This window comes from Pseudoalteromonas holothuriae (genome assembly GCF_945859825.1).
Classification (GTDB): Bacteria; Pseudomonadota; Gammaproteobacteria; order Enterobacterales; family Alteromonadaceae; genus Pseudoalteromonas; species Pseudoalteromonas holothuriae.
Genome location: NZ_CAMAPC010000011.1, coordinates 57,672 through 115,342, shown reverse-complemented (window position 1 = coordinate 115,342; position 57,671 = coordinate 57,672). Strand labels below are relative to the sequence as shown.

Sequence of the window (57,671 nt, the reverse complement as noted above, 5' to 3'; positions counted from 1 at the left end):
TTGCTTTATTGAATTACTAACATTGATAGATGAAAACGAACTTTGGCAACGCCAACAAGCGCAATTTGAGCCTAAACCACTGATGTGCGGACACAGTGCCAAATCGCAATCACTTAAGCAATGCCATGTGTGTAGGCAGCTCACCTCAGAGCAACATTGCCCTCGTTGCTATGCGAAAACGTACTTTCGCAACCCACAAGCCAACGCCCGTGCTATGGCATGGATGATGACCGCATTAGTGCTAATGGTGCCCGCAAACTTTTTACCTATTATGAATACTATTAACCTCGGTCAAAATACCTTTGCAACTATATTTTCTGGCATCGTTATTTTATGGCAAGATGAGTCATACCCTATCGCAATCATCATTTTTGCTGCCAGCATCTGTATACCGGTATTAAAAGCACTGGCACTTTTTTATTTGATCAAAGAAACCAAGAAGTGTACTAACCCTAAACGCGCTAGTATTTTATATCGCTGGCTGGAGTTTATGGGTAAATGGTCAATGATTGATGTATTTGTCGTGATCATACTCGTTTCACTGGTCCAACTTGGTGGCATATTATCTGTTGAGCCACATATTGGCATCGCGTTTTTCGCTATAATGGTACTGTGTCAATTGATGGCCGTACATAGTTTTGATCCAAGAATCTTATGGGATAAATTTAATAACCATGAATGAATATGCTCACATAGAAAATAAGCCTAAGTTTTCTCTCATCTGGTTTATACCCATTATTGCCTTGTGCGTTACTCTTTGGATGTTATACCAACATCAAATCAACAAAGGCCATACTATATTTGTCAAAATGTCGAATGCTGATGGTATTGTTGCTGGCAAAACTCAAGTTATGGTTCGCAGTGTCAAAATCGGTTTAGTTCAGTCACTTCGGTTGCAAATTGACCAAAGTGCCGTTATCGCAAAAGTTCAAATTGACAATATATACGAGCCCCTATTAACTGAAGATGCCAAAATATGGGTCGTAAAACCTCGGATTGATGAATCAGGTATCTCTGGAATGAGTACCTTGTTATCAGGTGTTTACCTTGAACTAGAACCTGGAACAAGTCAGGTGCAGTCTTCGCTGTTCACGCTTCAAGACGAGCCCGCATTAATTGGTGCTGATATTGATGGTAAACGTTATAAGCTAAAAGCAAAAAATGCTGAGGTATTAGAGATTGGTACAGGCATATACTTTCGCAACTTTAAGGTAGGCCAAATAGAGTCTACCAATTTCAATATAAATAACCTAGCCATGGAATACGGAGTCTTTGTTTTCTCCCCTTATGATCAGCTTATAACCCAAAATATGATCTTTTGGGTTGCATCAGGTGTATCAGTTAACTTGTCTACACAAGGAATAGACGTCTCTACAGGTAGTTTGTCTAAGCTTATTAAAGGCGGAATATCTATCGATTACCCGCCAAATCAAGCGCCTTCTGATATTGCTATTGGCCAATCTAGTTTTACGCTGCATAAAAACTTTTCCACAGCTCTAGAACAACGCTTTGATGACTTTGATTTTTACCTTATTGAATTTGAGCAATCGATTCGAGGGCTAAGCCCTGGTGCTCCGGTCGAATATAGAGGTATGCGCATTGGCACTGTTGAGCAAGCACCGGCACAATTACAACGCGATGGCCAACCACTTTATTTTCAACAAGGCAGCACCTCTATTCCGGTATTGATCCGTATCGAATACGGCCGCCTTTTTGAGAAAAGTGACTTAGCCAAAGCCTATTGGCAAAAAAATATAGAACAATGGCTTAGAAATGGATTGAGAGCATCACTAAAAAGTGGCAATATGTTAACAGGTGCGGTGTATATAGAGTTAGATTTCTATCCTGATGCACCAAAAATAAACGCTATGATAACGTCGCTTTACCCAACACTACCCAGTGTACCTAGCGGTTTTACGGCACTCTCTGAGCAGGTTACTAAGTTGTTAAATAAGTTTAACGATCTACCTTTTGATAACACATTGACACAGCTTGATGGAACGTTAAAAGAATATAGGAAAACAGCAATGGAAATGAATCAATTAATTGGCTCTTTTAACCAAAATGGTACGGCAAATAAGGTCAACGAAAACCTAGACAATATAAGCACAACGCTTACACAATTAACATCTAGCTTAAAGCAATTTGAACAAACGCTAACGCATTACCAACAAGACTCAACTATGGTTGAGCAACTCACCGATACCCTTGAAGAATTGGAAAACTTATCTAATACTTTAAAACCCTTTGCTAAAGGCTTAAATGAACAACCTAATATGCTCATTTTTAACAAACCAACGATAAATGACCCTGAACCTAGGAAAAAATAAATGCGTTTAATTGGGATTGCTTTAGTCGTTATTTTGCTATGTGCTTGTAGTACACCTAACAAAAGTAAAAAGAATTACTACAGTTTTGAGTTTCAGCCCAATGAAATACAAAACGATTCATTCACTAGTAACAGCCGGGTTTTAAAGGTAAATCAGATAAAGGTTGTTGGAGTAAGCGACCAGCAGGGTATTGTACAGCTTTTGGGAAAAAACAAAGTATCCATTGCACAGAACCATTTTTGGGCTGAAAACCCAAGCTATATGCTCGGAAAAACCCTGCAGCAAGCTTTGCAAAATAAGTTAACTCATTGGCAAGTCACAAGTACCAAAGTACCATCTTCAAATAGCTCCGCTTTGTTACTAAGCGTAGAGGTAAGTGACTTTGCAGGACATGATGAAGCAGGGGCAGTGATAAGTGGCCGATGGTATATTTATGAGCAGACAAGTCAAGGAAACAAGTTACTAACTCATCATATGTTTACTCTCTCAACAGCACTTAGTAGTAATGGGTTTTCAGCGCTTGTTAACGCACTGCAAACATCTTGGCTAAATTTGGCAAACCAGATTGCCACAGAACTAACCCTATTAACTAAAAGTCCAGCCGATACAAATTAGACTCTTCCATCGACTTATCAAGCACAACTTTAGATTGAAACTCCAACCCAAGCCCAAGTAATAGTTTGATGCTCGGCTGGTTTTTAGCAGAAGTAATCGCCAAAATAGCATCTATGTTTAGATTATATTTCGCAAATTTAAGCAACGCCATGCATGCTTCTTTTGCGTAGCCGTAGCCTGTGTATTGGTCGATAAATGCGTAGCCAAGATCAGGTAAATCGAAAATAGGTCTTTGATAAAACCCTGCAACACCTATGGCTGTGCCTTCTTGTAAAGTAACAATATAGGGTGCCTTATCCCCTAACTCATAGGCATCTAAAAATGCACCCTGAATATAGTTTTGTGCATCTTTCAAAGTGTGAATTTGTTTATCAGCAATGTTATCTATAAAACTGCGCTGATTTAGTAAGGCTAAAATAAAGTCAACATCTTCCATCGTTGCTTTACGAACAACAAGCCTTTTTGTGTGTAATATACTCATGCTTTGGGCCTTTTTAAAAACCAGCATGTGCTCACTAAGCGCATGCTGGTTTGTTGCTTAATGTTGATAAGCAATACGTCGATAAAAATCTTCGATAGATGACAATTTAGTTTGATTTGGTAACTGCGCAAAAGGTTTATTTTTAAACTTGTGTCCACGCATTTGAACATTCAGCCGAGATGCGTTGTCATTTAGCATAGTTTGTTGATAAAAAGCTTTCACATCCGCTATAGTCACTTCTTCAAGCGCTGCAACAAGTTTATCCTTAGAGTCATAATCAAAGTTTTCTTTGTACCAGTCATTTATCAGTGGCGATATTTCGTCACTTAAGTTTTTAGGGGTTTCTTTCAATGACACTATGCTGGCATTTTTTAACTGTAAAAATATTTCATTATCAAGAGCCGCAAGTACTTTGCCATATTCCTTTTTATAGCTATCAAAACGCTGTTGCATACTCTGAACATCTTCAACGGGTGTCTGTATATAAATTGCTAACGCAGAATATTCGTCTATGCTCGCTGACGTAGCTCCTACCATATATGCCAACTGCTCTTGTGTACGTAAAGTATCAAAAATATGATTGCGTAAATGCCTTACCAATACCCTTGCAGCAGCTTTTTGTATGAACCCAGGTTTAGGGTGGACCAAAACATCTATCAATGCCACATCTGCCATATCAATATCTTCTTGCCACACAAACGTTTCGCCTTCTTTAGGCTGCCAATACTTAACTTTAGTGTACTCGGTAACACGCAACCTATTAGGTAGAGCTTGCTTAATAACTTTTGCAACGGCTTCTAAATCACTTTGACTATAATTGCCAAAACCAAACACTCTAACTTGATTTTGCTTTAATAACTGGTTTTGGATAATGTTAAATTCATTCAACGACAAGTTTTGTGCGGTTTTGAGCAACAGATTGGGATCATAACTCCCAGATTTAACTAGGCTGCTGTATTTTCCAAAGACTTGGTTCATTGGGCGCTGTTGCCCTTGGTTTATGATTGCACGACGATACCTGTCTAATGCCTGCTCGAACTCTTCTTGAGTCACTGACAATTTCAAATTTTGCATTGCTTGAGAAAGTAATTGTGGTTGTTTATCCGTAAACCCTGACACATTTAAAACCAGACCAATGTTTTGAGATAGTCTTAGTGACATACCCGCTACATTTGCTTCAGTTTGAAGTCTGCTTTGCGCAATAGCGAACAAATCCGACCAAACAGACAATGCAACATCCGCTTTGATATTTGTCATCGGCTCTGGTGAGTTAATGTATATATCTAAGTTGCCTTTTGGTTGGTGCATAAACCGCTCACTTGGCGCATGCCAAATAGTAAGGCCAGGCTCATCAAATACTTTTTGAACTCCCTTACTCGCTTGCTCTGGTGTCGTTTTTATTGCAAATTGCTCTGGTAGTAATTTATTTACACTCGGAAGTTCAAGTGCAAATTGACTGGGTATTTTCCAGCTTTCTATTTCCTGTTCGGTAATATCAGTTATCTTATATTGTCCATCATAAAAATGCAGAGCACTGTCTGTTGGTTCATCTTTACTGATATACCAGACACGCAAATGTTCGCTAGTCAGTTGCTCTAGAACACGTTCAATTGCCTCTTTATCAAATTTTGCATAATAGTAAGGCGCATTAATTGCGTGATTAATTGGGTAGTCTTGCATACTACCGGCTAAATTACTCACATATCTAAATTCATCACCTTTTTCTAAGAAAAGAAACTGATTATTAAGCGAAGTTCTGATTTCATCAAAATATTTACTATCTATTCCTTCACGTTTAATCAAATTAATATATTGCATTACTGTCGCAACCACTGTTTCGCGGTTTTTCATCCCTTTATCGGTCAGTTCAATATCTACTAGCAAAGTGCCGTAATTACCATAAACATCAACAGATGAATAAGCGGCAAGTTGAGATATTAAACCCTGCTTTTTTAATACTTGAGCGGGACTTCCCTGCATTTCATTACTAATCAAATAGGTGATAAAGTAATTTGGTTTAACTGCAAATTGGTCTTGGTTATTCTCTATCGTAAAGTCAATTTTTAACTGTTTTACATCTTCATTAGATTTATAGTGAACACGCTTTTTAGCTAATTTTGTAAAGTCTATTTTTGTATTAACTTCAGGCTTTGCAATGTTTTTATTTTTTATTGTTGAAAAATGTTTATTTGCCTTACTTGCCATTTCAGCCAAAGATTCATTTGAGATCATGGCTACTTTCATTATGTTAGCGCTGTAGTAGCGGTTATAAAAATCGACGGTTTCTTTGTGTAGGTTACTGTCTTTTTTGTCACTAAGCGTTTGCGTATTACCAATGATAAATCGGTTCGCTGGGTGCTCTCCTAGCATGTTTCGCGCTAGCTTATACTGCCCTGAATAGTCTGACTCTTTGCGCATAGACCATTCGGCATTAACCGCATTTCGTTCTTTATCTATGTACTCAGGATAAAGCTTAGGTGCCTTAAAGAAGTCCGAAAAACGCTCTAATGCCTCATCATAAGCATCATTATTAACTTTAAACATATAGTTCGTGATATCAAGCCAAGTATAAGCATTATGCGCGCCACCATTTTCACTCATAAAATCAGAGTAACCATTGGTTTGGGGGAAACGCTCAGTACCCAAAAATAACATGTGCTCCAAATAGTGCGCCATACCTTGTTGCATCATTGGATCTTGTAACATACCTACACCCACACTGAGCGCAGCGGCAGATTTTTCAATACTTGAGTCTGAAACCAAAATAACTTCAATACCGTTATCTAAAGTCATTGTCAGATAATCACGGTCATCATTTGGGCTAGTAATCAGCTTGTCACTGATCAGCGCGGTCTGTTTTACACTAACATTACTTTTATCATTTAAATTAGTGCATGCCGTACTTACCAAAAGAGTAAATACACCAACAGCTAGAAACTTTTTCATAACCATTCCATTTTATATTTGCCTTATAATACTCATAGTCTTTACTATGGTTACAATTTGCAACCACTAAACAGAATTGATTGTAACACTCTGTAAACCAAGGACTATGCATTATGCTCATCTCACCAGTATTTATTGTTATCATTTCGATGTTTGTACAAACCACTCTCACTTTTTGGATAATGATTATTATGGGTCGAAGACGCTTTGAAGCGGCGCGTGAGGGTAACCTCAAAAAAGAAGACTTCAAAACCATGCAACTAAACCACGCACCAGAGGCGGTATTGTTAGCCAGTCGAAACTTTGAGAACCAATTTGAAGTGCCAGTACTATTTTTTGTAGTGGCTCTATTAGCATTACATTTAAATAATGCTGGTTGGTTTTTTGCTATCAGTAGCTTGTTGTTTGTAGTTACCCGCATAGCTCATAGCATTGTACACATTACAAATAATCATATAAAAACACGCTTTAGACTGTTTTTAATTGGCTGCGGGCTTGTTTTTCTACAGTGGCTATCGCTGCTGGTAACATTAATATAACCAATTGGTATTAAAAACCTTAAATGCGTAACGTTTTGTTCTTTAATTAACTGTGTATTTTGTTAGCATGTAGCGCATACAAACATAGAGGATAATAATAATGAACAATGAAATGCCAATATGTGACTTTGGCCTTCATATAGGGGAGCCATATACAAGATTACCAGCTAGCTTTTTAAATTGGATGGTTGAAATAAATCACGATAAATCACAGCTAGCAAGGCAAGAATTGTTACGCCGTGAAGATGCCGTATTAGCCACTTTCAAAAACACTAAAAATTCATAATTTTATAGGTTTCTCTTTAGAGTTTTTAGTTTAAAATAGGCGCATAGTTAGTTTACCCTTATAAAGAGTTATATGCGCATTATTTTTACGATGTTTACTTGCATCTTACTATCTTCTTGTCAGCTTTCACCTTCAGGTAGCCCACAGTTTCTGACTGTTTTACACACCAACGATAACCATGGTCGCTTTTGGCATAACGAACAAGGCGAATATGGTATGGCTGCGCGTAAGACCTTATTAGATAAACTGCGTACTCAAGCAAAGCACAAAGGTCATGCCGTTTTGCTATTGTCTGGGGGTGATATCAACACAGGTATACCAGAATCAGATTTACAGTTAGCCGAACCCGATTTCAAAGCAATGAGCTTGCTAGGCTATGATGCTATGGCAATCGGTAACCATGAGTTTGACAATCCCCTTAACGTACTTGAGCAACAGCAAAAATGGGCTAATTTCCCGCTACTTTCTGCAAATATTTTACATGCCGCAGACAATAGCCACGCTTATCAGCCTTACACAATTGTTAATAAGCAAGGGTTATCAATAGCTATTGTTGGTTTAACCACCACAGATACCGCCAAAATAGCTAACCCGCAGTACTTAGGCGACCTTATTTTTGCCGAGCCAGCTGCTGCGCTTAGCTCAGTTGTTGATTCACTCAAAGCTAAACATCATGTTGATGTAGTAATAGCTGTTACACATATGGGTCACTTTCATGACGCGAGTTTTGGTATAAACGCCCCTGGTGACGTAACATTGGCACGAAATATAGCGCCTAATACCATTGATATGATAATTGGTGGCCATTCTCAAGAGCCTGTTTGTATCGATGCTCAAGGTAAGCCAGATAACCAGTTTGCGCCTGGCAAAGCCTGCGCACCTGATCAACAAAACGGTGTGTGGATAATGCAAGCACATGAATGGGGAAAGTATGTTGGCAAAGCTGAGTTTAAAATTGAAAACGGTGTCAAAACACTGCTCAGTTATGAGCTAATTCCTGTCAACTTAAAAAATGCCGATGGTGAATATATCAACGATTACATTCAGCCAGACCCTGAACTAAAAGCTTTTTTAAAACCATACCAAACATTTGGAGAGAAAAAGCTCAAAGGTAGTATTGGCTATGTTGATGGTTACCTAGATGGAAAACGTTCAACAGTACGTTTTAAACAAAGTAACTTGGCGACTTTAATTATCAAAGCGCAAATGAGCTCGGTCGATGCAGATTTTGGCATCATAAGCGGTGGTGGTATTCGCCACAGCATTGATACTGGTGAAGTGAGTTATAAAGACGTGTTAAAAGTACACCCATTTAAAAATCGTATTACTGTAATGCAATGGAGCGGCGCTGACTTATATGACTATTTAAATATTGTCGCCCGCTTCCCCCCAGATTCAGGCGCTTATTTACAATATCATAAACTCTCATTTGACATAATCGATGGAGAATTAAGTAATATTATGATAAATAATGAACCACTGAACTTAAATGCCCGCTATCGTATGAGTATCAATAGCTACAATGCAGCAGGTGGCGATGGCTATCCTAACCTATCATCTTTAGAGGGCTTTAAGCCAACCAGCATGACTGACGCTGACGTACTAAAAGCCTATTTACAAAAATACTCACCTATTAAAGTCAATTCACTTTAATTTAAGGGAGGCGTTTATAGCCTCCCTAACTACTTTCCTATTACTTGAACATCATCAAAGCTAATTTCAGATAACCCATAGCTGTGTAATTTAGAACGAGACCCTTCTCCATATGCTTTTGGAGGATAATACTTAGCTTTTAAATCAGGATTGTCGACTAAGGCTTCATCTAATGCAGCACGTATTTCACTGAGTGTTTTTTCTAGGCTGCTAGAAAAGTTTGGTTTCTTTCTAACGGTATGCCCTAAAACTGTTAAACGCTCAAAATACCTATTTGCAATTATTAGTAACGCCTCCGGCGCCTCTTTATTTGGGTTTAATACAACATCTGCATTTTTATCACAAAACTCTACCAGTGCAATGTAAAAACACAGCGGCTTATTCGCAAGCTGAGTCTGTTGTGACTGATTATTGCTTAGGTGGATGCATTTAGTGTGTAGGTTAACAACTAGCTTAGGCTTATTTAGCTCAGTGCTAATTGGCTGTTCTGTAGAGTGTTGGCGATTTAAAATAAAGGCCCTAATGAACAGTACCCACGCCATAATTGCGAAGGTAACAGGTACAATATAGCTTATCCAGCTGTGTTGGGTGTTTATATCATAAAGCAGTGCAACATTCTTATGTGCTGATTTTAATAAATAGGCATTTTCTCGGGGTGCTTTGTTTGTACTTCCTACGCTAACAATATCAAGCACGGTAATACGAGACTTATTCAGTTGGAGCTTATCATTAATTTCTAATATATATTTAGCGGTTCTTTTTTTATCGCCACTATAATTAAATAAAGGATCGGCAATTGGCAACATCTCTAGGTCTAATGCGACTCTCGTAGCCAAAGTTCTCAAATCCAATTTTGCATCTCGCTTAATAAGCAAACTTTGTGAAAAGCTGAATAATAAGCAAAATATTACAACCAGTAATATTAAGCTGAACAATAGGCGCTGCTTATTCTTCACTTGCTTTACCTTCAATTAAGCCATAGGGCACGGATTCACATTGCCAGTAGTGATTTAAACCACTGAAGTAATTAGATTGCATTTTATTTACCACATCGCTAATCGTATTTTGTAATGCACAGGCTAAATCGGTGTTCTCATCAACCATTTTGAGATACCACTTACTCCCTGTAACATTGTCTGCAATTGGAGTAATATAGTTTTGCGAAAATCGCTGCTGATCGCGCTCTTGCCAATAAGAGGCAATGATGTCTACGTCACCTTTAGACAGTAACTCTCTAAGCGCACTGTGAGAGCTTGCATAAACCACGTTCAGCGTTGATAAATCTATATCTAAGCGCTTAAACACTTGTTTAGGCAAAATATGACCTGAACGACTAGTTGGGTAATCGACTAAGCCAATGGTTTTATCGAGAAAATATGCTTTCTCAATCTTTGGCTTCTCTCTGGATGAAATAAAAAACGCGGTGTAACTTGGATAGCCTATTAGTGGCATGTAATGCTGGGTAGACTCTGCCATCATCGCTTCCATCACGTTATCTTTGCTTAGAATCAAATCAGCAATACCTTTGGCTAAAAACTCTATTTGTCCAGCAAGGCTTCCACCCCAGTATATTTCCACTGAGTCATATTGCTTAGCCAATACATTGTTATCACATAATGTATCATAAAGTTTTTTAGCTAGCCCCTGCACCGGGACATGTACTCTAAAGACCCTTAAATTTGATTCGCGATTAATTTTACATGTATACGAATAGGCACTTACAGGTGAAAGCTTATTTAATTCACTGTTAACCAGTACATTGGGCGATGCCCAGGTAAATATCAACAAGAGTAAAAACACTACAAAGAATGTCGTTTTTTTATGCAAAACATAGATATTATTCAAAACTCAACGCTTCTCATTCTATAGACCTCTCCATTACAACAATTTTCCTTACTTATTACAATGGGTAATTTTACTTAATCAATATAAGCTATTGTTTATTATAATTTATTAACAAGAAATTATGAATACCATTGACTCCTTTTGTTTTGTTGAAAAACACGGACAATTGACCTTATTGAAATAGCGATTGCCTATCGCATTTTACGCAGAGTAAAAAGTCATGTTAACAAAAAATATATCTAACTTGCTGATCGCCACGGCGATTGTTACCTCATCACAAGTACTCGCTTGGGGCCAAAACGGCCACCGAATAGTTGGCGAATTAGCAACGCAGCACCTTACTTCTACTACCGCCCACGCACTAAAGCCATTATTAGAAGGCGATTCACTTGCTGAAGTATCAACTTGGGCGGACGAAATGCGCTCTAACAAAAGTACTTTTTGGAAAAAGAAGTCATCCAAATGGCACTATATAAATATAAAAGACGCTGACAACATGCATCAGCATGTTCATCACAATATTTCTTCAAAAGAGCAAGTGAAGAACATTCTTGATGGCATTTATTATGGTATTAATACCCTAGAATCTGAAAAAACCTCGGTAGATGAAAAGCGCTTTGCGCTGCGTTTTTTAGTTCACCTTGTTGGCGACAGCCACCAACCTTTTCATGCTGGCCGCGCTGATGACCACGGTGGTAATAAAATTAGCGTTACATTCTTCGGTGATAAAACTAATTTACATAGTACATGGGATACTCGCTTAATTGAAAATGAGCGACTTTCTTACAGTGAGTTTACAAGTTTCATAAAAACGTCAAATAAAGCTATTATACAAGAGTACTTAGACAGTGAACCTGCAGATTGGTTGCTGGAATCACATAATATTTCTGAAAAAATTTATAACTTAAATGAAACTGACATAAGTTACGGGTACATTTACAAATATATGCCAACAGTCAAAACCCGCCTGCAACAAGGTGGGATTAGATTAGCTGGTTTATTAAATCAAATTTTTGATAAAAACGCGCAGCCCCTAGTTTCTGCTTTGAAACTAAGTAAGCACGAAAACTAAATATTAAAATTGAAACAACCTAAACACGGGAAACAACAAAATGAAATACCAACTACGCAAAAATGCACTAACGCTAGCTATTGCAGCCAGCTTAGGCATGAGTGGTGTTGCTGTAGCAAACGAGACTTCTTCGTCTATTAAGGGTCAAATTACTGGACCTCAAGGCAACCCTGCCGTTGGCACTAAAATTACAATTTTGCACACCCCAACGGGCTCTGTAAAAGTTGTAGATGTGAATGATGCCGGTTACTTCAACGCCAAAGGCCTTCGTGTTGGTGGTCCTTATCAAATAACTGTTGATTCAAACAAATTTGAAGACCAGCGTCTTGAAAATGTTCAACTTTCGTTAGGTGAAGCTTACCCGGTTAACGTTCAACTTAATACGCTGCAAGATGTAGAGCAAATAGTAGTAACAGGTCGCGCTATCAGCCAGATGTCTGGCGGTACGGGCCCAGCTGCAACATTTACACTAGATGATTTACAAAGTGCTCCAGCTATAAACCGCGACCTTAAAGACATCGTACGTGCAGACCCTCGTGTATATGTAGACGAAAGCCGAGGTGCTATTCAATGTGGTGGTGGTAACCCTCGTTTCAACAGCTTAACTGTTGATGGTGTTCGCATGAATGATGACTTTGGTCTCAATTCAAATGGTTATCCAACAATTCGTGCTCCTTTCTCATTTGATTCAATCGACCAAGTAGCGGTTGAGTTGGCACCATTTGACGTTATGTACGGTGGTTTCACGTCTTGTAACATCAACGCAGTAACTAAGTCTGGTTCTAATGAACTGCACGGCGGCGTATTCTTCGACTATACCAACGACTCTTTACGTGGCGACAAAATTGAAGGCGAAGATGTACCTACAGGCGACTATACTGAAAAGCGTTATGGCTTTGATGTTGGCATGCCACTTATTAAAGATACTTTATTCTTGTTCACTTCTTATGAAAAATTAGAAGGTGTTGAGCAATTTGACTACAACGCACTTGGTCGCGTAACTCAAGCTGAATTAGATAGAATAATTGATATCACCAAAAACAAATACAACTATGACCCTGGCACTTTGCCACCTAGCATGCCGGTAGAAGATGAAAAGATTCTTGTTAAGCTTGATTGGAACATCAACGATGACCACCGTGCAACATTTGTATATAACTTCAATGATGGTTTTGCGTTAAGCCAATCAGACGAAAGTTCAGGTCAGCTTCCATTATCAAACCATTTCTACAAGCGTGGCGCTGAGTTTACAACCATTGTAGGCTCGGTATATTCTGACTGGAGCTCTGACTTCTCAACTGAAGTACGTGTTTCTAAATCAGACTTAGACTTTACACAAGCGGCTATTGATGCAGCAAGTGGTTTTGGTGAGTTCCAAATTACAACCGATGATGATGCAACAGTTTACATTGGTCCTGATGACTCACGTCATGCCAACGACTTAGACTGGGATAACCTAGCAATTAAACTTGCTGGTACTTATTACCTTGATCAACACACCATCACTGCAGGTTATGAGTATACTGACCTTAACGTATTCAACTTGTTTATGCAGCATACTCAAGGTGAATTTCGTTTCGATTCAATCGATGATTATGAAGCAGGTAAAGTTGACCGTGTTTACTACAACAACGCTGCAGGCACCAATAACCAAAATGATGTAGCGGCAACGTTCTCTTATCAAATGCATACCTTCTATGTACAAGATGAGTATTCATTTACTGATATTGATGCAACATTACTATTCGGTTTACGCTACGACCGTTACGCAAGTGATGATTCACCAACATATAACGCTAACTTCCACAAACGTTATGGATTTGCCAACACCAAAAACATGGACGGCATCGACCTTTTACAACCTCGCGTAGGTTTTAACTGGTTTGTTGACGAAGCACTAGAGTTACGTGGTGGCTTTGGTCTTTACTCAGGTGGTAACCCGAATGTTTGGATCTCTAACTCTTACTCTAACGACGGTGTAACGCAAGTTGGCGTGCGTGATGGCTTTGAGAATTTATTTGATACTCCACTGACTAATTTTGATGGTGGTACACCAGGTTACGATATTCCATTAGAGCTTTATAACAAAGTTGGCGAACAAGCTGTAGGCGCAGGTGATGGCGATGCGAATGCAATCGACCCTAACTTTGAAATCCCTTCAGAGTGGAAATATTCACTTGGTGCAACTTATACCACACAAAACGATTATGTATTCAGCGCTGACTGGTTATACACCAAGAAAAAAGATTCAGCACTTATTCGTGATGTCGCTTTACGTGAAGCCGGTTATAGCCCACTTGATGGCCGCGTAGTTTTAACCAATGTTGATAGTGAAGACAAACGTGACCATGAGTATGTACTAGGTAATGTAAACGGTAAAGACGGCGAGTCTCAAATCATCTCGCTTGCGATGCAAAAAGCATTTGACAACGGTATTGATTTAACTCTGTCTTATGCATATACAGACTCTAAAGACATTAACCCAATGACAAGCTCAACTGCTGGTTCTAACTACGGTAACATCGCTGTTAGTAACCCAATGGCACCATCATTGGCAACCTCTGATTACGAAGTACCACACCGCTTTACTTTACAATTAGGCTATAAAACTGAGTTCTTTGACGGCTATCAAACTAGGTTCAACCTATTTGGTCAAGCAAGTAAAGGTCAGCCATACAGCTACTTATTCTCTCGAAGCGATAGAGATGTTTATGGTGATGTAAGTTGGAACTCACGTGGGCGCCAATTGCTTTACGTACCACTTAAAAATGACGCTATGGTTGAATTTGCATCCGCTGAAGATGAAAAAGCGTTCAACGACTTTGTTGAGTCTAACAACCTAGAGCGTGGTGCTATTACTGCTCGTAATAGCCAAAATGCTGATTGGTTTGTTAAGTTCGACTTCCGCGTATCACAAGAGCTGCCTGGCTTTATGCCTGAGCACAAAGGTGAAGTATTCTTTGTTATTGATAACCTAACTAACCTGCTTAACGACGACTGGGGTGTACTACGCAAGGGTAACTTTGTAGGCAACCACGTAATCAAAGTTGCTAAAAATGAAGAGACGGGTAAATTTACTTACTCAGACTTCATTAGCTCAGCAGCAGAGCAATCACTAGAGCGTGGTCCTTCTGTATGGAAGATGCGCTTTGGTGTACGTTACACATTCTAATCTTTATTTGATTAGTGCATAAATACGAAAGGCCAACATCCTGTTGGCCTTTTCTTTTTAATGAACCTAAGTGCATAATTACTTACCAATTTACCGCTCTAGCTTGTTCATAATGCAAAAATCACATTAATAGGCAAACTTTTTATTATGCCTAGATGAGTTTGTACATGGACGCGCTCATTTGGCATTAATTACTTTAAATCAACACAACCTAAACACACGGGAAACAACACAATGAAAAACGTTCGCTTAACTAAAGTGGCCGGCGCTTTAGCAATCGCTCTTGGCGTATCAGCAAGCGCCTTTGCTGCTGACACCTCATCTGCCATGCGTGGTAAAATCACCACACCAACTGGCGATGCCGCTGCTAACGTTAAAGTTACAGTTATTCACGAACCAACGGGCACAATCAGTACTTTTAAAACGAATGACTCTGGTGCGTTCATTGCAAAAGGTTTACGCGTTGGTGGTCCTTATCGCGTCGTACTAGACTCAGATAAATATACTGATGCTCAACTAGATAATATCTTCCTTGAGCTTGGTGATACTCACCGCATCATTAACCAGCTTCAGCCACTACAACAAGTAGAAAAAATTGAAGTTACAGGTTATAAAATCGTACAACAAGCTGGCGGTTCAAACAGCGTATTTGGCGCTGAAACAATCGCGAATGTACCAAGTTTCAATAACGATATTAAAGACGTTGCACGCTTAAACCCACTCGCAAGCATCAATGGTAACGGCGAGCTAACTATTGCTGGCGCAAACCCTAGATCAAATGGTTTAACGGTAGACGGTATTGGTCAAAATGATGACTTCGGTTTGAACTTTGGTGGTTACCCTACTTCACAACCACCTGTTGCACTAGATGCAGTTGAGCAAATCTCTGTGGATGCATCCCCTTTCTCAGCTAAAAAGGGTAATTTTGGCGGTGGTACTATCAACGCAGTTACTAAATCTGGCTCTAACGAGTACACATTTACGGGCTTCTACGAAACAAGCACACCAAGCCTAGCTGGCAAAGTAGACAATGTCTCTGAAGTAAAATACAAAGAAGATGTGTTCAACGATGCTGGTGAGCGTACCCACCGTGCTGGCGACAATGTTCTTGATGCTGACGGCCACAAAACATTTGAAACCTCAAGTACAGATCCAATTGTTACTGAAAAACGTTTTGGTTTTAGCACCGGCGGCGCAATCATCGAAGATGAACTTTTTTACTTCGTAAACTACAACTCTTGGCAACAAGAGATGGATATGGATTACGGTTTCGACGGCTCTGGTACAGCTCATGAGTTTGACGTAACTGAAAACGACTACAATCGTTTTATTTCAACGTTAAATAACACTTATGGCCTGCAAGACAGCTTTGGTGGTAACCCAGAAGATACCAGTGACAGTTTACTTGTAAAATTGAGCTGGAACATCAATGACCTTCACCGTGCTGACTTCACTTACCAATGGCAAGACGAAGAAGAAACGAGAGGTTTCGCTACTGGTGGCTCAACAGTTAAAATGGCTTCTCAGCGTTACCAGTACACGACTAAATTCAACAATTTTGCGGCAAAACTATATTCAGATTGGTCAGGTGACTTCTCTTCAGAAATCGGTTTAGCATACAAAAATGTAACTAATGACAGTATTTCTAACAACGACCTAGGTTCAATCAAGGTTTACCGTGAAGGTGGCCGCGGTGATGCATTCGAATTTGGCCGTGACTCAATCGTCATGAAAACGAATCAGAAACAGAAACACTGGCGCTTACTTTTGACGCAACTTACCTGTTAGATGAGCACGAAATTAACTTCGGTGCACAGCTAGATAACATGCGTCTTTATAACTTATATGCTAGAGGTTCTAGAGGTTCTTGGACATTTGGTAGCATTGATGATTTTGAAGCGGGAACACTGCATAAGAACTTCCGTGATGAATTCCAGTTCTCTTATACAAATGCATACACAGGCAATGCTAACGATTTAGCCTACGATGCAACTCGTACTCAGATGGCACTTTACATTGAAGATAAGTTCTATCCAACTGATGATTTAGAAATGACCGCTGGTCTTCGTTACGAGCGCTTATCATCAGACGATAAACCTACGCTAAATACCGCGTTCCAAAACACTTATGGTCATACAAACCAAGAAAACTTGGATGGCGTTGATATTATCCTGCCTCGCGTTGGCTTCAAGTACTACGCAACCGAGTCTTTAACGATTAATGGTGGTATTGGCCGCTTCCAAGGGGGTATTCCAAACGTTTGGTATAACAACCCATTCCAGAATGATGGTATAACGCTCGTTAGTGCATCACAAAATGCGATTGATGCATACTTTGAAAATGTTAACCAAGTTGACTTCACTCGTGTACCAGAGCAAGTTAACAACTCTTTAGAGAAAGGTGCGGGTAGTACAACTTACACAGATCCTAACTTTAAACTACCTTCAAGCATTCGTGCTCAAGTAGGTTTTGAGTATGATTTTGATTCAGAGCTTTTAGGTGACGGCTTTAAGTGGAGTGCGGAGCTTGCGTACCACAAGAAAGAAAACGAAGCGGTATGGCACAACACTTCAATTACGCCAAAACTTGATAAAAATGGTGATATCGTTCGCTCAGCAACTGGTCGTATTATCTATGACAACAAGTACTCTGGTGACTTAAGAGATAACTACGACATTATGATGACAAATGCTGATGATAGTGCTCGTTCAATTATCTTCTCTACGGCGCTTGCAAAAGAGTGGGATAATGGCTTGTACGTTTCAACAAGTTATACACACCAAGATGTTGAAGATGTGGCACCGGGTAGCGCATCAACTGCTGATGGTAACTACAAGCATGCAACTACACATAGCCGTAACGTCGATTTGGTTGGCCGTGGTCACTATGAAGTTGAACATAGCTTCAAAGTAAACTTACGTTATCAAACTGAATTCTTTGAAGGTTACGCGTCTAAATTCAACGTATTCTTCGAGCGCCGTTCTGGTCGCCCATTTAGCTACACCATGGGCTCTTACAACGATTATGACTTTGGTGATACGCGTGACTTCGCGGGTACTTCTGCTTACTTAGCATATATTCCAACGGGTGCTGACGATCCGAATGTAGACTGGGAAGAATCAGGTCTTTCTTGGAATGAGCTTGAGACATTGCTGAACCGAGCTGGTATCTCAGAACGTGGTCAATTGTTGGGCCGTAATACGGGCACTCAACCTTGGGTTACAACGATGGACGTGAGCTTTAAACAAGAGATCCCTGGTTTCTATAAAGGTCACAAAGGTGAAATTTACTTCATGATTGAAAATTTCACTAACTTACTTAATAGCGATTGGGGTATCGAGAAGAAGATTTCTTACTCAGATCAAAAGTTGTATGATTTTGGTGGTTTAAGCCCTAATCAGTATACTGATCGCGACACAGGTGAGCTTATCACTGTTGATGCAAAAGATAACAGGCTCATCATTGATCAGCGTTATCAAGGCTCTGACGTTCGCAACTACGATAAAATCGTTAAAAGCTCGTCAGCATGGCAAGCTAAAATCGGTATCCGTTACACGTTCTAATCTTTATTTGATTAGTGCATAAAGATTAAAGGCCAACATCCTGTTGGCCTTTTTATTTTTTATGTATCAATTTGTTTTTCTAGTTTATTCATCACACTTACCAGCGCTTTTCTTTCTTGTTCCGACAATTCGGCTAATAGATTGTTTTCCCATGCAAGCGCTTTTGGTGATAACTGCGCATATAATGCTTCGCCTTCTTTGGTTAAGCTCAGTCGCTTTGCTCTTTTATCGTTTGGGTCTGCGCACAATTCAATCCAGTTTTTATCCGTTAGCTGTTTAACCGCACGCGACATGGTTGATTTATCTATTTCGGCTAAATCACACAACTGTTTTGCTGAGCAGCTTTCTTGCTGAGCTAAATGGGCAATTGCACGCCACTGCGGTACAGTTAATCCTGCCTCTTCAAAATACACCTTAGAAAATGCACTACTTACTTTGTTTGCTAGCTTTACTAATCGATAAGGTAAAAATTCATCTATTTTTAATAACATCTCGCTCAACTCTTGGCCATGCATTCATACATGCGTAAAAAATTATATACATATTTAATGGTTAAATACACTTGATAATACTCTCACATGAGAGTAAATTAACAACATCTACTAAGGAGCTAAAGAATATGAGCAACGAATTTCAATATCTAACAGGCTTTGGTAACGAGTTTGAAACCGAAGCATTACCGGGTGCTTTACCGATTGGTCAATTTTCGCCACAAAAGGTAAAGTACGACCTATACGCTGAGCAATATAATACCACCGCATTTACTGCACCACGTGACGAGAACCGCAGAAACTGGTTTTATCGCATTCGCCCCTCTGTTGTACAAGGCGATTACCAAGCGATGGACAATGGCTTGTTGCGAACAGCGCCTATTACTGAAGTGCCAACACCACCTACCATGTTGCGTTGGAACCCAATTGATATTCCAGCGGAAAAAACCGACTTTGTTGATGGTTTAGTCACCATGGCAGCAAACGGCAGTGCCAACGGCCAAGCGGGTATTGGTATTCATGTGTATGTCGCCAATGCTTCTATGGATGGTCGTTACTTCTACAATGCTGATGGTGAGTTGCTATTCGTACCACAGCAAGGTGAACTAGTCCTTCACACTGAGTGCGGTAAGCTTGCCATTCGCCCGGGCGAAATCGCAGTTATCCCTCGTGGTATTAAGTTCTCTGTTGAACTGATTAGTGAGCAAGTGCGTGGCTATATCTGTGAAAATTATGGTAACCCATTAATTTTACCTGAGCGTGGCCCTGTAGGCGCAAATGGTTACACCAATGAGCGTGACTTCCAATACCCTGTTGCGGCATTTGAAGACAAAGAAGGTGATTTTGAACTCGTTGCTAAATTTAATGGCAACTTATTTTGTTGCGATATTGGCCACTCACCACTTGATGTAGTTGCATGGACAGGTAACAGCGCTCCATACAAGTATGACTTAGCACGATTTAATGTGATGAATACAGTAAGCTTTGACCACCCAGATCCGTCAATCTTCACGGTACTGACTTCACCGTCAGGCACGCCAGGTGTTGCAAATGTCGACTTTGTTATTTTCCCACCACGCTGGATGGTAGCAGAGAACACCTTCCGTCCTCCATACTATCACCGTAACATCATGAGTGAATTTATGGGCTTAATTGAAGGTGTATACGATGCTAAAGAGCATGGTTTTGTACCCGGTGGTATGAGCTTACATAATTGCATGTCTCCGCACGGTCCTGAAGCGGATGTCTTTGAAAAAGCATCAAATGCTGAACTTGAGCCACAACGCTATGAAAACACCTTGGCGTTTATGTTTGAGTCTCGCTATGTGATTTCGCCGACCAAGTACGCACTTGAAGGTAAAGAGCGTCAGCCAAACTACTTAGATTGCTGGAAAGGTATTAAAAAATACTACAAAGGCGCGTAAGCTGTATATACGTAAATTATACAAGGCACTCTATAGGTGCCTTTTGTCGTGATTAAGGAAAAAAATGAAATTATATACTTATTTTCGCTCATCTGCGGCGTACCGTGTTCGCATTGCATTAAACCTTAAAAATATTACACACGAATTAGTCGGTGTAAACTTATTAAAGTCTGAACAACAAAGCGAAAGTTACAATAGCAAAAATCCACAAGGGCTATTACCAGCACTAGAAACCGAACAAGGCGTGTTAGCACAATCTTTGGCTATTTTAGAGTGGTTAGAAGAAACACATACTGACACACCACTTTTACCAAGCGATCCTTGGCAAAAAGCACAGGTACGCAACTTTTGTTATGCCATAGCTTGTGACATTCACCCAATCGATAACCTTCGTGTCTTAAAATATTTAAGTCAAGAATTGAGTGTAGATGATGAGCAAAAAAACACTTGGTATCGCCATTGGGTTATTGAAGGATTTAAAAAGCTTGAGCTTATGTTAGGTGATAGTAAGTTTTGTTTTGGTAATACACCGACTCTAGCCGATGCATGTTTAGTGCCCCAAGTATTCAATGCAATTAGATTTAAAGTAGATATGACAGCATATCCAAAAATAGCTGCTATTTATGAACGCTGCAATGAATTAGCGGCATTCAAAGATGCCGCACCAGAAAACCAACCTGACGCACAGTAGAGTTATTGTAAAGCACAATGAACTTGATCTAAATGTGAAATCAAGTCTAATCCCAGATCGGTGAGATACCCACCATCTGGGCTATCAATGATACCTTTATCAAAAAGCCTTTGTGCCGCATCTCGTAAATTTTGCTCCGCACTGCTGTGTATTTTTATGCCTTGATGCATACTCGTTCTTGGAAATTTGGCCAACAAAGTAAGCTCAGCCATCATATCTTGATCAAACGCCATTGCGATCCCCTTATTTTCTTTTAATCTTGTTATAGTTACCGATATAGTGTTTACATAGCGCAATTAAAGCTGCGTTATTTTATAGATTAGCCAACTCTGGGAGTTATGCCATGAAATCACTTGTTTATATATACTTAACTGCTTTATTTTTAACAGCAACTTGCACCTTTGCAGTTGATTCGCATCATGAAAAAGTGACTTTATTAGAAACTCCACAAAGGGTGTGTTGGTATCAAGGTGCACAATACAGCGAAGGCGCACTTATCAAGCAGTTCGATCTGCTTTTTATTTGTAGTCACAAATATGAAAATCAGCCACAAAGCCAATTAGTTTGGCAAAGAGCAAATGAACAAGGACGACCCATCAGGCTAGACCCAGTAAAGACAATCAGGGTAAAATAACGCTTTTGCGTTTGAGTAATTTCATGACACAACAGCCAAACAACCCACTACATGGTGTAAAACTAGAAGACATTATCATAAAGCTAGAGCAAGAACTTGGCTGGCAAGCAATGGGAGAAATAATCAACGTTCGCTGTTTTACACATGATCCTAGTGTTAAATCAAGCTTAAAGTTTCTTCGAAAAACCCCGTGGGCAAGAGAAAAGGTAGAACAGCTTTATCTAGATACATTTCATGGTTTTGTTTGGCCCACTATAAAAAAGTAGCATAAGCAGCCCATCTATTTATTTGTAAAGCGCATTGTATGCGTCAATAATTTTTTCTTTAATTTTTGGTGCTAGTTTTTTGTTACATGCAAAGTAAAGCTGCGCACCAAGATTTGATAACGTATATTTTTTTTCTAAAAGAAGTGTCGCACTTTGAGTTTTACTTTTGTGATCAAATTGAACATCGCTCAGGATCACTAAATCAACCAAGCCTTTTCTGGTTGTGAGTAATTCAAAAACTTTATCAAAACTGGAAATCATAATGAGATGTTGGTCTTCCTCAAAACCATGATCATTTAGATATAAGTGACTAAAGTTTTGTCTTATTACTGCGGTCTTATACTGTTTAACATCATCTAACTTATTAATTGCATAAGAGCGAGATCTTAGCCCATAAAATGACGTAGTAAAGCGACTAATAGGAAATACCCAGTCAAATAGCGCTTCTCTAGGTTCAGAGCGAGCAATAGAAAAAATACAGCTATTAGAATTACGCTGTACCGCATTGTAAGTTACTGACCATTGATTAATGCTAAAGACATAGTCAATTTCTGCTTTGTCTAAAACAGCTTTAACCTTTTCAACTGCCGAACCAATAAACTTTCCATCTTTATTGGTATATTGAAAATCAGGAAACTCCTCTGTCATGATATTAAGCGTATTGGCCTGTGTAGCAACACAAACAAAGCTCAAAACCATAAACCATACTCGCATTCAATAACTACCTGTAACCATGTGAACTAAAAGAAAATATAGCTTATTTGCTATGATTAGCACAGTATTTATACAAAAACGGCAGCGTGATCTCGCTGCCGTTTTATGCGCAATAAGTTACGATTACGCGTTATTCATAGCATCAATTAAAAATGCAGATATCTTTGCACCTTCACGCAACGTTGTTTCTGAGCTTGTCTGCCCGACTAAAGAGCTATCAGTAAACGGCGCTATCTCCATCATATCAGCGCCTGTAATTGGAAATTCCTCACGCAGTGCTCGAAGAATGGTTAGTGCTTCATCTGGTGTCATACCATTGCCCTCAGGTGTGCCAGTTGCAGAAGCAAACTCTTCATCTAACGCATCAATATCAAAACTCACATAAAGTTCATCAACATTGTCTGTTTTTAGTTGCGCTATTACTTGTTTTACAATCGCATCTGCACCTTGTTCACGAATTTCGTGGGCCCAATGTTGCTTAACACCAAACGTTGACTCCCAATGAGCTTTATCTTTACCGCTTGAACGAATACCAAACTGGATCAAGTGGTGAGGGGCTGGTAAAAACTCCAAGATATGTGTACACCATGAACCAAAACACAAATCAATTCCTAACCGTTCCACAAGCAGGTCTGTATGGGCATCAAAATGAATAATAGCAGTACGTTTACCTTCATCTCGCTTAGCTTTAAGGTAGGACTTTGTGAGTGGGTAGCTTATAGAGTGATCACCACCAATACCAAAGATGCCTTTATTTGGGTGTTGCTGATAAAAACCATCACACACATCTTCAGTAATAGATAACGGCGATACGTAATAATCGCTGTTACTATTTTGGTAAAGTGCTTTTTGGCAATTACTTATTGTGGCGTCGTTTAAGTATTTATCATGTAACAAATGCGGAATAACACGCACATCACCAAGATCAAAGGCATTTACCTGAGGATGCTGCTCTATCAGCGTAGAGCGCAGGAACAAGGGTCCCCAATTCGCACCTCTTAAAATACCACCACCACAATCTGAACTGATCCCCAAAATAACTGCTTTATGTTCACTTTGCTCAATATCTGTTAACGACGTTTTCCAAAGCGCATCGACGCCTTCAGTTTGACCATACAATTTAGTTCTCAAGGCGTCTTTTCGTTCTTTTGCTGTATTAACAGTAAATACGCCATCCCCTGGAGGACATAAGCAGTGCTCAAGTTTGTGTATAAATTGTTGTTTTGTAATTGCCATTTAAAACCTCCAAAGATAACGACTCTTGCATAATCATGCGCTGACTAAATTTTTTAACCAAAGTAAGAAAGCAATATTTGCACTTGCTATATCAAATCAAGAATTGGCAAACCAAATAGTTCAAGTAAAAATAAGTCATTTAAAAACATAAGGTTATCTAGAAAATAACGATTAATATAAATGAGTCGCGCAGTGATAAACATGAACTTTCAGGAGGTATAACATGGTCGTTCATAAAGTCAACCACGACGCTGTTAGAGCATTTTAGCGCCGTGGTTTTATATTCACAACAAATGAATAGTTACAGATTACTCATACTCTCTTGGCTTTTTAGTTTTGATAATTGCAATATACCCATGCCAACTGGCATAACTTAGTAAAGGCATAATAATAATAAACCCAGCTGTGCCTGTTAAAAACCCGATTAATACCAGCAGTACAATGAGCATACACCATACCATCATTGCGCTGACGTTTGTTTTAACTGCGTGTATTGAACTTATTACCGCAGTCATAATATCAACTCTTCTCTCCATCATGATCTGTGGCGTAAATGCAGATATGGCAAACACCGCAGCCATAACTATTAGACCAACTATACTACCCAATGTTAAAAAAGCGGACAATTGTTCAAAAGTTGGATTTGCTACATTAGGGTAAAGTGCATGAATAAGTGCTGCCAAACGCATCCAAACTATCATGATTACCATCAACAAAATGGCAAAACCCCACTCTCCTGCTGGGTTGCGAAACATCGATTTTAAGCTATGGCGCAGAGTGGGTTTGTGGCCTTTTTCTAACTCCCAAGCAACATCGTACAGTCCCGCCGCAAAAGCAGGCCCTATTAGCGCAAACGCAACAACAGCAGGTAAAATCACTAAATGGGTGCCAGATTGATACACAAACCACATTATAGTGGCAGGAATGATGGTAAAGACTAAACCGTATATTAGGCTTAACATTGGAGCCCTGGCCATATCTTTAAAGGCCAGTGCCAGCCAATGGAAAGCGGCGAAGGTGTCAATTTTGTTACTTTCAAAACAACGTGCAAATTCATTATTTTTATCGATAGGTGGAGATGCTGGCATAATAAGTCCTCTTATATTGCTACACTTTAGGTTTAGAAGATCACAGCAAAAGATGCAAGTAGACAAACAGTTATGAGCCTTAAATCGGACATCTGTCCTGTACTTTAAGGCCAGTAATAACAAACATTACGCTTTAGATAAAAATAAGGTTTACTATGGATAAGGTATTTCATTTAGGGCTAGATAAAAAAGCACTTAACGGTGCAACTCTGGCGATTGTACCGGGCGATCCTGAACGTGCAAAACGCATAGCTCATAAACTAAGCGACCCTATCTGTTTAGCGCAAACTCGTGAGTTTCATGTTTACAGAGCAACACTGAACAATCAATCTGTTGTAATTTGCTCCACAGGCATTGGCGGCCCATCAACCTCAATTGCTGTCGAAGAACTAGCACAACTAGGTGTGCGTACATTCTTACGTATTGGTACAACGGGTGCTATTCAGCCTCATATAAACGAAGGTGATGTACTCGTGAGCACCGCATCTGTACGATTAGATGGTGCCAGCCAACATTTTGCGCCCCTAAGTTACCCTGCTGTTTCAGACTTTCATTGTACTCAAGCTATGGTTAATGCCTGTGAAGAACTAGATATAGCACACCACGTGGGTATCACAGCATCCAGTGACACCTTTTATCCGGGGCAAGAGCGATACGATACCTACTCTGGTTATGTCAGCAAAGCGTATCAAGGTAGCTGCGAAGAATGGCAAAAGCTAAACGTGATGAACTATGAGATGGAATCTGCCACATTATTTACTATGTGCGCATCTTTAGGGCTAAAAGCAGCTTGCGTTGCGGGTGTACTGGTTAATAGAACTAGGCAAGAGATCCCAACAGTTGATCACGACAAGGTTGAGCATGACTCAGTAGCTGTGGTTATTAAAGCTGCTGAACTACTACTTAAATAAACTCGAATTTATGGCCTCTTATTTAGAGGCCATATGATGGTGCTTATAATTAAGCAAGCTTTGCGGTTACATATTTAGGTTTAATATTTGCGTTATAACTTGCCAATACCGCCTCTGTAACAGCTTGTTGATTTTCAAACCCTTCACTTTGTACCAAAGTAACCTCAACCACATTTGCATGCTCTATCGTCAACCCAGCCAATGCAAGCTGACTTAATGCACTTTGCATCGGAGACAAGCTTGGATTATAAGCCGCATTTTCTGCATACCGACCATAAAATACGCCATGCGTTTGAGTGCATATTTCTACAGCAGCGAAATTCTTTGAATATGGCGCATAAGCATGTTGAAGGTGAGATTGTAACTTGCTGCTTATATCACTAGAGAAGCTTTTTATTGCCACTATATTACTTGCAAGTAATCGTTCAGGGTTGTCTAATTCCTGTGGTCCAAATGAGCTGGGCAGTAACTCAGTTAGCTTAGTATCCAGGGTCGGCAACATAATACTCAACCTCTTTGAAGTTGATAGCTCATTCATAAACTGTCTACAGTAGCCGCAGGGTGCATCAGTAATCGCGATAAAGCTTATTTCTTTAGCCCCATTGAGCCATGCGTTATTGATTGCTGACTGCTCTGCGTGAACGACTAAACTTAATGCTTGATGAGAAAACTCAAGATTAGCGCCCAAATACGCGCTTTGTGTAATTTCATCATAAGCCACTGCGCCCACATTAAAGTGCGAAATTGGCGCTTGAGAGAAGCTAGCTGCAACAGGAAGTAGTGCTTTGAGTAAAGAGTCTAAGCTACAATTTAATTGAGATTGCAACTCACTCAACTGGGCTTTTGAAAAATAACCGCAAGTGCGCTTTGCTTGCTCTTGTAGTTGTTGTAATTGCTGCGGATTAAATACTGCCATCACTAAAACATTATTGATAAATGGCAGCACAGTTTAAGCAGAATCTATAAATTACACAACCATTGCTTTGCAGATTTAAAATTCTCAAAATTTTCGGCATTGACGTTATAACGTTTAGCCTTTTGCAAAAATAGATCATGCATGTAGCCTTCGAAGCCGACCACCCTAGCTACAGTAAAATCCCGTAAACAATGTGCTACTTTTGGCATAAAATCCACAATATCGATAGCAGCAAAACGATGTTCAACGTCACTTAAATCAATTAGAATTTTTGAGCTGTTATGTGCCTTGGCATAATCATTTGCAATTTGGTACACATGCACGACATCTTTTGCACTTACGCAACCGCGCAACGTCATCATAATTAGTGATGTTGTGTCATCGTATGTGATACTTGTAGAGAGTGTTGTCATGGGACCTCAAACATAAAAATAACAAACAAAAAATGTATCTCGTCTGCGTTTACAAAACTATCTGGTATAACCAGTCTGACGATTTTATGTAAATGAGAACCAATGTCAATAATTTTAATCCAAAGCGATGGTGTTTACATATAAAAACCAGTAAAAAGGACTGCTTTTTATTGCTTTCTAGGTACATATTGCGCCGCCTTTTCGCCGTATATACCTTGGAAGTATTTCTCAATTAAGGTTGCCCCCGGTTCTAAGGGGGCAACTCAATAGTAAGAATCACATCACCCAGTATTGCGCATACCCGCTGCAATCCCTGTCATTGTAATCATTAAAGCATTATCAATATCATTACTTTGTCCAGAGCGTGCCCGATTTAATAATTCAACCTGCAACATATTAAGGGGATCAGTGTAAGGGTTTCGCAAGGCAATTGATTCTTTAATCCATGGTTGAGCTGATAATAGTGTTGAATCAGGAGCAAGTCGCTGTACCAAGTCTCGCGCTTGCGCAAGTTCATTTCTCAGCTGATTACCTAAGGGTTTGAGGCTATCCTCGACAAGTCCTTGCTCATAATGTTCACTCAACCAACTATCCGCTTTACAGAACACCATTTCTAACATCTCTAAACGCGTTCTGAAAAATGGCCATTGCTCACTCATGTCTTTTAATGTTTGCTCTGAGTAAGTATCTACGGCAGCTTGTAAGCCCTGTAAAGCACCTAACCATGCAGGTAGCATTAAACGGTTTTGACTCCATGCAAAAATCCAAGGAATTGCGCGAAGACTTTCAACGCCCCCATTGGGGTTGCGCTTAGCAGGGCGAGAGCCTAGGGGCAGTTTTGCTAATTCAACTTCGGGCGTCGCCATTCTAAAGTACGGTACAAATTGTGAATTTTCACGTACGATGCTTCGATAGTGCTCACATGATGCATTACTGATAAGTGCCATTACTTCTTGCCAACTGCTTTGCGGCTGCGGCGGTGGCAGTAAATTACTTTCAATAATCGCGCTGCTATAAATGGCTAAGCTTTGCACTGCAACTTTGGGCAAACCAAACTTAAAACGGATCATTTCACCTTGCTCTGTCACACGCAAACCATTTTTAAGTGACCCTGGTGGTTGCGAGTGCAGCGCTTGGGCAGCAGGTGCCCCACCTCGACCAATTGTACCGCCGCGTCCATGGAACAAAATAAGTTCTATTTCTTGTTGCTCACAAATATCGACCAGTTTTTCCATTGCGCTATATTGTGCCCAACCTGCAGCCATCATACCCGCATCTTTGGCAGAATCTGAGTAGCCGATCATAACAAATTGCTTGCGGTTGATGTGCTGTCGATACCAAGACTGTGCAAACAACTCCGTCATAACATGTGCGCTGCGATTAAGGTCATCAAGCGTTTCAAAAAGTGGTGCGACAGGTAGCTTAAATCTGCAGCCACTTTCTTGTAGTAACAACTCTACGGCTAACACATCCGAAGCATTTTGTGCCATTGAAATAATATAAATACCCAACGCATGTTGATCTTGGTTGGCTATAACCGCAAAGGTATCTAACACCTCTTGCACATTACTACTTGGCTGCCAGTGTTTTGGAATTAGCGGTCGACGTGAGTTTAGCTCAGCGAGTAAAAATGCTTGTTTATCTTGTTCAGACCAATCGGCATATTTGCCAAGCCCCAAGTAACCAGTTAACTCGCTAAACACCTCAGTATGGCGCGCTGAGTCTTGACGAATATCTAGCTTACACAAGTTAACACCAAAGCAGTTTAGCCGGCGGATGACATCTATGAGTAAGCCATTGGCAATTACACCCATATTAACTTCGCAAAGGGAGCGGTAAATCAGCTCCAAAGGTGCTTTTAATTGCGCAACATGCGTTATTTTGTCTTGTTTTTTAGAGGGTTCATTTTTGATTTTATGCTCAAGCGCAAATATGGTTTCACTCACTTGCGACTTCAACAATTTTAATAAGTAACGATAAGGTTCACTTTGTGAACCAACTTGTTCTTTAAGCTCAGCACTGGCGCAATGCATTGATAATTCAGCACTGAGTTTATCTAAATCTCGATAATACAAATCAAGCGCCATCCAACGGCCATGATCCAACACGGTTTGTGTAACTTGTGCTGTTACAAATGGGTTACCGTCTCTATCTCCTCCCATCCAAGAAGTAAACGTAATGGGAGAGAAATCCTCTGGCAGTTTAAGCGCGAGTAACTCTTCACTATAACTATGAAATTGCCTTACAAACTCTGGGACTGCATGCCATAGGCTATTCTCTATCACAGCGAACCCCCACTTAGCTTCATCAAGTGGTGTTGGCCGTTTATCGCGAATGTCGTTGGTATGCCAAGCTTGGCAAATTAATTGCTCAATTCTATCTAATAAGTATTCACTCTGATGATCATCTAACTCATGTAATTCAAGCGCTTTTAAACATTCACTCAGCTCAACATGCTTGCTAATAATAGTACGTCTGGTTACTTCTGTTGGATGCGCAGTTAGTACTAAATCCATTTTTAAATTAGCGATGACTTGGGCCGCCTGATTTAAGTTTATTTGCCCGCTATTTATATGTGATTTAAGCGCCGTTAGCGTGCTTTTTAATGCACTTAACGAGCCATCCGGTGCCCCTTGTTTTGATATGGTATGAAATTGCTCTGCTACATTTGCTAAATTTAAAAAGTGATTAAAGGCACGTGCTACAGGCAATAACTCTTCGTCTGTTAATCCATGAAGTGTATCGATTAGTAACGCTCTGTCTTGTTCATTACCACTGCGTGATGACTTAGACAGCTTGCGAATTTGTTCTACTTTATCGAGTACTTTTTGACCTTGGGCTTGCTTTATTGTTTTTCCTAACAGCTCACCCAACATGCTAACGTTAGTGCGTAACATTTGATATTGCTCAGTCATAATGCATCCTTTGTCGAAATTTTATACTACTCACTATACCGAGATTAAATCGATTTACGAGCGATCTATTTTTGTCTGTTGACCGTAAACTACTGTATCAAAGTTATTATCAGGCGTGACATGAAAATATTTTATGATAGCCATTGCCCTTTATGTGTGGCAGAAATGAACAAATTAAAGCTTCATGATAAAAACAACCAAATCGCGCTGGTCGATTTACATGAAGAAAACTTTAGTTTAAATAACCCAAACATAGATAAAGAGCGTGCACTGACAATACTCCACCTCCAAGACTCGCAAGGTAAAATTTGGTTAGGCCTTGATGCAACATATCAAGCTTGGAAAACAGTAGGGAAACATCGCTGGCTCAAACTCATTCGTATAGTACCTATTCGATGGTTGGCTGATGGCTGCTATATGCTATTTGCAAACAATCGTATGGTAGTCTCAAGGCTATTAATGCCTAATCAATGCAATAAGTTAGGTTGTAAAACAGATGACCGATAATACAATTATTATAATTGGTGCTGGAGGCTCCATCGCAAACGCATTTTTACGCGAGCAACACAATCGCTTTCCAGCGCATAATTTAATTACTATTAGCCGTAATGTGCACGACAAAATAGCTGATAACCATCAGCACTTTCAGTGTGACAATTCTGAGCAACAGATACAGGCAGTCACTCAATCGCTCAGTACAGTCGTTAAGACCGCACAAAGTATTACAGTATTTAATGGTCAGCTGCATAATGAAGCATTCTCGCCAGAAAAACGCCTTGAAGATATCAATGAGCATTATTTAAGCTGGATACTTAAAGCAAACACTATCACCCCTATGTTATGGCTAAAATATATAGGCCAGAGGCTTGGGCCAAAGAGTCGCTGTGTTATTACTTTTTTAAGTGCTCGTGTTGCTAGCATTGACGACAACGAACTCGGTGGATGGTACGCATATAGAGCAAGTAAAGCAGCCCTTAATATGGCAGTTAAAACGGCATCGATAGAGTTAGCGAGGCGAGCCAAGTACTGCAAGTGCGTATTATTTCACCCTGGCACAACCGATACCAATTTATCAAAACCCTTTCAAAAGAACGTTCCTGAAGGGAAATTATTTACTCCCAACTTTGTTGCACAGCAACTAAGTACGTTAATCACTACTCGAGACATTAACGGGCAAGTTGACTACATTGATTGGCAAGGCAAAGCAATCAACTGGTAAAAATCACACAGACTAAAAAGGGTTTACGATGCATTTCGCAACCACTGATATAAATAACCTAGACCAACAAACGCGTGTTCATCTTATTAACTCATTATCGGGTTTTAAAAGTGCCAACTTAATTGGTACCGTTGACGCACAAGGCAAAGAAAATTTATCAATTGTCAGTTCAATCTTTCATTTAGGAGCAAACCCTCCTTTAATTGGCATGATAATGCGCCCTCATAGTGTACCAAGGCATACGCTCGAAAATATATTACAAACAGGCCAGTATACAATTAACCATGTGAACGATGAAATCGTTGAACAAGCACACCAAACATCCGCACGATATGATAAAGACATCTCTGAGTTTTTAGCTGTTGGCTTGAACCCACAGTACAAGCCAAATTCTATCGCTCCTTTTGTAAAAGAGAGCAAATTAAAAATAGCCGTCGAGTTTAAGAGTTCACAAACAATTGAACTGAATCAGACCGAACTAGTTATAGGTCAGATAACAGATATTTACCTTGAAGACGATAGTGCCTATTGCCAAGATGGCTTTTTAGACTTAGAGCGTATCAATACTGTCGCGGTCAGCGGCCTTGACAGGTATCATACAACAACGGCGCTCACACGATTAAGTTATGCAAAGCCTGAAGTTCAAGTACAGACTATTCCAGTCACTACAATGAAAAAATAAAGCGCTTTTTGAAATAACCAGTTTCAGGGCATTATATGAGGCCGTGTTGATCTTTGCTGTGTGTTTTTACAGCTTTCATTCGGCTGTTTTCCCAAGCAGAGCCTGCGCCGCATAGTTATTTTATGCAAATCAGATGATAACGTAGAAAAATCCCCAAATGGAACTACTCAAAGGTTTTAACCAAAAGCTTACACTAGGTTGTCATGGGCTATTAACATAAACTATTATGCAACATAGTCCATTCATAGTATTGAAAGCCTTTGATTTGAAAAATCATACCTCAAAGGTCAACACGCCCTAATGTATGCTTAAAGCGAACGGATAGTTAACCATCGCTGGATTCTTTTCTTGCACTTAGTTCACTATTAATGGTCCAATACATATCATTAATGCGTAGTGAGCGAATGTTTACGTATCTGATAGATACTTTATAAAGCGTTTGATCACCATAACTGACATTGTCAAATTATAGGAGGTGTAACATGTGGCATAAAAAAGTAAGAATTGCCCTATGTGTTGGTATGTTGACATGGGCATTACCCAGTAATGCAAGCTTAGAATCAGGTATTGAAGCGGCAAATGCTGGCCAGTTTGAAGTCGCTTTAAAAGAATTTAGATATTTAGCTGATATGGGTTACGGCCCCGGAATATACGAACTAGCTAAAATGTACCAAGGCGGTCATGGGGTGCCTAAAAACTTGCGAAAAGCTGCACAGCTTTTTCAAGATGCCATAAACACAGGTGTTGCAGATGCGATGTTTTCCTTGGCCGTTATGCATGAACAAGGCCAAGGTGTTAAGCAAGATAAGCAAAAGGCTGTTGAGTTGTATACCAGAGCTGCTAAAAAAAACTTGGCAGCAGCACAATTTAATTTGGGTGTCATGTACACAAATGGCGATGGTGTTATTAAAGATTACTACACTGCTATGGATTGGTACGAGAAAGCTGCGGCCAGTAATTATACTTTAGCACAGTTTAATATGGCGCTGATGTATTACCAAGGGCTGGGTGTTACTAAAAATATTGAAAAGTCATACATTTGGAATAGTATTGCAGAATACAATGGCAATCAAGCCGCATCTAAAAGCCGTGCCTTAGACGAAAAACACCTTTCTCCTTCACAAATTGAACGCGCAACTGAAAGGGCCTCGGCAATTTACTACAAAATACAAGCTCGTGAGTACATTCCTGAGATAAGACCTCGTACTGCAGTATTTTAACCTTATCACTACACACATATAGCCCTTAAATTTGAGGGCTATTCAATTCATCGCTCTTTTAATAACTGAACTGATTTGACTAGACTGGGCACTTTAATAATGAAAAATAGTCCAATTATTGACGTGTAAAGTAACAAAAAGAAAAGTAAAAAGTTATACGGCTGAGATTATAAAAGAAGCTTCGGCATGCGTAACCAAAATACTGGAATAGATGGCGACAAAAAACGTAGAAACTAGTCTCATGAATTTTAAGCTAAAGCAGCATTGGCTGCAGCTAAAGGAGATAAGGCCGTTTGAAAGTGTTATTTAAACTCGGCAGTTACACAAAATCTATTACAGGTCCAATTTAGAAAAGCTTTATACTGCTAATGAAGATCTATCGCCAGTAGAGTATGAAAAATTCATTAGGAAAAATATCCTGCTCGAGTTAACCCGTTCATGGGCATAAACTTTGCTGGGTTCGTACAACCTCAACCCCCTTTTACCTCTAGTTGGTCTGGCTTTAGAATCAAAATAAAAAGCCCTATTACAACGCAATAGGGCTTTTTTATTAAGAAGCTATTAACTATTATTAAAAGCGATAGCTAATTATTGCAGAGATCTCGTCGATATCATTTACCGAGATAAAGTAATGACTATAATCAACACCAAACTTAATGGAATCAGTTAAGCTATAATGTATCCCTGTGCCAATATAGCCACTTAGTCCATTCTGCTTGTGGTGAATATTAGCCTGGCCATTAAGCAAGCTATTAATTTCAGATTTCCAATCAAACACACCAATAAATAGCTTACCCGTTACTTTTTTCACTAAATCAGTGCCATAGCCCACTTGTAACGCACCACCCTCTGGTAAAACTGGTGCTCGTTTCGATAATTCATTATGCATTTCATCAAGGTTTACAGTCTCCCCTTTGAAGTCAGCTCGTCCCTTACCTAAATTTAAATACCGAACGCCAACATCCCAATGTGGTGCAAATTGATAGAATGCCCCGATTGACCAGCTATTACTCTTATCATCAAGGTAAGTATTAGCAAGTGTATCGTTCGCAACTGTGCTGTCTGCTAAAGCCGTCCCCACGGAGCCATTCACCTTCCACTCACCTGCCAACGTTGAAGTACTTACTAAACTCACCGTGCTAGCTAAAGCAAATGCTAGCAAAGCAGTTTTACTACGGCGAATGAACAGTGCCGAAACTAGCAATAAGCTCAATACACCCATGCTACCCGAAGAACGGTTTTCAACCTTACTCGTAGTCTTACCATTTGTCTGCAACGTGACAGTCACACTCACTTCACCTTCAGCGGTCGCACCATGCTCATCACTCATTACATAATAAAGAAGATCTACCCCTTCAAATCCACTTGCTGGTAAATAATGTAGTACATTGTTTTGTACTTCTACCGAACCATGTGTTGCAGATGCTGAAACAAGGGTAAGCGCAGAGCCTTCAGGATCCAAATCGTTGGCCAATACATCTATTTTCAGCATATTACCAGTGCTACTGGCACTGTCATTTTTGGTGATAGGTGCTTGGTTATTTACAATTGAAACAGCCACGGTGCTTTGTGCTGTCCCCCCCTCACTATCGGTAATACCATATTGAATTGTCGCAACCCCTAAGAACATTTTAGGTGCACTATAGCTGAGCTGATTATTAATGACCGATACTTGTCCAAAGTCTACCGACGCACTAATAAGTGTCAGTGTATTACCATCTTCATCGGTATCATTGGCCAATACATCAATCGTCTCGCTCTGACCAGATAATACCGTTACGGTATCGCTGTTTGCGATAGGTAAAATGTTATTTGATACGGTTACTGCAACACCACCTGGGTCAACCACGGTACCATTAGCGATTCCATCATCATCGTTAGGACCACCATCTTTGATTTGTAGTTGCACACAGTAATCCCCTTCAACCATTCCAGCCGTCCATTGCGCATCTCCAGGAGGGGGACAAAAACCTAATTCACCACGAGCAGAAAGTACTTTATTATTTTCATCAATTACAAAGTTACTCCACTGTCCGTCGTTAAATTTACGATATACTGCATTGCTGGGAATCGGTTTACGCTGAGGGATGACCACTCGGTAAATATCCCCTTCTTTTGGTAGGCCCACAGCAACATAATCAAAGATACCACCAATGTTTGTCGCCTCATGATCAACCGGTATCTCTGATGCGTTAAGTTGTGCCCCACCAGTTTGATTTTGCGCAACCGTTACTCCTTTACGTAAACAAACACCTGGCTCACCCTCTACTAAATACTGCGACGATTCGCTAACTTGCTGTGGTAACACGTTACAAGCGTCAATATTGTCAAGATAGTCAGGGATACCATCATTGTCAGAATCTTGATAGCCCTCTTCACTATCTGGTATTAAATCACCATCACTATCAATATCCGATGATAAGGCAGCAAGTGACTCCACTACCTCAATAAACACTTCACCTCTGGTTGATAAACTCGGTGACGCATTATCAGAGGCAATGACCTCCACTTTGTAAATCCCATTTGGCAATACCTGTGGATTGAACGTAAACACGTTCGTTGTAGAGGAATTGTTTTCAAATTCCACTGGCGCATGCCATACAACACTAACTTGGTCATTTGAATTTACGTCTGACACTTGTGCCGTAATTGAAACCTGTGCATCCGTCGCAGTGACTAAGCTACGCTCTTCACCATTTTGCGTAACAATAGTGCGAACTGTCGGTGCAACGTTTTGCTCAACAATGGTAATTGTCGTCGTTGAATTAGCGCCAACATTAAGTTCATCACCTAATATAACCTCAATAGTTTCATTGTTTTCAACTTCACTGTCTGCAAAGACGGTGAATTCAATACTGGCCTGCGTACCTGAGGTAATAACAAACTCACCCGATTGTAAATCGTGATCTGCCATATCTGCACTGCCCAAAACAGAATATGGGATCGTCACAGGATAACTTGGTGCAGTACCGTTTAAGTATACTTCCAGACGATAAGTTTTATCTTCACTTACCTTGCTATCTTTTTGAATTGATACCAATGGATTTACATTTATTTCTTGGCTTGCAACCACTTGCTGACCTTGCCCGTCTTTTGCCTGCCAATAAACAGTATGACGACCGGGTGCAAATATTGGTTGGCCAGAAGCTAAAGACACTGGTAACGCGTTCCCATCGCTATCAGTTGCAATCGCAGTGCCTAAATCAACTTTAGTGAATAAGCCTGTTGCATTAACCGTGATTGATTGTGGGGCAGTAATGGTTGGCCTTCTTACATTTGAAAGGGAAGCATCAATGGAAATTTCAGCAATCGCTTCATCACGGCCTTTATAAAGGTCTTCGACAAGATATGTCACCACAGCCTGACCCTTTGTCATATCTGCCACTTGCAGATTAAGTACATCACCGTCAATTGTTATACTACCAATAGATGTTTTTGCACCCACAATACGTAAGGCATCACCGTCAAGGTCGGTATCATTATCCAAAACAGTTAAAGAGTATTGGCCCGTTGCGTTTGATGTAAATGTGTAACTATCATCAACTGCAACTGGCAAATCATTGACCGAAGTCACTGTCATCGTAACTGTGGCAGCCTCTGAACTCAGCTCATCATCGCTCGCAATAAAGCTAAATGAGTCAGTACCATTAAACTGAGGTGAAGGGGTATATGTGAAGATGTCATTTTGGACCGCAATTTGCCCATGTTGCGGCTGATTTTGCAGTTGAATCGTTAATGCATCGCCATCAATATCACTGATGTTCGCAACAAAGCTAACCGTGCCATCTTCTTTCACCGTTTGTTGCATATTGTTAGCAACCGGTGCAGCATTAACCGCGAGCACGTCTATCGAAAACGCGGCTAAACTATCACTCGACTCGCCATCGCTCACACTGATCACTATGTTACTAAAGCGGCCTACATTATCTCGCTCTGGGGTACCAGTTAACAAGCCTGTTTCAGTATCAAACGTTGCCCAATTAGGCTCATTGCTAATCGCGAATGTGAGTGTGAGTGAGTCAACATCCGAAGCCGCTGGTGCAAAGCTATAAACTTGATCTTGCTGCACTGTTAATATTGGGGTGCCTGAAATAACCGGTGCATCATTCACTGCATTAACCAATATCGCAAACGGTGCCAAGCTAGCTTCTGTATTGCCATCTGTGACCGTGATCTCAATACCGTCATAACTTCCAGCGAGCCCCTCCGTTGGGGTTCCTGTTAACTCGCCTGTAGTGGCATCAAAATCTGCCCAAGTTGGTTGGTTTTGGATAGAAAAAGTGAGCGTATCTCCTTCTATATCACTCGCTCTAGGCGTAAATCGATAAACTTGATCTTCATCTACTGATGTTGACGGTGTACCTGAAATAACTGGCCTATCATTCACTGAATCTACGATAATATTCACCTTAGCTGGATTAGAAACCAACCCTTCAGCGTCTTTTACCGTGTAAGTGAAACTATCTTCACCAAAAAAGTCTCCTTTCGATGTATAAACAATTGCACCTGTAGCTATCACTTTCGCTGTACCATTGCGTGGCTGTGTAACCATGGTCACCGAGTTTGGAGCTAGCTCACTGTCTACATCAACGTCATTACCTAGCACGTTGATTTCTATGCTGCCATCTTCTTTGATTTGCGCTGTATTATCTTTTGCAACCGGTGCATCATTAACCGCCTTGATTTCAACTTCAACGGTTGCAGGCAATGAGCGCAGGCCTTCACTATCAGCAACCGTGTAAGTAAAACTTAACTTACCGTTTTTATCTTGTTTGGGCATAATGGCCAATACGCCGTCATCACCAACCGTGGCGGTTGCTAAATCATAATCACCATTGTTCTGTAAACTAATGCTAGACGCTGCAAAATTTGTATCTTCAATGTCTTGGTCATTGCTTAAAATGGCGAGAGTTACCCCTTCATCTTCATTCGTAGTCACTGAGTCATCACCAACCACAGGAAGGTCATTGACCGCACCTATGTTAATAGAAACCGTTGCTTCATTTGACTCAACACCGTCACCATCTGCAATTACATATTTAAAACTGTCTTCTTTGTTTTCGTTCGCATTAGGCGTGTAAATAAAGGTACCCGCTGCTTGATCGATAGACACTTTACCTTTCGTTGGAGCTTGTGTAATGCGGATATCTTTGGTTGGTTTACCGTCTTCAGCATCGGTTGCTTTATCTCTGACCGCAAGCTCTTCTGATGCCGTATCCTCTGAAATATTGACAGTAAAATCGGCTGCTCTTGGGGCATCGTTTACGGCTTTAATTTTAACCTGTACTGTCGCTTCTTTTGAAACCGCTTGTGTGGAGTCTTTTACTGTATAAGTAAAGCTGTCATCTCCATTTTCATTTTCATTCGCCGTATATACAACGACCCCATTTTCAATACTTACTGTACCTTTACTAGGCTGCTTTACAATCGTCAGCGATGATTCAACCATGTTATTTTCTGGATCTGAATCATTTACCAGTAAATTTACCTTTTCTGATGATGTGTCTTCTGTGAGCTCTATTAGATCATCGACAACATTGGGGGCATCTTCAACGGCTTCTACCTTAATCGTCGCTGTATACTTCGCTGACTCAGCTTTCGCTTTGTCTTGATAATAGAATGTAAAGCTGTCTTGATGATTTTCACTACCGCCATGAGTATACTCATAACTACCATCTACATTTAATGTTAAAGTACCATAACTTGGCCTAGTATCGAGCAATACAATTAGGCGGTCTTCAAAGCCTAAGTCGTCATCCTTTGCATTTACCATTAAGCCATTTTCTAAATCTACTTTTAAAGCCTCACCTTCTTTTACTGAAAGCTCAACATCATTGCCCGTTGGCGCGTCGTTGGTATTTTCAACCGTTACAGTGAAAGCAGGTAATGATGTCGCTGCTTCGTCGCTGTCGGTGACCGTGATCACAATCCCTTGGGTACTACCAACACTACCGTTGTTAGGCGTACCTGACAATTCACCTGTTTGTGCATTAAACGATGCCCAGTCTGGCTTATTGGCAATACTGAATGTATGTGTGTCATCCTTATCCACATCATTAAAAGTGGGTTTAAAACGATAAGCAGCATCTTCTTTCACTGACGTTACAGGAGTGCCTGAAATCGTAGGCACGTCATTGGTATTTTCAACCGTTAATGAGAAAGCGGGCAATGATGTCGCGGCTTCGTCGCTGTCTGTGACCATGATCACAACTCCTTGTGTACTACCAACATTATCATTGTTTGGCGTACCTGATAATTCACCTGTTTGTGTATTAAACGTTGCCCAATCTGGCTTATTGACAATACTGAATGTGTGTGTGTCATCCTTATCCACATCATTAAAAGTGGGTTTAAAACGATAAGCAGCATCTTCTTTCACTGACGTTGCAGGAGACCCTGAAATCGTTGGCGCGTCGTTGGTATTTTCAACCGTTAAAGTGAAAGCAGGTAATGATGTCGCTGCTTCGTCGCTGTCGGTGACCGTGATCACAATCCCTTGGGTACTACCAACACTATCGTTGTTAGGCGTACCTGACAATTCACCTGTTTGTGCATTAAACGTTGTCCAATTTGGCTTATTGACAATACTGAATGTGTGTGTGTCACCCTTATCTACATCATTAAAAGTGGGTTTAAAACGATAAGCAGCATCTTCTTTCACTGACGTTGCAGGAGTGCCTGAAATCGTTGGCGCGTCGTTGGTATTTTCAACCGTTAATGAGAAAGCGGGCAATGATGTCGCGGCTTCGTCGCTGTCTGTGACCGTGATCACAATTCCTTGTGTACTACCAACATTATCATTGTTTGGCGTACCTGATAATTCACCTGTTTGTGTATTAAACGTTGCCCAATCTGGCTTATTGACAATACTGAATGTGTGTGTGTCATCCTTATCCACATCATTAAAAGTGGGTTTAAAACGATAAGCAGCATCTTCTTTCACTGACGTTGCAGGAGTGCCTGAAATCGTAGGCACATCATTGGTATTTTCAACCGTTAATGAGAAAGCGGGCAATGATGCTTTTGCAGTAAATAAGTCACTGACTGAGATCACAATTCCCGAGGTACTCCCGACATAACTATTGGTAGGTGTACCCGATAATTCACCTGTGGCTGTATTGAAAACTGCCCAAGTTGGCTTATTAACAATACTGAATTTGAGTGTGTCATCCTTATCTACATCATAAAAGTTGGGTTTAAAGCTATATGCCACATCTTCTTTCACTGAGGTGGCTGGAGTGCCTGAAATCGTAGGCGCATCATTGATGTTAATTGCACTAATGGTAAAGCATTGCTCTGTGCTTTCACTCGCAGTACCATCGGAAGCCGTTAAGCAAACGGGAAAACCTACTGTGTTACCAGGTTGAACGAGTATATCTATATTGCTTGGGGTGCCCGTTAACATCGCCCCTATAGACAGGCTATAAACGTCAGCCCCGTCCCCTGAATCATCCACCCAACCAAGCGTTCCTTCTGAGGACAAGACCATACCCCAAACATTCCCTCTGGTTGAAATGTTTATTACCTTGGTTAAGTCTGTCGCTAAGAGCTTCTTAACTCCCGTGCCAAAGGTACCAAAATAGAGGTTATCATTCGCATCTACTATGATGTCTGTTATCACTTCTACACTTTCATCATTAGAAAAATCCGCCACCACAACTGGCAGCTCCTCACCACCATCATATTTATAAATTTTTTCTTCATTGAAACCCGCAATAAATAAATTATTGTTTGAATCAAACCCGAGACCAGATGGACTTGATACTTTGGTGTACTCACTCACCTCGTGAGTGGCCATATCTATCTTTGATATCTGCCCCTTGAGGTGCTGGCTAACATACATAGCTCCGTTTTTTACAACCATAAAAAAAGGGGAATCAATATCTACGAAAGTCTGTTCACCTTCATTTGGATCACTTAGCTCTACACGGGTTATTTTATTAAGGTCAAAGTAAGCAATATATAAATACCCATCATGCACCAGTATCGCATACTTAGCATCCTTATTAACCGTTGCGAACGATGACGTGTCTCCATTAGGGGCAATTTTCAAAATTCCCGAACTAAAGGCTTCTGCAACATAAGTATTCCCTTGTTCATCACGTGCAATACCAGCTGACGACTTAATCCCCTCAGCAATCATGTTTGGCTGGGTGCTGCCAGCCTCGAACTTAAGCCAGCTTGGTAAGCTTGTTCCCTCTTTTACTGCAAAAGTAATGGGGTCATGGTTAGCGTCTATGGCCTGCACATTATAAGAGTACAATTGATCTTGCTTGGCACTCAGAACAGGCGTTGAAGTAAACACCGGCGACGCAAGTTCATTTACTACGTCTGTGATAGTGACAGTCACTTGCTGTATGTCGTGTCCATTAAACTTATCATCAGCACGTACGTCTACCAAATAGCTATTATTACCATCACTATCTGTTGGGGCTTCAAAATCAGGTGCGCTTTTAAAGGTTAAATTTCCTGCGCTATCTAACTGAAACTTCTCTGAGTCTTTACCCGCCACTAAGCTATACGACACAGTATCATTTACATCAACATCAGTGGCAGCGACTTGCGTCACTGCGGTGAGGTTCTCGTTTATATTAATGCTGGCCATATCACCACCAGAATTTGAGGTAATAACAGGGCTATCGTTGGTGTTTGTTGCGGTAATCGTAAAACACTGCTCAGAATTCGCGGTACTATCAGCAGCAGTTAAACAAACGGGATAATCCACTGTATTACCGGATTGAACGGGTATATCTATGTTGCTTGGTGTGCCCGTTAGCACCGCCCCCGTAGATAGGCTATAAACTTTACCCTCGTCATTTGCCGCCCAACCAAGTACCCCTTCCGATGACAGGGTCATACTCCAAACGTTCCCTGTGGTTGTAATGTTTAATACCTTGGTTAAGTCTGTCGCTAAGAGCTTTTTAACTCCGGTACCATAGGTACTAATATAGAGGTTATCATTCGCATCGACTTTGATATCAGATATAGATCTTACATTTCCATCATTAGAAAAATCAGCTACTTTAACTGACTGGCCCCCAACACCACCATATTTATAAATACTCCGTTCACCGTAGCTCGCAATAAATAAGTTGTTTTTTGAATCAAAGCCGAGACCAAATGGCCTTGTTAGTGTGGTGTAGGTACTCACAGCTTGAGTGGCCATATCTATCTTCGAGATCTTATTCTCACGATACTGGGCAACATACATAGCCCCGTCTTTAACGGTCATAGAAAGAGGGCCTGAAAGGCTTGTAAAGTTCCGCTCACCTTGTTGTGGGTTACTCAGTTCAATCCGCGTTATTTTTCCTAGATCATAGTAAGAAATATATAAATACCCATCATGCACCAGTAACCCGAATTTCCTGGACGTTTCAACCGTTGCGAATGGTGACTTAACTCTATTAGGGGCAATCTTGAAAATGCTCGAACCATTAAGTTCTGCAACATAGGTATTCCCTTGTTCATCACGCCCAGCACCACCAGGCGAAATAATACCTTTAGCAATCAAGTTTGGCTGGGTGCTACCAACCCCGAGCTTAAGCCAACTAGGTAAGCTTGTTCCCTCTTTTACCGCAAAAATAATAGGGTCGTCGTCAGCGTCTATAGCTTGCACGCTATAAGAGTACAATTGATCTTGCTCGGCACTTGTGACTGGGTTGGAAGTAAAATTAGGTGCGACTTGCGCAATGGCATTGTTTGACTGGCTTAGCAATAGCCCTGACAACACCAAAGTTAGAAGTGCATGTTGTTTGCGCTTGTTTGAGCGCCGACTTTGAATAAATAAGCCCAATAAATCTGGAATCGCACGGCCCTTGAGCGATAATTTCATTTCAATTCACCTACTAAAAAACTGATTATTCTTAACCGATTAATTAGACGTAGATGAATAGCATTTATTACACTAAAATATACAATACATAATATACAATAAAACCAAAGGCACAAGTCTCACGCTTTCTCTTTCATGAGTGTGGTCTTATTACTCTATCGTTATCACTATTCTATCTAACATCGACATAACCTGAACTTGGATATAGATCGAACTAAATACCAACAAAAAGCTAAACTCGTTAGACAGAACTCACACTGTTGACATTAATGCAAAACTGTACCATAAAAGAAAACATTAGTAAATTACTGTAAGTTACAAAAAAAGAGCTTATCAAGGTAATTTTGCACATACCCCCTATTATTTACAGAATTAATAAAAACCATCACTTCATAAGTGATAAAATACTTTTAAAAACAAGTTTTTCATAGGTTTACATAGTGAATAATTTATTATCAATCATAGGTTTCATTTGCAAAAAAAAATTACATATGAAATCCACATTAACTTTCATCATTAGAGTTTAAAAAAATCAAATTCAATTAATTGAAATTATAAAGAATAAAATTAAATCAATAAAAAAGAAACTTAAAAGGTAAAAAGTAAAAGTGTACTTTTTAAGTTTTCAAATAAAAAATACAGCAAACCATTAAAAATACCTATTTAAAGAAATCTAGAGAGTATATATCCACTCATAGCTTAGAAAATCTATACAGAAAAAATGCCTGTTGATAGAAGAAATGGTGGCAAACGCCTTTTCCACTAATAGCACTGAAGATAGTCAATGTTATGTAAATATTACTATTTGACACTCACAAAGCTGAACCAATTTATTGCGTAAGTCGGCTAAAACGCAATGTTTATTTCTAAAAATTTACGGTTAATCGGTCAAAAGTAAAGGCTTAATTATTAAACATTGGATGTCTCAGGCATTGCAGAGTAGTTCTCGAAATGGCCCAAATCAACCACTTTTGGGACAAGCACCAGCTGTCGAGCTGTCGAGCTGTCGAGCTGTTAAAAGTAAAAATTTGAATTGAGTTATCAACATTATATAACCTGAACCCTTTAAAAGACTGTTTGGGTCTGAAGTTGCATAAACTACTCAACAGAGAAGTTATGAAGGTGCTAATACATCATAGGTCAGAGTTAACCCCTCAATTTGAGCCCGTATATAAGCTAGCATTAATTTATTTTAACTCTTTCATTTAGCATTTGCAGGGAGTCAATGTAAGACCCTAACGACTGGCTTGAAAAGTGCGTAAAAACATTGACGCGACTACCCTAGGTTGAGCTCCTCAAAATGATTAAGCTTATTCTCGGGTTGGTATTACTCAGCTTTTTGGAATAAAAAGAAGCCTTCACTGACTGATGGCCCGAAAATGTGGGCGCAATGTATATGCGCACTTAAATCTAAAGAAATAGCTCTAGGCGAGCACCTTTTTGATATTACGTTTATATAAATGAATGTACGCACACAAGGTTGAGTCGGCACGTACAAAGAAGCTTAGTTACAGTGCTCCTCAAAAGAAACAAGCTTTTTCCTTAAAAGAACAACTTTTTAACCAACTTAATCAATAGGCTAGATTGCTTAAACATCATGTGAGTACGCAACTTAGTTTTACCATTGCTGTGTAGAATACTCTTTGCGTGACTAAACGTTATAAAGCCTTCTTTGCCATGATATTGCCCCATACCTGAATGACCTACCCCACCGAACGGTAAATCTTCGACAGTTACCTGCAACACGGTCTCATTAATCGCAAGGGTTCCAGTGCGTAATGTCGTACTCACTTTGTCAATTAAGGCCTTATCATTACTGAATAAATAAGTTGCTAACGGCCTTTCGTGCAGCTCAATATGTTGAAGTGCCTCGTCAATATTATTAACCACTACAATAGGTAAAATGGGACCAAAAATTTCATTTTGCATCACTTGCATTGAAGCACTTGGGTTTATAACTAGATGCAAACCCATTCGTTGGTCTGGGTAATCGTCTTTCATCAATGGCCATATTGTGGCCCCATTACTTTTCGCATCCGTTAATGCCTCTAGTAATCGTGAGAACTGTTTTTGATTGATGATACTCGATAACTTTTTATCATTTTCTTGCAGTTTGTAAGTTGCTGTATATTGTGCTTTTAATTGTTTAATTAGGGCTTCCGATTGAGCCTTAGTGACTAACACATAGTCAGGCGCCACGCATATTTGGCCACAATTTAGCAACTTGCCAAATAAAATACTCTTTGCCGCATGCGTTAGATCAGCATCGTCTGCGACGAGAACAGGAGACTTCCCACCAAGCTCCAGTGTTACAGGTACTAAATTTTGCGCGGCACTGGCCATTACTTTTTTGCCGACTTCAGTCGCCCCAGTAAAGAACAGATGATCGAACTTCAACTGTGAAAATGCGCTAGCTACGTGGTGATCTCCTTCAACAATCGTACAATGCTCAAGCAAATGAGCAAATACCTTTTTAATCACCTGATTGACTTCAGGGGTAAACTCACTGAGTTTTAGCATGACCCTATTGCCTGCTGCAAATGCAGTAGCAACGGGTAGCAAAGCAAGTTGTATTGGATAGTTCCAAGGCGCAATTACGCCAACAACCCCTTTTGGAGTGTACTGAACACTCGCTTTAGAGGGCCATAACAGCAGACCTGATGCTCTTTTTTGCGGCTTCATCCACGATTTTAGTTGCGCTTGCATGTAATCTAATGCACTAATGGTAGGTATAATATCCCCAAACACAGAGTCAAACTCGGTTCGACCATTAAAGTCTCTATCAGCTGCAGCAACGAGATCAGCTTGGTGCTCAATCAAAGCATGTTTGAGCGTGTTCAGCAAATCGCGCCGAGAAGATAAATCCATATAAGGATGCTGTGTAAAAGCCAATTGCATCGCCATCAGCTGCTTATTCAGTTCTGAAATTGATTCAACTTGCATAAGTTTAGATATCCTTTTTCGTTATTAGGGCACTCGATAAAGCAACTAGGTAAGAAGAACAATCATATCTTGGCTTCTCAGAAGCCAAATAGCCAACCACCCACAGTCATCGTTAGCATTGTTATCAATAATATCGCAATGATGTTCATAGCAAAACCCGCTTTAATCATATCTTTAATTTTTAGCTCTCCAGAACCAAACACAATGGCGTTAGGTGGCGTTGCCACAGGCATCATAAATGCACAACTGGCAGCTATAGCGGCTGGTATCACCCAAATTAATGGTGTACCTGCCACTTGTTCGGCTATCGGTCCAAGTAAAGGCAAAAAACCAGCTGCTGTTGCGGTGTTGCTGGTAAGCTCAGTCAAAAAGCAAATTAATGCTGCAACAAGCAAGACACCAACCACAATAGGCACTAATGACGCACCAGAGAGTGAATTAGCAATATAACCGGCCAATCCTGAGCCTTTGATTTGAGAGGCTAACGTTAATCCACCGCCAAATAATAGTAGTATTCCCCAAGGTAACTGGTTAGCAGATTGCCAATCCATAATACGCTGATGTGGCTTACCCGATGGTAATACAAATAACAGTATAGATGCAGCGATAGCAATCCCCGTATCAGTAATATCAAGTCCAGACCACAATGCTAAATATGGCCTTAATATCCAACTTACCGCGGCAAACAAAAATACCACAAAGACATTTTTCTCCGCTAAGGACATTTTGCCCAATGAGTTAAGCTGATTGGCAAAAAGCGCGGCTAAGTCTACTTCACTAGAGGTTGTTTTGACCTTAAACGCAAAGCGCGTTAACCACACCCAACTCAGTATAATCATGAGCATACTAAAAGGCACAGCCAATACCATCCACTGTGCAAAACCAATCTTAATCTGGTGATTTTCCCATAAGTAGGCAGCCATTAAAGCATTTGGTGCAGTGCCTATAATAGTGCCCACCCCTCCAATACTTGCACTATAAGCGATTGCTAAAAGTAATGCTTTACCATAGTTGTCGCAGTTGCTTTTGTTTTCCTGTAAAACGTGGATCACAGAAAGTGCAATCGGCAACATCATCAGCGTCGTTGCTGTGTTGTTAATCCACATAGATAAAAAACCACTTACCAACATCATGGCTAAAATCTGTATGCGCGCATTGTTACCACAGCGCAACATAGTATGTAATGCAATCCGTTTGTGTAACTGCCACTTTTCCATAGCAATCGAAATCAAAAAGCCGCCAAGAAACAAAAATATCAATGGGTGGGCATATAAGCTTGAAGCAGATTTAATATCATTAATACCCGCAAGTGGTATTGCGAGTAATGGTACTAATGAAGTAACAGGAATAGGAACAACCTCACTAACCCACCAAATCGCAAGCCAAATTGCCAAGCCAGCGGTACGCCATGCTTGCGGGCTTAAGTCAGTCGGTGCTTGTGTTAAACACGTGAGTAAAAATATGCTAGGTGCTAAGAAGAGCAAAAAGTGATTTGTATTAGAGTTATTATTTTCTTTCATATAGATAGCCAAAAGACAGTTAATGGCACAAGTTTATTAGAACATTTTGCAAAGAGTATGAAGGAGTGTTTCGCTAACAACAAGGATAAAAGTGAATAAATCGTTAAGTAAAATCAGAGCAATCGTAAGTTCCAATTTTACTTAACTATTACTTGGTCACTATTGCGCATTAATAGTCAGTGTAACACCACTACTATTACTATAACCTTTAAGGCCAATATACCAAGTGCCTGACTCAGGAGAGTCAAAACTACAAGACTCTACGTTACCATTTTTATAAGGACGACAATCATGTATTGTGTCTGATACGTCACTTGCATGCTTCACATACAGGTCGACATCACCTGTACCACCAGATATCGCCACTGTTAAGTTTGCATATCCGGCATCTAAACCCTGCTCAAAGCGAACCCAATCACCACGACTTACATTCAAGTTACTTTCTTGGCGATTAATGGGGGTCGGACCTTGCCCTGCAGTTTGATAACTTCCAGTTAAACTCACACCGCTTATCTGGTTCCACGCTTCAACCATCACATGATAAGTACCCACTTGGGCATTTGCGATATCGCAGCGCTCATTACTTGTTGACGTGGTACTTTTACAATCATACATATCGAGAGTAGGCTTAGAGCCAAGTTTAACATACAAATCTGCATCACCTGTTCCACCTGCAGTTGTAAAATTAAGCCCTAAACTATTTACAGGTACTTCTAGCGTGTAAAACAATTGCTGTTTAGACGTACCTGAAATGCCCGTTTTGGCTATGCCGTTCTCTAGTTTATTATCTGGTACAGGGTCGATAGTACCTGCATCTTTTGCAAGCTCTGCCAAGTAAGTGACGGCCAACTTTGCAAATTTACTAGAATGATTAGCATCAAATTCAGTATCATTGACGGTATGAATTTTTCTATTAACATCAGACATCGCTGATTCAAATGGCATAGATGCCGCATAACCTTGCTGATACCAAGATGCATGATCGGAGCAGCCATACCCACATTGATCATAGCCATAGCTTATCGACGGTAAATAAGTATCAATAAGCTGACCTAAAAATTGGTTTTGCGCGCCATTAGTGTAATCAGTCATCATCACAATATCTTGTGTACTGCCATTTCTTCCCGACATATCAAACTGCACCATACCAACCACGTTTTTATTCTGCGATTTATATGCTTGAGCGATAGCCTTTGAACCTCGAAGTCCGACTTCTTCAGCCGCATAGCCCATAATTTGAATGGTACGCTTTGGCTTAAAATCACTGGCTACAACTGCACGCAATGCCTCTGTTAACACGGCAATACCTGATGCATTATCATCTGCTCCAGGGGCCCTTCCTGCACTTGGGTTTGACGAATTGATTGAATCCAAATGACCGCCAATAACAACTATTTCATCCGCTTTTTCACTTCCAGCAATAGTAACTACAACTGATGACTGCGACCAGCTATGATTATAATAATCGACGCTAATGTCACTGCGAGACGCGCTTAGCTGCTGCCAGTGGCCTTTTATCCATTGCGCCGCGTCAACGCCTGTTTGCTGCGTATAGTAACGGTTATGAAAAGCACTTAGCGTATTAACCGTATTAGTTAAGTTGTTGGCTGAAATGTAACCTAGCAAACTGTTAACTCGCTCAGGGTTATCAATTGTATAAGCAACGAGTTGTGGGCTAATATCTCCCTTTTGCACATCAGCAAGCTGCGCCAAATATTGCTGAGCTTCTTGATAAGAGCTGTGAGCCACAAAGCCACCACAGCGATGGTAATTATCATGCATAAATGCACTCAATTTCCCTACCATCCCCTCATCAACTTGCATTAGGGTGGCATTTTCTTGAGCACTGGTTTGTGTATTTAACAATACTCCACTTATCATATTTTTTAGTTGATAATGCTTTGCTGCATGAGGGCCAATGGTTACCCAGATTTTTTCGTCTGCTGGCACATTCGCCGTCACCACAAAACTTGCAAGTAAACTTGCTCCCACTAAGGGCAATTTTATTGCTATGTTCATGTTGTATCCTTTACTGTTGCATAAAAAAAGGGAGCAAATGCTCCCTTAAACGCAGATTAATTTGCTTTAATATTAAGCGTTACGCCACTTGCTGCATTGTAGCCGCGCAAGTCTATGTGCCAAGTGCCTGCTTGCGGGTTAGCAATCGTGCAAGTTTCGCTATTGCCACTTCTATACGGACGACATTCATAACTGGTCGTAGTTGATGCAGAACCAAAGTTAACATATAAGTCCGCATCCCCCGTTCCACCTGAAATAGTGACATCTAATGAAGAATAACCTGCGGTTAATTCTTGAGTAAAACGCGCCCAGTCATTGCGTGCAACTGAGATATTCGCTTCTGTGCGGTCAACTGGAGTTGGGCCGCCCGTATCAGTAGAAAAACTACCGGTTAACGTCACTGCGGAAATTTGATTCCAAGCCTCTACCATTACAAAGTAAGTGCCAGCTTGCACACTGTTAATCGCGCAGCTTTCAGTTGATGACGAACTAGTGCTTTTACAATCAAATGTTTCAAGTGAGGGTCTTGAACCAAACTGTACATACAGATCTGCGTCTCCCGTGCCACCAGTAGTTGCAAAATTCAAGTTAGTGGCACCGGCAGGAACATTCAGTACAAAGAACTGCTGCGCTTTTGCTGCACCTGAGATGCCAGAACGAGGCACACCGTTGAAAATTTCTTCATCTGTGATTGGGCCACCACAATTACCACCAGGGCTTGCGCTTGAAGTAACACCAACCGCCGCTAAAGCAGCTTTAACATCATCCGTATCAAAACCAAGATCACATGCTGCATCAATAGCGCCGTTACCCGCTAAATCCCAATTAGTACTTGCTGTCCAATATTCTTGGTTGGCTTTAGCCATAACTAAGAACGCTTTTTTAGTATCCCAGCCCGCAGTCGTAGCTAGATTATAAAACGCTTTATTAAATACGCCTGAGCTGTGATGCACATCCATACCAGAGGTATAGTCAGATTGATGATCGATAGAGCGCCCATCTTGCGTTGGGTTATTCATGTAACGAAGCGCACCTTGAGACTTAAATATATCTTGGCCGACTAACCAATCATTTGAATTTTTCATATAAAATTCAGCTGCTTCACCTGACATATCTGAAAAAGCTTCGTTGAGTCCCCCTGATTTTCCACTGTAAATTAATCCAGAGTTTTGCTCAGTGAAACCATGGCTCACTTCATGTGCAGATACGTCAAGACTTACTAACGGGTAAAATCTATCTTTACCGTCACCAAAAGTCATTGCACTGCCATCCCAAAATGCATTCTCATAGTTATTACTATAGTGAACACGCATTTTCAACTGGAACGAAAGTGGAGGCGACCCAATCCAATCGTTGTACATGTCAAATACAACATTACCAAAATAGTGTGCATCGTTTAACGGTGAGTAAGCACCATTTATCTCCTTAACTGTATTTTCTGGGCAAGTAAAACTATGTGCTGAAGAACCTGATGTACCATGGTTTAGGTTAATCGTTTTCACATTAGTATTATTCATCGTACATGTGTTACCAGACTGACTCACATTTAGATAGCCAAAATCCGCTCCATAAGCATATCGACCTGTTTTTTGGTTTCCGCCAGGACCTGTCGCTTCTGCATGTTGTAAATTTTCGTAACTAGATAACAATTCCCCCGTATGTGCATCAATAATTTGGTATGGTCGAGATGGGTTATTGCCATACACTACATATTGCACTTCATATGCTAGGTAAGCTTTTTTATTCTTACTATTAACCCAAACTACTAACTGTTTAGTTTCATTATGCTTTTCTAGCTTTTCGCCTTTTGTATTTAACGCTTTTATGCCATGCGCTTGTTCCGCTCTAGCAACCGCCATATCCTCATCTAAAGTGGGTGTCACAGCATATACATCAGCTGCAATATCATATACAGCAGCACCATGAGCAAATTTCAACTGGTTATTTTTATCAAATGATAAAATCACCGAGTCACCAATCACTGGCACACCTTTGTACATTTGCTGATAACGACGCGTCACATCACCATTGGGTTGCTTAAATTCTTTAATTAGGACCAGCTCGTTATCTGCACTTAAACCCACAACATCTCGTGGTTTGGCAGAAAGTACCGATACTGCTTGCGAATTAATGGCCGCACTAATCGTGCTATTTTGATTTAAAAACTGCTTATTTGCAGCCGCCGCTGTGCCCATATGTATCACAGCCAATGCTGAAAGTGTGGATAAAGTGATAGTTGATAATTTCACGTTTACGCTCCAATTTATTGTTTATGTTGTATCCGTCAGTAATGCTGACTTTTAAGCAGCGGCTTTAGTTTCACCGCTAAAATCAGCTTAGTAGAGCGAATATAAAAAACACAGACGAACTTAACAAAAAATAAACACTTCATTGAAATTAAATATAAACTTAAAAATCAATCAACTAACATTTAAAATCTTAAATAAATACAAGAAACCAGCCTAAAAACGTAAAGAGTGAGTTACAATTATTAACAATTTAAATACATGAAAAAATATTACATTTCAAAAACAGTCTATTTAAGTCTAAAAAATCAGAATTAAGGGTTATATTATGCAGACTGACAGGCTGGTGAGATTCAAAGTGGCAGAGTATTCATTCTAAATTAGGGGATAAAATGCTATATTGTAACGTTTTAAGAACAGAGAACATGTAATTTGAACTGTACTAAAACTAAAAGACATAATAAACCGTTATTATGAAGATTTATTATGTCTAACTATTTAATTTAATGAAGGATCTTCATATTGCTATCATGTGGTTATCCCAATGAAGCGGGTGCTCAACTTTGACTCCCGTTGATGTCAGTAAGCCATGCCCAGTACTTGCAATAAATTCACTCTCCAAAGGGGCAATACCAGCACAGTCACTGTTCATTGTAAGCTGTCGCAGTGTTCCGGTATGTCTATTCCAGTAACCAACCACCCCACCTTTTGGCGACGTTACAGCAATAACATTGCCATTTCTATTCACAGCTAAACTTGCTATATACTGTTTAAAAGTCAGCCACTGAGATTCACTGGCTTGTAATGCATTCAATTTGCTTCCTCTTTTATGTGAGAACACAAGAGGCTTTACATAATGTGCAGGACCTTGATACTGGCATCCAACATAAACAGTATCATCCGAAGCTAAACACAAATGGCGCGTACTTAGCTGATGGTCCGGTGGCTTTACCTGTTCAACTACTTTTCCAGTAAGCATATTGATATAACTTAAATTAGGCTGCATCACATCTAAATTCAACTTTGCTCTCGCCTTGGCTGGGTGTGTATGAATGCCACCATTAGCTACCACCAAAGTATCTTCATGCGCAAGCATCGCGAGCTGATGAGGGCCAATACCTCCACTACTAAACTGTGCTTCAGTGCTAAAGCTATTGGTGTTTCTAACAACAATGATGCCTTCATGTGCTCGGTATGAATCATCATAACGATTCTCTGTGGTATAAAGCCACTTCCCATCTTTACTCAATGCACCATGACCAAAAAAGTGCTGGCTTTTCGCACTATTTACTCTATTAATAATTGTCTGAGTATCTAAATCAATCACGTACAGTATACGACCGGGACGACGAGAAAATGCCAGTAATATATTGTTACGAGGCACATAACATAAATCATGTGCCCTTACTTGAAGGTTAACTTGCCCTAAAATATCACCATTTTGATTAAACCAAGCAACGTGGTGATTACCTTGCTTATCAGTGTATGCACTCGCAAAGTGCTGCTTTGATATAACACTGCAACTGGTGAAAAAAGGCGTAATACATACGCTGGCACCAATAGCAAACAACCCCTTACAAAAGTCACGACGAGACAACCTCACAGCGCTCGTTTTAACTAACATTTTCAATCTCCGTCGTTGGTATTGAAACCAGGTTCAAGACCCGTAATTTGCACAAAATCACTGCTCATTAAACTGCGTAAATTCGCAATTGAAGTAGACAGTACTTCCAACTGAAAACGGCCTTGGTTTGTGGCAATGAGTGTTTTCATTGGTTGGTATTGCATCACATCAATCGCGTCATAGATTGCCTTAAAATGCAGGTCAATTTCTGTTGCTACATCATCTCTTTGACTTACTTTACTTAAGTAGTCACCAAAGCCGAATCCTTCCGAGCCTTTATATATTTGTTCAAGAGCAACAATATTTGCATGTATATTTCTTAGTGAAGTTTGACTAAAAGCGCTTTCTACTAGTTCTGCTTTACCTGGGGTCTCAAGTGCTAACGGACCATCAATTTTGTTGTCTTTTATTACCTCTAGATATTCAAACCATATCGTCAGTAGTTTTTCCAAAGCCTGTTTTTTATCCGTGAACTTGCCTGAGCCCGCTTTAAAGTTGTCACCATACTCCCCTTGCCAATGAGTGATGCTATTAATTAATAATGTTTCAATGTTCTCGGTAATAGCATTTAAATAGTTACATCGTTTATCTAAGTCTTGTGCCTCAAATAATGGTATTTGAGAATTAAAAACTATGTACTCATAAGCTGGTAAACCTTGTACTTGGTGTTTTAATGATGCAACACCTTTCGAGAAATCAGGTTCTGCAGCCAGCAAAGCTATCACATCGCTGGCAAGCTTATCCGCTGAGATTGGCCAAAACTGAATTCTTGAGTAATGATATGTGTCTGCGATTGGACCTAATTTAATAGTACGTGCCTGTTGCCAAGCCAAACTCGTTTGTTGCCAAGTACTTTGTAGTTGGATCAAACTACTATGATCGCGTTGCGTATTATTGCAAAAAGCTGCTGTTTGCGCTTTCAAAGCTAAATTTTGCTGTTTTACATTTTGATAAACTGGCAAAATCACCGAATCAACCATAGCCCTAGTAAGCTGCTCATATCCCTGCTCTGGCGTTAACTTTTTCTGTGTCGTTGTTGAATCGCCCTCAGTATTATTATTCTGTTCTTGCTGCTCTTTATTGATCTGTGGTGTATCGGAACCACCTCCGCAGCCACTTAATGACACGGTCGTCATCAAAACTAAAAAAAACGTCCAGAAAACAGCTTTCTTATCTTTTTGTGCCATTATATATCCCACTTAAGCTTATATTTGTTTTAAAAAGTAAATTAGGTCGCTGCGCTGTGTTGTGCTCAAATTCATAAAGCTTTGTTGAGACATTTTTGCCTCGCCACCATGCCAAAGAATCGCCTCTTCAAGAGTTCTCGCCCTGCCGTCATGCAAAAATGCTTGAAATCCTTGTACACGCTTTTGTAGGCCAATTCCCCATAATGGCGGTGTTCGCCACTGTTTGCCTTGCGCTAAGTTTTCTATGCCTTTATCAGCTAGTTGTGCTCCCATATCGTGTAGAGCTAAATCTGTATAGGGATAAATTGACTGAGACTGCAAAGCCACTATTGGATAATCAGACCTGGTAATATATTTGGGGGTATGACAGGTGTCACAACGCAGCTGATAAAATAATGCTCTGCCATTTTGTGCGCGTTCACTTAATAAATCTCGTGCTTTAGGCACCGCTAAGATTTGATTCATATATACAGTTAAATCGTGTAATTTTTTAGGTATGTCTAACGTACCTTCAGGGTCAATCTCTGCCGCATTTCGACACATTAATTGAGCATCTGTACATACTTCTTCACTAAAAACTGGGTTGGTGATCCCAATATCATTTAAAAATGCGCCTGCAACTTGTTGCTCTAATGTGGCATGCAATCCTTTGAAACCAAACCGGCCAATTTGTATTTGTCCCGTTTGTGGATTTGTTACTAAATTGTATTTAGTAGTAATGCCATCCGCATCTTGGTCATCTATATCTTGCTGGGCAAGTAAATCTTGCTCAGCAATTGCATCTAGTAATCCCATCCCATAAATAGCCGGTGTATAACGTGCAGATAACACCGTATTCGTCTCTATTTGACCATACCCTAATTGTTCCAACTCATAATGAGGCTTTCTTAAACTAAAAGAAATACCGTCAGGGTACTTACCTGATAATGCCTCATAATGTACTCTAACTTTACCTTCGCCCGCTATGGCCTTTGTTAGTTTATGATGCGATAAACGCACAGCATTAGGCTGCAATTGATTACCATAATTTTTATCACTGCCAAAAAAGTCACTTTTTAACAAGCGAAATAATAATGCGGGGGCAGCAAACTCACCGCTTTTATTCAATCGACCACGGCCCCCATCGTTATGACAAGCTTTACAAGAACGCGCATTAAAAAGAGGCCCTAAGCCATCTCTATCAGTTGTAATTGCAGGTGAAGCAACCCAAGGGTCTCGAAAAAACGAAAAACCATCCCAAAAGTCCAACTGCTCCATGGTAGGTACATTGCCAGCTGGATGAATAAAGGTCCTTTTAGCAATACGTCTGGCCGTGGCCTGCCCACCTGGCAGTAGCTCTTGTTTTGAAAAGACAGGCACTTTGCGCTGAGGTAACTCTATAATAGTACTTTGTGTTGCAGCGGCAGTATTTAGTAATACCACTGATAACAAACTTATAGCTAACATTATAGCGACCCTAAGAATGCCAATAATGCAGTGCGTTGTGTTTTATCCATATTGATAAAAGCTTGCTGCGAAGCTTTTGCTTCACCATCATGCCAAATAATGGCTTCTTGTATACTTCTAGCTCTACCGTCGTGCAAAAAAGTTGCCTTTGGGTTTACTGTTTGAACTAAACCTAAGCCCCACAAAGGCGGCGTTTTCCATTCACTTGCCGTTGCTTCTCCCTCTGGGCGGCCATCTGCTAAGCCTTCACAACGTTGTACATAAATGCACTGCTCACCTTCATTGCACGATTGCCCATCAATCAATTCTTTACTCACCACACATGACCCGCCCATATCGTGCAAAAGCAAGTCAGTATAGGGATAAATGACCTGTTGCTCTAAAGCTATAATGTTTGTACGGGCATCTGAGAGAGACACTAAATCAACATCACCCAATACACTACCCGGAGCTTGTGCAGTTTTGTAACGAGGAACATGGCAGCTATGACAATTTGCTGCATAGAACTGTGCACGGCCGGCCAGTATTTCTTCTTGCCATAACTGAGTACTTACATCAAAGCCACGACGTTTCGGGACTGCCAAAGTTCGGTTATAAAACTCAACTTGTGCCAAATCTACATCATTTAGGTCAACACCATTATGATGTTTGTTGTTTTCCCGTTCAGCTTGAGCAAGGCATGCTGTTTGTGCATCTGTGCACGGCTCTGCTGAGTTTATCGAGTTCGTTACCCCCATATCTCCACGATATGCCCCTGCAATTTGCTGTAATACCGAGCCCGTTACCGCTTTTTGTCCAAATCTTGCAATTTGTTTTTCGCCTGAAACAGGGTGTGATGTGTAAGCTGGACGTCCTGAAATCCCATCATTATTGTTATCAGTAGGGTCTGCGTAGGCTAAAAGATGCTGTTGTGGAATACTTTCAAGTAAACCCGAACCATAAACATGTGGCGTTACACGTGCCGAAAACTGCACATCATCAATAAAATCTCCATAAGCCAAGTCTTTAATTTTATATATTGGCTTACGTAGTTCATAAGTTTCACCATCAGAAAAAGTACCTGTAACGCGCTCATATTCAACCCAAGTATACGCCTCACCGTAAGCCAAGCCCTCATCTAACGCACCACGATATTTAGCAATGACCCCCCCGCTTCTACCATTTATTGTGCCAAATACCTGGAGTTGATCACCATAAGTCGGTTCAACATTTCCTAAACTATCGCCAATACGTAAAAACATACTGCTCATCGCCTCGTCAGCGGTACTTGGCACTTGCCCTCGACCATCTTTAATATGGCAACCTTGGCAGCTGCTGTTGTTAAACAGCGGCCCTTGTCCATCATGGTTACTTCTAAAGGTATGATCGCCCGCTTTAAAAACAGCATCAAGTTGAGGCTCATCGACAATGGCTTCAATCGCTTGGCTATAAGCATTTTGGTCAACCATATTTGTTGTTCCAAGTCCTGCACTCAGGTGCTCGGTTGCGTCAGGTTGATTGATTAATAACGGTGCTAACCCATCATTGACGGT

At 40.3% G+C, this 57,671-nt stretch carries 38 protein-coding genes and 1 pseudogene (2 of these 39 cut by a window edge); 18 read left to right on the top strand and 21 right to left on the bottom strand.

What is annotated here, in order from left to right:
• The 3 genes in view from OCI93_RS14040 to OCI93_RS14030 are tightly spaced (each overlapping or abutting the next) and all read left to right on the top strand, a layout consistent with a single transcriptional unit that may run on beyond the window.
• Positions 1-682, top strand: the 3' portion of a protein-coding gene (locus OCI93_RS14040; RefSeq protein ID WP_261591472.1) for a PqiA/YebS family transporter subunit. The gene continues 527 nt to the left of window position 1, outside the view; only the last 682 of its 1,209 coding nucleotides appear in the window; its start codon lies beyond the left edge, outside the window; it ends in the stop codon at positions 680-682.
• Positions 675-2,330, top strand: a complete 1,656-nt coding sequence (gene pqiB, locus OCI93_RS14035; protein WP_261626651.1) for an intermembrane transport protein PqiB — start codon at positions 675-677, stop codon at positions 2,328-2,330. Before OCI93_RS14040 ends, pqiB begins: the two co-directional genes overlap by 8 nt.
• Complete coding sequence (locus OCI93_RS14030; RefSeq protein WP_261591470.1) at positions 2,331-2,945, top strand: PqiC family protein; 615 nt, start codon at positions 2,331-2,333, stop codon at positions 2,943-2,945.
• On the opposite strand, the gene OCI93_RS14025 is transcribed toward OCI93_RS14030, so the two are convergent.
• Together OCI93_RS14025 and OCI93_RS14020 are read right to left on the bottom strand one after the other, a co-directional pair.
• On the bottom strand, positions 2,920-3,426 hold the full coding sequence (locus OCI93_RS14025) for a GNAT family N-acetyltransferase (protein WP_261591469.1): 507 nt from the start codon (positions 3,424-3,426) through the stop codon (positions 2,920-2,922). The genes OCI93_RS14030 and OCI93_RS14025 overlap by 26 nt on opposite strands.
• 57 nt (positions 3,427-3,483) lie before the next feature.
• Positions 3,484-6,372, bottom strand: a complete 2,889-nt coding sequence (locus OCI93_RS14020) for an insulinase family protein (RefSeq protein ID WP_261626650.1) — start codon at positions 6,370-6,372, stop codon at positions 3,484-3,486.
• A 113-nt stretch (positions 6,373-6,485) separates the two neighbouring features.
• Between OCI93_RS14020 and OCI93_RS14015 the strand changes: the two genes are divergently transcribed.
• The 3 genes from OCI93_RS14015 to ushA all read left to right on the top strand — a co-directional run bounded on the left by OCI93_RS14015 (position 6,486) and on the right by ushA (position 8,850).
• On the top strand, positions 6,486-6,911 hold the full coding sequence (locus OCI93_RS14015; protein WP_261591467.1) for an MAPEG family protein: 426 nt from the start codon (positions 6,486-6,488) through the stop codon (positions 6,909-6,911).
• Positions 6,912-7,011: 100 nt separating this feature from the next.
• Positions 7,012-7,197 carry a hypothetical protein gene (locus tag OCI93_RS14010; protein ID WP_261591466.1) on the top strand — a complete coding sequence of 62 codons (186 nt, stop codon included), beginning with the start codon at positions 7,012-7,014 and terminating at the stop codon, positions 7,195-7,197.
• Positions 7,198-7,269: 72 nt separating this feature from the next.
• A complete protein-coding gene (ushA, locus tag OCI93_RS14005) occupies positions 7,270-8,850 on the top strand; it encodes a bifunctional UDP-sugar hydrolase/5'-nucleotidase UshA (RefSeq protein WP_261626649.1) in 1,581 nt (526 codons plus the stop codon).
• A 29-nt stretch (positions 8,851-8,879) separates the two neighbouring features.
• Here the strand turns inward: ushA and OCI93_RS14000 are convergent, their stop codons facing one another.
• A complete protein-coding gene (locus OCI93_RS14000) occupies positions 8,880-9,806 on the bottom strand; it encodes a hypothetical protein (protein ID WP_261626648.1) in 927 nt (308 codons plus the stop codon).
• Positions 9,796-10,428 carry a type 2 periplasmic-binding domain-containing protein gene (locus OCI93_RS13995; protein WP_261591462.1) on the bottom strand — a complete coding sequence of 211 codons (633 nt, stop codon included), beginning with the start codon at positions 10,426-10,428 and terminating at the stop codon, positions 9,796-9,798. Before OCI93_RS13995 ends, OCI93_RS14000 begins: the two co-directional genes overlap by 11 nt.
• A 487-nt stretch (positions 10,429-10,915) precedes the next feature.
• Between OCI93_RS13995 and OCI93_RS13990 the strand changes: the two genes are divergently transcribed.
• The 3 genes and pseudogenes from OCI93_RS13990 (at position 10,916) to OCI93_RS13980 (ending at position 18,502) form a co-directional block, all read left to right on the top strand.
• Positions 10,916-11,767, top strand: a complete 852-nt coding sequence (locus OCI93_RS13990) for a S1/P1 nuclease (RefSeq protein WP_261591461.1) — start codon at positions 10,916-10,918, stop codon at positions 11,765-11,767.
• A gap of 40 nt (positions 11,768-11,807) precedes the next feature.
• Positions 11,808-14,939, top strand: coding sequence for a TonB-dependent receptor (locus OCI93_RS13985; RefSeq protein ID WP_261626647.1), 3,132 nt, complete (start codon positions 11,808-11,810; stop codon positions 14,937-14,939).
• 234 nt (positions 14,940-15,173) lie between these two features.
• Positions 15,174-18,502, top strand: a pseudogene (locus OCI93_RS13980) (TonB-dependent receptor).
• A gap of 59 nt (positions 18,503-18,561) precedes the next feature.
• On the opposite strand, the gene OCI93_RS13975 reads toward OCI93_RS13980, so the two are convergent.
• Positions 18,562-18,993, bottom strand: a complete 432-nt coding sequence (locus OCI93_RS13975) for a MarR family winged helix-turn-helix transcriptional regulator (protein ID WP_261591458.1) — start codon at positions 18,991-18,993, stop codon at positions 18,562-18,564.
• Between the two features lie 128 nt (positions 18,994-19,121).
• Between OCI93_RS13975 and hmgA the strand changes: the two genes are divergently transcribed.
• Both hmgA and maiA read left to right on the top strand, forming a co-directional pair.
• Positions 19,122-20,417 (top strand): homogentisate 1,2-dioxygenase, encoded by a 1,296-nt coding sequence (gene hmgA / locus OCI93_RS13970; RefSeq protein ID WP_261591457.1) that lies wholly within the window; start codon positions 19,122-19,124, stop codon positions 20,415-20,417.
• 64 nt (positions 20,418-20,481) lie between these two features.
• Positions 20,482-21,108: a maleylacetoacetate isomerase gene (maiA, locus tag OCI93_RS13965; protein ID WP_261591456.1), complete on the top strand. Its 627-nt coding sequence runs from the start codon at positions 20,482-20,484 to the stop codon at positions 21,106-21,108.
• A 2-nt stretch (positions 21,109-21,110) separates the two neighbouring features.
• On the opposite strand, the gene OCI93_RS13960 is transcribed toward maiA, so the two are convergent.
• Positions 21,111-21,341, bottom strand: a complete 231-nt coding sequence (locus tag OCI93_RS13960) for a TIGR02647 family protein (protein ID WP_261591455.1) — start codon at positions 21,339-21,341, stop codon at positions 21,111-21,113.
• Positions 21,342-21,451: 110 nt separating this feature from the next.
• On the opposite strand from OCI93_RS13960, the gene OCI93_RS13955 reads away from it, so the two are divergent.
• Positions 21,452-21,742 carry a YnjH family protein gene (locus tag OCI93_RS13955; RefSeq protein WP_261591454.1) on the top strand — a complete coding sequence of 97 codons (291 nt, stop codon included), beginning with the start codon at positions 21,452-21,454 and terminating at the stop codon, positions 21,740-21,742.
• A gap of 23 nt (positions 21,743-21,765) precedes the next feature.
• Entirely contained in the window at positions 21,766-22,008 is a 243-nt protein-coding gene (locus tag OCI93_RS13950) for a VF530 family protein (RefSeq protein ID WP_261591453.1), read from the top strand.
• Between the two features lie 18 nt (positions 22,009-22,026).
• Here OCI93_RS13950 and OCI93_RS13945 read toward each other — a convergent pair whose 3' ends face one another.
• From OCI93_RS13945 to OCI93_RS13935, 3 genes are all read right to left on the bottom strand, one after another.
• Positions 22,027-22,722 (bottom strand): substrate-binding periplasmic protein, encoded by a 696-nt coding sequence (locus OCI93_RS13945; RefSeq protein WP_261626646.1) that lies wholly within the window; start codon positions 22,720-22,722, stop codon positions 22,027-22,029.
• Between the two features lie 123 nt (positions 22,723-22,845).
• The gene (locus tag OCI93_RS13940) at positions 22,846-23,958 is read right to left on the bottom strand and encodes an arginase family protein (protein ID WP_261591451.1); all 1,113 of its coding nucleotides are present in this window, start codon (positions 23,956-23,958) and stop codon (positions 22,846-22,848) included.
• A gap of 308 nt (positions 23,959-24,266) precedes the next feature.
• Positions 24,267-25,046 carry a DUF2189 domain-containing protein gene (locus OCI93_RS13935; protein ID WP_261591450.1) on the bottom strand — a complete coding sequence of 260 codons (780 nt, stop codon included), beginning with the start codon at positions 25,044-25,046 and terminating at the stop codon, positions 24,267-24,269.
• 155 nt (positions 25,047-25,201) lie between these two features.
• Here OCI93_RS13935 and udp point away from each other — a divergent pair, with 155 nt between their 5' ends.
• Positions 25,202-25,957: a uridine phosphorylase gene (gene udp, locus OCI93_RS13930; RefSeq protein WP_261626645.1), complete on the top strand. Its 756-nt coding sequence runs from the start codon at positions 25,202-25,204 to the stop codon at positions 25,955-25,957.
• Positions 25,958-26,006: 49 nt separating this feature from the next.
• On the opposite strand, the gene cdd is transcribed toward udp, so the two are convergent.
• The 3 genes from cdd to ppc all read right to left on the bottom strand — a co-directional run bounded on the left by cdd (position 26,007) and on the right by ppc (position 30,201).
• The gene (cdd, locus tag OCI93_RS13925) at positions 26,007-26,873 is read right to left on the bottom strand and encodes a cytidine deaminase (protein ID WP_261591448.1); all 867 of its coding nucleotides are present in this window, start codon (positions 26,871-26,873) and stop codon (positions 26,007-26,009) included.
• A gap of 44 nt (positions 26,874-26,917) precedes the next feature.
• Positions 26,918-27,286 (bottom strand): hypothetical protein, encoded by a 369-nt coding sequence (locus OCI93_RS13920; RefSeq protein ID WP_261591447.1) that lies wholly within the window; start codon positions 27,284-27,286, stop codon positions 26,918-26,920.
• A gap of 281 nt (positions 27,287-27,567) precedes the next feature.
• On the bottom strand, positions 27,568-30,201 hold the full coding sequence (gene ppc, locus OCI93_RS13915) for a phosphoenolpyruvate carboxylase (protein WP_261591446.1): 2,634 nt from the start codon (positions 30,199-30,201) through the stop codon (positions 27,568-27,570).
• A 120-nt stretch (positions 30,202-30,321) separates the two neighbouring features.
• On the opposite strand from ppc, the gene OCI93_RS13910 reads away from it, so the two are divergent.
• The 4 genes from OCI93_RS13910 to OCI93_RS13895 all read left to right on the top strand — a co-directional run bounded on the left by OCI93_RS13910 (position 30,322) and on the right by OCI93_RS13895 (position 33,322).
• Positions 30,322-30,708, top strand: a complete 387-nt coding sequence (locus OCI93_RS13910; RefSeq protein ID WP_261591444.1) for a thiol-disulfide oxidoreductase DCC family protein — start codon at positions 30,322-30,324, stop codon at positions 30,706-30,708.
• Entirely contained in the window at positions 30,698-31,420 is a 723-nt protein-coding gene (locus OCI93_RS13905) for an SDR family oxidoreductase (protein ID WP_261626644.1), read from the top strand. The genes OCI93_RS13910 and OCI93_RS13905 overlap by 11 nt, the downstream gene beginning before the upstream one ends.
• A 28-nt stretch (positions 31,421-31,448) precedes the next feature.
• The gene (locus OCI93_RS13900) at positions 31,449-32,102 is read left to right on the top strand and encodes a flavin reductase family protein (RefSeq protein ID WP_261626643.1); all 654 of its coding nucleotides are present in this window, start codon (positions 31,449-31,451) and stop codon (positions 32,100-32,102) included.
• Positions 32,103-32,584: 482 nt separating this feature from the next.
• Positions 32,585-33,322, top strand: coding sequence for a tetratricopeptide repeat protein (locus OCI93_RS13895; protein ID WP_261626642.1), 738 nt, complete (start codon positions 32,585-32,587; stop codon positions 33,320-33,322).
• A gap of 571 nt (positions 33,323-33,893) precedes the next feature.
• Here OCI93_RS13895 and OCI93_RS13890 read toward each other — a convergent pair.
• The 9 genes from OCI93_RS13890 to OCI93_RS13850 all read right to left on the bottom strand — a co-directional run.
• Entirely contained in the window at positions 33,894-43,154 is a 9,261-nt protein-coding gene (locus OCI93_RS13890; RefSeq protein WP_261626641.1) for an Ig-like domain-containing protein, read from the bottom strand.
• 1,542 nt (positions 43,155-44,696) lie between these two features.
• On the bottom strand, positions 44,697-46,097 hold the full coding sequence (locus OCI93_RS13885) for a coniferyl aldehyde dehydrogenase (RefSeq protein ID WP_261626640.1): 1,401 nt from the start codon (positions 46,095-46,097) through the stop codon (positions 44,697-44,699).
• A 77-nt stretch (positions 46,098-46,174) separates the two neighbouring features.
• On the bottom strand, positions 46,175-47,617 hold the full coding sequence (locus OCI93_RS13880) for an SLC13 family permease (RefSeq protein ID WP_261626639.1): 1,443 nt from the start codon (positions 47,615-47,617) through the stop codon (positions 46,175-46,177).
• Positions 47,618-47,776: 159 nt separating this feature from the next.
• Positions 47,777-49,636 carry a M28 family metallopeptidase gene (locus tag OCI93_RS13875; RefSeq protein ID WP_261626638.1) on the bottom strand — a complete coding sequence of 620 codons (1,860 nt, stop codon included), beginning with the start codon at positions 49,634-49,636 and terminating at the stop codon, positions 47,777-47,779.
• Positions 49,637-49,692: 56 nt separating this feature from the next.
• On the bottom strand, positions 49,693-51,885 hold the full coding sequence (locus OCI93_RS13870) for a M4 family metallopeptidase (RefSeq protein ID WP_261626637.1): 2,193 nt from the start codon (positions 51,883-51,885) through the stop codon (positions 49,693-49,695).
• Between the two features lie 514 nt (positions 51,886-52,399).
• Positions 52,400-53,506 carry a DUF1513 domain-containing protein gene (locus tag OCI93_RS13865; protein ID WP_261626636.1) on the bottom strand — a complete coding sequence of 369 codons (1,107 nt, stop codon included), beginning with the start codon at positions 53,504-53,506 and terminating at the stop codon, positions 52,400-52,402.
• A 2-nt stretch (positions 53,507-53,508) separates the two neighbouring features.
• Positions 53,509-54,693: an imelysin family protein gene (locus OCI93_RS13860; protein WP_261626635.1), complete on the bottom strand. Its 1,185-nt coding sequence runs from the start codon at positions 54,691-54,693 to the stop codon at positions 53,509-53,511.
• Between the two features lie 18 nt (positions 54,694-54,711).
• Positions 54,712-56,139, bottom strand: a complete 1,428-nt coding sequence (locus OCI93_RS13855; protein ID WP_261591433.1) for a di-heme oxidoreductase family protein — start codon at positions 56,137-56,139, stop codon at positions 54,712-54,714.
• Positions 56,139-57,671: the 3' portion of a di-heme oxidoreductase family protein gene (locus tag OCI93_RS13850; protein WP_261626634.1), read on the bottom strand. 150 nt of this gene lie beyond the right edge of the window; only the last 1,533 of its 1,683 coding nucleotides appear in the window; the start codon falls outside the window, past its right edge — the gene reads right to left on this strand; the stop codon is at positions 56,139-56,141. Before OCI93_RS13850 ends, OCI93_RS13855 begins: the two co-directional genes overlap by 1 nt.

Bases quoted from the DNA above. Each gene is read 5' to 3' on its own strand.
- pqiB (WP_261626651.1), top strand. From the start codon at position 675: ATGAATGAATATGCTCACATAGAAAATAAGCCTAAGTTTTCTCTCATC.
- OCI93_RS14030 (WP_261591470.1), top strand. From the start codon at position 2,331: ATGCGTTTAATTGGGATTGCTTTAGTCGTTATTTTGCTATGTGCTTGT.
- OCI93_RS14025 (WP_261591469.1), bottom strand. From the start codon at position 3,426: ATGAGTATATTACACACAAAAAGGCTTGTTGTTCGTAAAGCAACGATG.
- OCI93_RS14020 (WP_261626650.1), bottom strand. From the start codon at position 6,372: ATGAAAAAGTTTCTAGCTGTTGGTGTATTTACTCTTTTGGTAAGTACG.
- OCI93_RS14015 (WP_261591467.1), top strand. From the start codon at position 6,486: ATGCTCATCTCACCAGTATTTATTGTTATCATTTCGATGTTTGTACAA.
- OCI93_RS14010 (WP_261591466.1), top strand. From the start codon at position 7,012: ATGAACAATGAAATGCCAATATGTGACTTTGGCCTTCATATAGGGGAG.
- ushA (WP_261626649.1), top strand. From the start codon at position 7,270: ATGCGCATTATTTTTACGATGTTTACTTGCATCTTACTATCTTCTTGT.
- OCI93_RS13990 (WP_261591461.1), top strand. From the start codon at position 10,916: ATGTTAACAAAAAATATATCTAACTTGCTGATCGCCACGGCGATTGTT.
- OCI93_RS13985 (WP_261626647.1), top strand. From the start codon at position 11,808: ATGAAATACCAACTACGCAAAAATGCACTAACGCTAGCTATTGCAGCC.
- OCI93_RS13975 (WP_261591458.1), bottom strand. From the start codon at position 18,993: ATGTTATTAAAAATAGATGAATTTTTACCTTATCGATTAGTAAAGCTA.
- hmgA (WP_261591457.1), top strand. From the start codon at position 19,122: ATGAGCAACGAATTTCAATATCTAACAGGCTTTGGTAACGAGTTTGAA.
- maiA (WP_261591456.1), top strand. From the start codon at position 20,482: ATGAAATTATATACTTATTTTCGCTCATCTGCGGCGTACCGTGTTCGC.
- OCI93_RS13960 (WP_261591455.1), bottom strand. From the start codon at position 21,341: ATGGCGTTTGATCAAGATATGATGGCTGAGCTTACTTTGTTGGCCAAA.
- OCI93_RS13955 (WP_261591454.1), top strand. From the start codon at position 21,452: ATGAAATCACTTGTTTATATATACTTAACTGCTTTATTTTTAACAGCA.
- OCI93_RS13950 (WP_261591453.1), top strand. From the start codon at position 21,766: ATGACACAACAGCCAAACAACCCACTACATGGTGTAAAACTAGAAGAC.
- OCI93_RS13945 (WP_261626646.1), bottom strand. From the start codon at position 22,722: ATGCGAGTATGGTTTATGGTTTTGAGCTTTGTTTGTGTTGCTACACAG.
- OCI93_RS13940 (WP_261591451.1), bottom strand. From the start codon at position 23,958: ATGGCAATTACAAAACAACAATTTATACACAAACTTGAGCACTGCTTA.
- OCI93_RS13935 (WP_261591450.1), bottom strand. From the start codon at position 25,046: ATGCCAGCATCTCCACCTATCGATAAAAATAATGAATTTGCACGTTGT.
- udp (WP_261626645.1), top strand. From the start codon at position 25,202: ATGGATAAGGTATTTCATTTAGGGCTAGATAAAAAAGCACTTAACGGT.
- cdd (WP_261591448.1), bottom strand. From the start codon at position 26,873: ATGGCAGTATTTAATCCGCAGCAATTACAACAACTACAAGAGCAAGCA.
- OCI93_RS13920 (WP_261591447.1), bottom strand. From the start codon at position 27,286: ATGACAACACTCTCTACAAGTATCACATACGATGACACAACATCACTA.
- ppc (WP_261591446.1), bottom strand. From the start codon at position 30,201: ATGACTGAGCAATATCAAATGTTACGCACTAACGTTAGCATGTTGGGT.
- OCI93_RS13910 (WP_261591444.1), top strand. From the start codon at position 30,322: ATGAAAATATTTTATGATAGCCATTGCCCTTTATGTGTGGCAGAAATG.
- OCI93_RS13905 (WP_261626644.1), top strand. From the start codon at position 30,698: ATGACCGATAATACAATTATTATAATTGGTGCTGGAGGCTCCATCGCA.
- OCI93_RS13900 (WP_261626643.1), top strand. From the start codon at position 31,449: ATGCATTTCGCAACCACTGATATAAATAACCTAGACCAACAAACGCGT.
- OCI93_RS13895 (WP_261626642.1), top strand. From the start codon at position 32,585: ATGTGGCATAAAAAAGTAAGAATTGCCCTATGTGTTGGTATGTTGACA.
- OCI93_RS13890 (WP_261626641.1), bottom strand. From the start codon at position 43,154: ATGAAATTATCGCTCAAGGGCCGTGCGATTCCAGATTTATTGGGCTTA.
- OCI93_RS13885 (WP_261626640.1), bottom strand. From the start codon at position 46,097: ATGCAAGTTGAATCAATTTCAGAACTGAATAAGCAGCTGATGGCGATG.
- OCI93_RS13880 (WP_261626639.1), bottom strand. From the start codon at position 47,617: ATGAAAGAAAATAATAACTCTAATACAAATCACTTTTTGCTCTTCTTA.
- OCI93_RS13875 (WP_261626638.1), bottom strand. From the start codon at position 49,636: ATGAACATAGCAATAAAATTGCCCTTAGTGGGAGCAAGTTTACTTGCA.
- OCI93_RS13865 (WP_261626636.1), bottom strand. From the start codon at position 53,506: ATGTTAGTTAAAACGAGCGCTGTGAGGTTGTCTCGTCGTGACTTTTGT.
- OCI93_RS13860 (WP_261626635.1), bottom strand. From the start codon at position 54,693: ATGGCACAAAAAGATAAGAAAGCTGTTTTCTGGACGTTTTTTTTAGTT.
- OCI93_RS13855 (WP_261591433.1), bottom strand. From the start codon at position 56,139: ATGTTAGCTATAAGTTTGTTATCAGTGGTATTACTAAATACTGCCGCT.